Annotated in this window: 60 protein-coding genes and 1 pseudogene (1 of these 61 running past the window's edge); 47 read left to right on the top strand and 14 right to left on the bottom strand. The window is 39.4% G+C overall.

Features of this window, described 5'->3' with window-relative positions:
* The 6 genes from ABIE26_RS08075 to ABIE26_RS08050 form a co-directional block, all read left to right on the top strand.
* Nucleotides 1-440, top strand: the 3' portion of a protein-coding gene (locus ABIE26_RS08075; RefSeq protein ID WP_310138135.1) for a hypothetical protein. 211 nt of this gene lie to the left of the window's left edge; the window shows 440 of its 651 coding nt (coding positions 212-651); the start codon falls outside the window, past its left edge; the stop codon is at nt 438-440.
* A gap of 248 nt (nt 441-688) precedes the next feature.
* Nucleotides 689-2,056 (top strand): TlpA family protein disulfide reductase, encoded by a 1,368-nt coding sequence (locus ABIE26_RS08070; protein ID WP_310138136.1) that lies wholly within the window; start codon nt 689-691, stop codon nt 2,054-2,056.
* Between the two features lie 28 nt (nt 2,057-2,084).
* Complete coding sequence (locus ABIE26_RS08065; protein WP_310138137.1) at nt 2,085-2,408, top strand: hypothetical protein; 324 nt, start codon at nt 2,085-2,087, stop codon at nt 2,406-2,408.
* Nucleotides 2,390-3,046: an ATP-binding cassette domain-containing protein gene (locus tag ABIE26_RS08060; protein ID WP_310138138.1), complete on the top strand. Its 657-nt coding sequence runs from the start codon at nt 2,390-2,392 to the stop codon at nt 3,044-3,046. The genes ABIE26_RS08065 and ABIE26_RS08060 overlap by 19 nt, the downstream gene beginning before the upstream one ends.
* A gap of 553 nt (nt 3,047-3,599) precedes the next feature.
* Nucleotides 3,600-4,175, top strand: a complete 576-nt coding sequence (locus ABIE26_RS08055) for a Crp/Fnr family transcriptional regulator (protein WP_310138140.1) — start codon at nt 3,600-3,602, stop codon at nt 4,173-4,175.
* 64 nt (nt 4,176-4,239) lie between these two features.
* Nucleotides 4,240-5,271, top strand: coding sequence for an NAD-dependent epimerase/dehydratase family protein (locus tag ABIE26_RS08050; RefSeq protein ID WP_310138141.1), 1,032 nt, complete (start codon nt 4,240-4,242; stop codon nt 5,269-5,271).
* Here the strand turns inward: ABIE26_RS08050 and ABIE26_RS08045 are convergent.
* The gene (locus ABIE26_RS08045) at nt 5,225-5,905 is read right to left on the bottom strand and encodes a hypothetical protein (RefSeq protein ID WP_310138142.1); all 681 of its coding nucleotides are present in this window, start codon (nt 5,903-5,905) and stop codon (nt 5,225-5,227) included. The two genes, ABIE26_RS08050 and ABIE26_RS08045, sit on opposite strands and share 47 nt — an antisense overlap.
* Nucleotides 5,906-5,974: 69 nt before the next feature.
* Complete coding sequence (locus ABIE26_RS08040) at nt 5,975-6,334, bottom strand: winged helix-turn-helix transcriptional regulator (protein WP_310138143.1); 360 nt, start codon at nt 6,332-6,334, stop codon at nt 5,975-5,977.
* 213 nt (nt 6,335-6,547) lie between these two features.
* Between ABIE26_RS08040 and ABIE26_RS08035 the strand changes: the two genes are divergently transcribed.
* The 4 genes from ABIE26_RS08035 to ABIE26_RS08020 all read left to right on the top strand — a co-directional run bounded on the left by ABIE26_RS08035 (nt 6,548) and on the right by ABIE26_RS08020 (nt 10,001).
* The gene (locus ABIE26_RS08035; RefSeq protein WP_310138144.1) at nt 6,548-7,564 is read left to right on the top strand and encodes a ferritin-like domain-containing protein; all 1,017 of its coding nucleotides are present in this window, start codon (nt 6,548-6,550) and stop codon (nt 7,562-7,564) included.
* A 39-nt stretch (nt 7,565-7,603) separates the two neighbouring features.
* Entirely contained in the window at nt 7,604-8,593 is a 990-nt protein-coding gene (locus ABIE26_RS08030) for a hypothetical protein (protein WP_310138146.1), read from the top strand.
* 93 nt (nt 8,594-8,686) lie between these two features.
* Complete coding sequence (locus tag ABIE26_RS08025) at nt 8,687-9,040, top strand: hypothetical protein (protein WP_310138148.1); 354 nt, start codon at nt 8,687-8,689, stop codon at nt 9,038-9,040.
* Between the two features lie 4 nt (nt 9,041-9,044).
* Nucleotides 9,045-10,001 carry a hypothetical protein gene (locus tag ABIE26_RS08020; RefSeq protein WP_310138149.1) on the top strand — a complete coding sequence of 319 codons (957 nt, stop codon included), beginning with the start codon at nt 9,045-9,047 and terminating at the stop codon, nt 9,999-10,001.
* A 66-nt stretch (nt 10,002-10,067) separates the two neighbouring features.
* Here the strand turns inward: ABIE26_RS08020 and ABIE26_RS08015 are convergent.
* Nucleotides 10,068-10,145, bottom strand: a pseudogene (locus ABIE26_RS08015) (Fic family protein); the annotation flags it as partial.
* A 234-nt stretch (nt 10,146-10,379) separates the two neighbouring features.
* Here ABIE26_RS08015 and ABIE26_RS08010 point away from each other — a divergent pair.
* The 6 genes from ABIE26_RS08010 (at nt 10,380) to ABIE26_RS07985 (ending at nt 15,627) form a co-directional block, all read left to right on the top strand.
* Nucleotides 10,380-10,646, top strand: coding sequence for a DUF1905 domain-containing protein (locus tag ABIE26_RS08010; RefSeq protein WP_310138150.1), 267 nt, complete (start codon nt 10,380-10,382; stop codon nt 10,644-10,646).
* 81 nt (nt 10,647-10,727) lie between these two features.
* Nucleotides 10,728-11,351, top strand: coding sequence for a class I SAM-dependent methyltransferase (locus ABIE26_RS08005; RefSeq protein ID WP_310138152.1), 624 nt, complete (start codon nt 10,728-10,730; stop codon nt 11,349-11,351).
* Between the two features lie 147 nt (nt 11,352-11,498).
* Entirely contained in the window at nt 11,499-12,251 is a 753-nt protein-coding gene (locus ABIE26_RS08000) for a suppressor of fused domain protein (RefSeq protein ID WP_310138154.1), read from the top strand.
* A gap of 58 nt (nt 12,252-12,309) precedes the next feature.
* Nucleotides 12,310-12,732 (top strand): hypothetical protein, encoded by a 423-nt coding sequence (locus tag ABIE26_RS07995; RefSeq protein ID WP_310138156.1) that lies wholly within the window; start codon nt 12,310-12,312, stop codon nt 12,730-12,732.
* A 277-nt stretch (nt 12,733-13,009) separates the two neighbouring features.
* On the top strand, nt 13,010-15,049 hold the full coding sequence (locus tag ABIE26_RS07990) for an IPT/TIG domain-containing protein (protein WP_310138159.1): 2,040 nt from the start codon (nt 13,010-13,012) through the stop codon (nt 15,047-15,049).
* Nucleotides 15,050-15,447: 398 nt separating this feature from the next.
* Nucleotides 15,448-15,627 (top strand): PLDc N-terminal domain-containing protein, encoded by a 180-nt coding sequence (locus ABIE26_RS07985; protein ID WP_354375350.1) that lies wholly within the window; start codon nt 15,448-15,450, stop codon nt 15,625-15,627.
* A 402-nt stretch (nt 15,628-16,029) separates the two neighbouring features.
* On the opposite strand, the gene ABIE26_RS07980 is transcribed toward ABIE26_RS07985, so the two are convergent.
* A complete protein-coding gene (locus tag ABIE26_RS07980) occupies nt 16,030-16,776 on the bottom strand; it encodes a hypothetical protein (protein WP_310138160.1) in 747 nt (248 codons plus the stop codon).
* A gap of 354 nt (nt 16,777-17,130) precedes the next feature.
* Here ABIE26_RS07980 and ABIE26_RS07975 point away from each other — a divergent pair, with 354 nt between their 5' ends.
* From ABIE26_RS07975 to ABIE26_RS07905, 15 genes are all read left to right on the top strand, one after another.
* Complete coding sequence (locus ABIE26_RS07975; protein WP_310138162.1) at nt 17,131-17,283, top strand: hypothetical protein; 153 nt, start codon at nt 17,131-17,133, stop codon at nt 17,281-17,283.
* 68 nt (nt 17,284-17,351) lie between these two features.
* The gene (locus ABIE26_RS07970) at nt 17,352-19,037 is read left to right on the top strand and encodes a sensor histidine kinase (protein ID WP_310138164.1); all 1,686 of its coding nucleotides are present in this window, start codon (nt 17,352-17,354) and stop codon (nt 19,035-19,037) included.
* Nucleotides 19,038-19,042: 5 nt separating this feature from the next.
* Entirely contained in the window at nt 19,043-19,711 is a 669-nt protein-coding gene (locus ABIE26_RS07965; RefSeq protein ID WP_310138165.1) for a response regulator, read from the top strand.
* A gap of 227 nt (nt 19,712-19,938) precedes the next feature.
* Nucleotides 19,939-20,289, top strand: a complete 351-nt coding sequence (locus ABIE26_RS07960) for a hypothetical protein (protein ID WP_354375540.1) — start codon at nt 19,939-19,941, stop codon at nt 20,287-20,289.
* Nucleotides 20,261-20,542 carry a membrane protein insertion efficiency factor YidD gene (gene yidD, locus ABIE26_RS07955; protein WP_354375347.1) on the top strand — a complete coding sequence of 94 codons (282 nt, stop codon included), beginning with the start codon at nt 20,261-20,263 and terminating at the stop codon, nt 20,540-20,542. The genes ABIE26_RS07960 and yidD overlap by 29 nt, the downstream gene beginning before the upstream one ends.
* A 17-nt stretch (nt 20,543-20,559) precedes the next feature.
* The gene (locus tag ABIE26_RS07950) at nt 20,560-20,958 is read left to right on the top strand and encodes a hypothetical protein (protein WP_310138170.1); all 399 of its coding nucleotides are present in this window, start codon (nt 20,560-20,562) and stop codon (nt 20,956-20,958) included.
* 5 nt (nt 20,959-20,963) lie between these two features.
* Nucleotides 20,964-22,232: a hypothetical protein gene (locus tag ABIE26_RS07945; RefSeq protein WP_310138172.1), complete on the top strand. Its 1,269-nt coding sequence runs from the start codon at nt 20,964-20,966 to the stop codon at nt 22,230-22,232.
* Nucleotides 22,233-22,234: 2 nt separating this feature from the next.
* Nucleotides 22,235-23,155, top strand: a complete 921-nt coding sequence (locus ABIE26_RS07940; RefSeq protein ID WP_310138175.1) for a hypothetical protein — start codon at nt 22,235-22,237, stop codon at nt 23,153-23,155.
* A 95-nt stretch (nt 23,156-23,250) separates the two neighbouring features.
* On the top strand, nt 23,251-23,970 hold the full coding sequence (locus ABIE26_RS07935; RefSeq protein WP_310138177.1) for an endonuclease/exonuclease/phosphatase family protein: 720 nt from the start codon (nt 23,251-23,253) through the stop codon (nt 23,968-23,970).
* Between the two features lie 111 nt (nt 23,971-24,081).
* A complete protein-coding gene (locus tag ABIE26_RS07930) occupies nt 24,082-24,429 on the top strand; it encodes a DUF5763 domain-containing protein (RefSeq protein ID WP_354375344.1) in 348 nt (115 codons plus the stop codon).
* A 33-nt stretch (nt 24,430-24,462) separates the two neighbouring features.
* Nucleotides 24,463-25,530, top strand: a complete 1,068-nt coding sequence (locus ABIE26_RS07925; RefSeq protein WP_310138180.1) for a type I restriction endonuclease — start codon at nt 24,463-24,465, stop codon at nt 25,528-25,530.
* A gap of 183 nt (nt 25,531-25,713) precedes the next feature.
* Nucleotides 25,714-26,649: a hypothetical protein gene (locus tag ABIE26_RS07920; protein ID WP_310138181.1), complete on the top strand. Its 936-nt coding sequence runs from the start codon at nt 25,714-25,716 to the stop codon at nt 26,647-26,649.
* 4 nt (nt 26,650-26,653) lie between these two features.
* The gene (locus tag ABIE26_RS07915) at nt 26,654-27,217 is read left to right on the top strand and encodes a hypothetical protein (RefSeq protein ID WP_310138182.1); all 564 of its coding nucleotides are present in this window, start codon (nt 26,654-26,656) and stop codon (nt 27,215-27,217) included.
* A gap of 157 nt (nt 27,218-27,374) precedes the next feature.
* On the top strand, nt 27,375-27,704 hold the full coding sequence (locus ABIE26_RS07910; protein WP_310138183.1) for a nucleotide pyrophosphohydrolase: 330 nt from the start codon (nt 27,375-27,377) through the stop codon (nt 27,702-27,704).
* The gene (locus tag ABIE26_RS07905) at nt 27,701-29,602 is read left to right on the top strand and encodes a DUF2075 domain-containing protein (RefSeq protein ID WP_310138185.1); all 1,902 of its coding nucleotides are present in this window, start codon (nt 27,701-27,703) and stop codon (nt 29,600-29,602) included. Before ABIE26_RS07910 ends, ABIE26_RS07905 begins: the two co-directional genes overlap by 4 nt.
* A gap of 14 nt (nt 29,603-29,616) precedes the next feature.
* Here ABIE26_RS07905 and ABIE26_RS07900 read toward each other — a convergent pair whose 3' ends face one another.
* Nucleotides 29,617-30,678 carry an HNH endonuclease domain-containing protein gene (locus ABIE26_RS07900; RefSeq protein WP_310138187.1) on the bottom strand — a complete coding sequence of 354 codons (1,062 nt, stop codon included), beginning with the start codon at nt 30,676-30,678 and terminating at the stop codon, nt 29,617-29,619.
* A 99-nt stretch (nt 30,679-30,777) separates the two neighbouring features.
* Here ABIE26_RS07900 and ABIE26_RS07895 point away from each other — a divergent pair, with 99 nt between their 5' ends.
* Together ABIE26_RS07895 and ABIE26_RS07890 are read left to right on the top strand one after the other, a co-directional pair.
* Nucleotides 30,778-31,662, top strand: coding sequence for a YDG/SRA domain-containing protein (locus tag ABIE26_RS07895; RefSeq protein ID WP_310138189.1), 885 nt, complete (start codon nt 30,778-30,780; stop codon nt 31,660-31,662).
* A 106-nt stretch (nt 31,663-31,768) separates the two neighbouring features.
* Nucleotides 31,769-32,146 carry a hypothetical protein gene (locus ABIE26_RS07890; RefSeq protein WP_310138192.1) on the top strand — a complete coding sequence of 126 codons (378 nt, stop codon included), beginning with the start codon at nt 31,769-31,771 and terminating at the stop codon, nt 32,144-32,146.
* An 8-nt stretch (nt 32,147-32,154) separates the two neighbouring features.
* Here the strand turns inward: ABIE26_RS07890 and ABIE26_RS07885 are convergent, their stop codons facing one another.
* Complete coding sequence (locus ABIE26_RS07885) at nt 32,155-35,268, bottom strand: ATP-binding protein (protein ID WP_310138194.1); 3,114 nt, start codon at nt 35,266-35,268, stop codon at nt 32,155-32,157.
* Between the two features lie 410 nt (nt 35,269-35,678).
* Between ABIE26_RS07885 and ABIE26_RS07880 the strand changes: the two genes are divergently transcribed.
* A complete protein-coding gene (locus ABIE26_RS07880; RefSeq protein WP_310138195.1) occupies nt 35,679-35,939 on the top strand; it encodes a hypothetical protein in 261 nt (86 codons plus the stop codon).
* A 21-nt stretch (nt 35,940-35,960) separates the two neighbouring features.
* Here ABIE26_RS07880 and ABIE26_RS07875 read toward each other — a convergent pair whose 3' ends face one another.
* The 3 genes from ABIE26_RS07875 to ABIE26_RS07865 all read right to left on the bottom strand — a co-directional run bounded on the left by ABIE26_RS07875 (nt 35,961) and on the right by ABIE26_RS07865 (nt 38,669).
* Nucleotides 35,961-37,244 (bottom strand): alpha/beta fold hydrolase, encoded by a 1,284-nt coding sequence (locus tag ABIE26_RS07875; RefSeq protein WP_310138197.1) that lies wholly within the window; start codon nt 37,242-37,244, stop codon nt 35,961-35,963.
* Nucleotides 37,220-37,927 (bottom strand): DUF2071 domain-containing protein, encoded by a 708-nt coding sequence (locus ABIE26_RS07870; RefSeq protein WP_310138200.1) that lies wholly within the window; start codon nt 37,925-37,927, stop codon nt 37,220-37,222. Before ABIE26_RS07870 ends, ABIE26_RS07875 begins: the two co-directional genes overlap by 25 nt.
* A gap of 448 nt (nt 37,928-38,375) precedes the next feature.
* Complete coding sequence (locus ABIE26_RS07865; RefSeq protein ID WP_310138202.1) at nt 38,376-38,669, bottom strand: DUF7677 family protein; 294 nt, start codon at nt 38,667-38,669, stop codon at nt 38,376-38,378.
* A 104-nt stretch (nt 38,670-38,773) separates the two neighbouring features.
* Here ABIE26_RS07865 and ABIE26_RS07860 point away from each other — a divergent pair, with 104 nt between their 5' ends.
* The 5 genes from ABIE26_RS07860 to ABIE26_RS07840 all read left to right on the top strand — a co-directional run bounded on the left by ABIE26_RS07860 (nt 38,774) and on the right by ABIE26_RS07840 (nt 42,456).
* On the top strand, nt 38,774-39,088 hold the full coding sequence (locus ABIE26_RS07860; RefSeq protein WP_310138204.1) for a macro domain-containing protein: 315 nt from the start codon (nt 38,774-38,776) through the stop codon (nt 39,086-39,088).
* A gap of 340 nt (nt 39,089-39,428) precedes the next feature.
* Nucleotides 39,429-39,980 carry a DMP19 family protein gene (locus ABIE26_RS07855; protein ID WP_310138207.1) on the top strand — a complete coding sequence of 184 codons (552 nt, stop codon included), beginning with the start codon at nt 39,429-39,431 and terminating at the stop codon, nt 39,978-39,980.
* Nucleotides 39,981-40,134: 154 nt separating this feature from the next.
* The gene (locus ABIE26_RS07850; protein WP_310138208.1) at nt 40,135-40,758 is read left to right on the top strand and encodes a hypothetical protein; all 624 of its coding nucleotides are present in this window, start codon (nt 40,135-40,137) and stop codon (nt 40,756-40,758) included.
* A gap of 90 nt (nt 40,759-40,848) precedes the next feature.
* Nucleotides 40,849-42,030, top strand: coding sequence for an immunity 26/phosphotriesterase HocA family protein (locus ABIE26_RS07845; RefSeq protein ID WP_310138210.1), 1,182 nt, complete (start codon nt 40,849-40,851; stop codon nt 42,028-42,030).
* Nucleotides 42,031-42,036: 6 nt separating this feature from the next.
* Entirely contained in the window at nt 42,037-42,456 is a 420-nt protein-coding gene (locus ABIE26_RS07840; RefSeq protein ID WP_310141481.1) for a suppressor of fused domain protein, read from the top strand.
* Between the two features lie 212 nt (nt 42,457-42,668).
* Here ABIE26_RS07840 and ABIE26_RS07835 read toward each other — a convergent pair whose 3' ends face one another.
* Both ABIE26_RS07835 and ABIE26_RS07830 read right to left on the bottom strand, forming a co-directional pair.
* Nucleotides 42,669-43,376: a hypothetical protein gene (locus tag ABIE26_RS07835; protein ID WP_310138211.1), complete on the bottom strand. Its 708-nt coding sequence runs from the start codon at nt 43,374-43,376 to the stop codon at nt 42,669-42,671.
* 114 nt (nt 43,377-43,490) lie between these two features.
* Nucleotides 43,491-44,021 carry a dihydrofolate reductase family protein gene (locus ABIE26_RS07830; protein ID WP_310138214.1) on the bottom strand — a complete coding sequence of 177 codons (531 nt, stop codon included), beginning with the start codon at nt 44,019-44,021 and terminating at the stop codon, nt 43,491-43,493.
* Between the two features lie 85 nt (nt 44,022-44,106).
* Here ABIE26_RS07830 and ABIE26_RS07825 point away from each other — a divergent pair, with 85 nt between their 5' ends.
* Nucleotides 44,107-44,475, top strand: coding sequence for a winged helix-turn-helix transcriptional regulator (locus ABIE26_RS07825; protein ID WP_310138218.1), 369 nt, complete (start codon nt 44,107-44,109; stop codon nt 44,473-44,475).
* Nucleotides 44,476-44,516: 41 nt separating this feature from the next.
* Here ABIE26_RS07825 and ABIE26_RS07820 read toward each other — a convergent pair whose 3' ends face one another.
* From ABIE26_RS07820 to ABIE26_RS07810, 3 genes are read right to left on the bottom strand one after another with little or no spacing between them, the layout of a single operon-like run.
* On the bottom strand, nt 44,517-45,137 hold the full coding sequence (locus tag ABIE26_RS07820; protein WP_310138221.1) for a response regulator: 621 nt from the start codon (nt 45,135-45,137) through the stop codon (nt 44,517-44,519).
* A gap of 4 nt (nt 45,138-45,141) precedes the next feature.
* The gene (locus tag ABIE26_RS07815) at nt 45,142-45,564 is read right to left on the bottom strand and encodes a response regulator (protein WP_310138223.1); all 423 of its coding nucleotides are present in this window, start codon (nt 45,562-45,564) and stop codon (nt 45,142-45,144) included.
* A 6-nt stretch (nt 45,565-45,570) separates the two neighbouring features.
* Entirely contained in the window at nt 45,571-48,180 is a 2,610-nt protein-coding gene (locus ABIE26_RS07810) for a PAS domain-containing sensor histidine kinase (RefSeq protein WP_310138225.1), read from the bottom strand.
* A gap of 249 nt (nt 48,181-48,429) precedes the next feature.
* On the opposite strand from ABIE26_RS07810, the gene ABIE26_RS07805 reads away from it, so the two are divergent.
* From ABIE26_RS07805 to ABIE26_RS07775, 7 genes are all read left to right on the top strand, one after another.
* On the top strand, nt 48,430-49,029 hold the full coding sequence (locus ABIE26_RS07805) for a hypothetical protein (RefSeq protein WP_310138226.1): 600 nt from the start codon (nt 48,430-48,432) through the stop codon (nt 49,027-49,029).
* Nucleotides 49,030-49,184: 155 nt separating this feature from the next.
* Nucleotides 49,185-49,763, top strand: a complete 579-nt coding sequence (locus tag ABIE26_RS07800) for an RNA polymerase sigma factor (RefSeq protein WP_310138227.1) — start codon at nt 49,185-49,187, stop codon at nt 49,761-49,763.
* 68 nt (nt 49,764-49,831) lie between these two features.
* Complete coding sequence (locus ABIE26_RS07795; RefSeq protein ID WP_310138229.1) at nt 49,832-50,971, top strand: FecR family protein; 1,140 nt, start codon at nt 49,832-49,834, stop codon at nt 50,969-50,971.
* A 273-nt stretch (nt 50,972-51,244) separates the two neighbouring features.
* Complete coding sequence (locus ABIE26_RS07790) at nt 51,245-54,514, top strand: SusC/RagA family TonB-linked outer membrane protein (RefSeq protein WP_310138230.1); 3,270 nt, start codon at nt 51,245-51,247, stop codon at nt 54,512-54,514.
* Nucleotides 54,515-54,522: 8 nt separating this feature from the next.
* Nucleotides 54,523-55,866, top strand: coding sequence for a RagB/SusD family nutrient uptake outer membrane protein (locus ABIE26_RS07785; RefSeq protein ID WP_310138232.1), 1,344 nt, complete (start codon nt 54,523-54,525; stop codon nt 55,864-55,866).
* A 17-nt stretch (nt 55,867-55,883) separates the two neighbouring features.
* Nucleotides 55,884-56,420 carry a DUF4369 domain-containing protein gene (locus ABIE26_RS07780; protein ID WP_310138234.1) on the top strand — a complete coding sequence of 179 codons (537 nt, stop codon included), beginning with the start codon at nt 55,884-55,886 and terminating at the stop codon, nt 56,418-56,420.
* 16 nt (nt 56,421-56,436) lie between these two features.
* A complete protein-coding gene (locus ABIE26_RS07775; RefSeq protein ID WP_310138236.1) occupies nt 56,437-57,048 on the top strand; it encodes a TlpA family protein disulfide reductase in 612 nt (203 codons plus the stop codon).
* Nucleotides 57,049-57,117 lie beyond the last annotated feature (69 nt).

The raw sequence follows: 57,117 nt of genomic DNA, 5'->3' as shown, positions 1-57,117 counted from the left end.
CCCCTAAGAAGCCTTATTGGAAGAAATGGCTGGTAGCAGCGATGGTTTTTATAGGTTTTGGCGCTTTTGCGGAAAAACTAAAGGCACAGGAAAAAACAATTGGTGTAGTTGCAAAGGAACCAACGGCATCAGGTACTCATCCAGTGCTATTAGGCGAAGTTGTATGCACAACAAGCCCCGCCCAGTTAAAAACATTGCGCGCCTTTGTGGTAAAAAATTGTAAACTTCCCACTTCAGTTAACGGTAGGATAACCGCTTCATTTACTTTAGGGAGGAATGGAGTATTGGAACACTTGGGTGTAAGTAACCATTTAGGTGCAGAAGTTAGGGCTGAAGTACTCAGAGTATTAAAAGCAGCACCCAAGTGGAAAAACGCAGATGATTTTTATGGAAACCCTTATTCTTTAAACCTGGATTTTAAGAATGGAAAGATAAATTAACCAAACCGAATGAATTTTACTACTTTTGAAACGAACCAAATATTCCTATACACTCTTATCTCTTTGTTCAAAAAAGAAAATGCCTTACATCTATGACTAAAATAATCAGGGTTAATCTTTTTTGCATATTCAGCTTTTTGCTCTTGATGTCCTTCAATCAGTCTTTTGCTGTAGCAATAGATACACCTGGTATAAAAGCGGGTACAGCTACAATAACAGGAAAGATAATAAGCCCAAATCACACAAACATGAATAATATCATTGTAACTTTTGGCATTTCTCTTCCGATTTCAGGAGCCTATGTTAAATACAATATACCTGTTGATCAGTCAGGGAAATTCTCTATGGTTGTTGATATTGAAACATATATATCTCCAATTGGTTTAAACACAAGTATAAATCCGGAGAAGTCCCTTTTTCTTAAATTGACTAGTGGCGGTGTTACAGAGGTTGATATTGCTTACGATTCAGATGATAATATTCAAAATATTAAGGTTTGGCCAGCTTATCTGACTAAAAATGATATGACCAGAAGTATCGAGGCCGTAGGTGAGATGATTGAGTACAGATCGGGTAGGGCACCCGAACCTTTGTACAATAAGGGTACGGATTATTTTCTGAACTATGCCAGGAACATCTTATCGGAAAGATTAATGGTTGTAAAAAATGATACATTGATGTCAGAAGCTCAAAAAGGATTATTGTCTAAAGATTTTTATTTGTTCCTGTACAATTCATTTGTCTTTGATTATGAAGGGTATATGAAACACAATTATCGCAATACAAATAAGGATAAAAACAGTATGCCCGATATCCGGCAGATCGATAGGACGTACTACCGTTTTTTGAGAGACTTTAAACTCAATGATCCTCAATACTTAAATTGCTCGCAGTTCCCGGAACTCCAAAGTAAAATCCTTCAAAATGAAATATTGGCGCTGCCTGTAATCGGCGAAAGCGAAATCTCTACCTGGCTGGCAAAAGTGAAAGTTATTTTAGCGGACCTGATAGGCTTCAATAGTGGCCCTTACTATGATATTTTGGCGGCCAATGCCTATGGCCGGCAGCTCAATGAAGAACTAAGACCGCTAAGCGAAAAGCAAAAAGAAAATATCACAAAATATTGGAAAAACGGGGAGATCGCTAAAATACTATTCCGAAAAAACCAGCAGGTAACTGAATTGGATAAATTCAAATCACCTGTTGTTGTTAACGACGTCTCGTCGGTTGCTAAAGATAAAGTTATGGAAGCAATTCTGTCTAAATATAAAGGAAAGGTTGTTTTTATAGACCTTTGGGCAACATGGTGTGCGCCCTGCCTCGACGCAATGAAGGAGTTCAGAACTGCAAAAGGAGAGTTTCACAGTAAAGATGTCGTATTTGTGTACCTCACAAATGGATCCTCACCCCACAAGCTATGGGAAGAAAAGATTAAAGGAATAGGCAGTGAGCATTATTATCTGAAAGGGGATCAGTGGGAGTACGTTATGGATCATTTTGGGCTCGAATATATCCCTTCCTATTTGTTGTATAGCAAAGAAGGTAAGCTTATAAAGAAATACACGCCTTTTCCTGGAAATAAGGAGGTGAAAGAGGCGATTAACGGTTTGTTGTAAATTATTTCTCTGCTGAAAACCAACCGGGATGCTCAAAAAACTATTTTTTATATACACACAGCACTTTAAGTTCACTATTGCCCTTACGTTGTTTGTAAGTGTTTATTTTATTTTAATCTTTTGGTCTAAAGGTTACAACCACTATCCCTTATATATGGTGGCTTTGCTTTTTAAAGCCATAGCCTATGGCTTGTCCCTTTTGGTAGAGAAAACTTTTTTTGAAGCAAGGGCCTACCATTACCGCAATCTGGGTTTTGGCTACAGGCAACTGTTTGGAACACTGTTCTTGCTGGATTTGCTCTTATTCGTTTGTATGATATTACTGAGTTACCTATGCAAGAGCTTTACGTAGATAGTGTAGCGCATCGCTACGGTAACAACATGGTATTAAACAATGTGTACTTAAACTGCCTGGTAGGAGAGGTTGTGGGCTTGCTGGGCAGAAATGGTTCAGGGAAATCTACCTTGCTGAAAATTATATTTGGCGGCATATCCCCACGATATATGCACATGAAGCTAAATGGCAAACTGGTTAAAAAAGCTTATAGAACCGGGGTAGTGGCCTATTTACCGCAAGATAATTTTATTCCTGGGAATTTGAAAGTGCGGCAGCTTGTTGAGTTGTACACCCATAAATACAAAGCAGATCTGCTGCAGCAGCAAACCATAATTGATATCCTGGATAAACGCATGGAAGAACTCTCCGGCGGACAAAGGCGCTTGGTAGAATGCTTCCTGATTCTGTATAGCGACAGTGATTTTGTTTTGCTCGATGAACCCTTTTCTCAGCTTGCACCGGTAATTATTGAAGAAATGCAAAAACACATTGCCAGGTTTAAGTTGCTGAAGGGGATTATACTAACCGATCATTACTATCAGCATATCCTTGATGTTTCAGACCGTATTGTCCTTTTGCACAATGGCTGCAATTACAAAATAAACAGTATTGAAGATCTGCAGCTTCATGGGTACATCGCACACCTCTATTAATTTTTTTCAATCAAGGGGTAAATCTATAAAGCGACCTGTTATCACTATTTAGCATGCTAATCCCACCACCAGCAAATCCATTTGTACCATTAGATCCGGTAATTGACTTTGTTATTCCATTATCTTGATCTTCCAAAGCTTAAGTTTCTGGAGTTATCTTACAATAAAATAACAGGTGTTTCAAACGATTTTTCAAAGTTATCTGACACATTGCTGCAATTTTATTTCTATGGCAATAATTATATCCCTGCAGATGGGGTACGCTTGAAGCAGTTACTTCCTAAAACTGCAGTTTATTTATAAGGCTTGCTCCTGGCCCATCTCTACGAGTTAATTTACATGCTGATTAGCCGGTAAAAAGTAGTTTTTTACTAAGATCTCTAAAATATTGCGCCCTTTAAAGCCCATACGTGTGAAATTATAACACAATAACCGGAAAAAAACCGATTATAGGCAAAAATATTTACACTATTGCTATAAACGTTAGGTACTTCTTATAAGTTATCATTTTCTTATGCGGTAAAGAAACAGCCTCTTTTTCTATCTTTGCAAGATGCACAATCAACTTATCCATCTCATTACACAAAGTGTAGCGCTTTCTGAATCAGAAAGGAATTTGTGCATACAATATTTTGAGCCGGTGCGGTATCCTAAAAACCGGATAATTGAAGAAGAAGGGAAAATACCTGGCTACCTATATTTTGTGGTGTCAGGTTTTGTCCGTCTGTTCCATTATAATGATAAGGGCGATGAAATAACAACGCATATCAATTGCCCGCCGGGTTTCATTACTTCTTATGTTAATTTTGCTAATCAGCATAAATCTGATGAAAATCTGGAGTGTATTACCGAATGTGAGTTGCTGAGGATTACAAAATCTGATCTTGATACGCTTGTCGGACAAAGCCCCGCTTTTAAAGATTTCAGTATCCTGGTATTTCAGCAGTCGCTATCCTATAATGAAATCCGCGCAAAAGAACTGGCCACCCTTAATGCAGAACAACGGTATTTAAAACTGATGGAAGAACATCCAGAGATTCTCCGGAATGTTCCCATGCAATATATCTCTTCTTTTCTTGGCATGAACCCCAAAAGTTTAAGCCGCATCCGAAAACAGATCATTAGGTAACATTTGTGAAGTGGTTTTAAATGCGCAGGGCTGAACTTTGCCCTATCATTTAAAATCAAAGCATATGACACATAAAAATTTAGCACTGGTTTCCGGTGCCAACGGACATTTGGGCAACAACTTGGTTAGGTTACTGCTAAAAAAAGGAATTCCGGTACGGGCCTCCGTCCGCAACATCAAAAATGCAGCAGGTTTCAAAGATTTAGATTGCGAGGTAGTTCAGGCAGATATTACAGACAGGGCTTCTTTTAAAAGGGCCTTGCAGGGAGTGGATACCTTTTATGCCGTTGGCGCAGCCTTTAAATTGTGGGCTAAAGACCCCAAAAAGGAAATTTACGATGTGAATATGCAAGGAACACGCAACACCATAGAAGCGGCGGCCGAAGCAGGAGTAAAAAGAATTATCTACGTGAGTTCTATTGCTGCACTGGATTACACCCACTTGCCAACAAAAGAAAGCAATGGCTACAATCCCGATCGCAGGGATATGTATTACAATTCTAAAAATGATGGTGAAAGGCTGGCTTTTCAACTGGCTAAAGAATTAGGAATTGAATTGGTATCTGTTATGCCTGGAGCAATGATTGGAAGCGAAGCATTTTCCCCTTTAAGTGTTTCTTATGGTATACTAAAACTAATTTTGAACAACCAGATTCCAATAGATACCAAAATTACCCTGAACTGGATTGATGTGAAAGATGTTGCGGAAGGTTGCTTTTTGGCCGCACAAAAAGGTCGTAGCGGTGAGCGGTATATCCTCGCCAATGAAAAATGTATGACCATTACCGATACCACTAAATTAGCGCAAAAGCTTTATCCCGAACTGAAATTAAAAATCCCTGGATCTGTACCCAAATTCATGTTGTATGCTATTGCAGGTTTTATGGAGTTGATGGCTAAAATAAGCGGAAAGCCACCTTTACTCACCACTAAAGATATTGCTATGTTTTCAGGATTGCAACAGGATTTTGATATTTCCAAGTCCACAAATGAACTGGGATTTAATCCTAAAAACAATGAGCAGGCAGTAAAGGAAGCATTGGCCTATCTCATGGAACATAATATGCTTCTGGAAGCACCAGATCAAAATCTTTAGCCGATTTGATCAAAGCCGCTGCCCGGGGCAGGTCATTCATTGAAATAGCCAGGTCTATGCGTATGGTTAATGCTTCGGCAATGTCTGTTTGGCTTTCGTTTTCTGCTTTTCGCAAGGCGGCGTCAAGGGTAGCTGCTGCCGCTTTTTCATCGCGCTTATAATCCCGAAACCTGATGGCTACTGCAATGGCCCTTTGCAATGGGCTTTGATCTTTGTTTTCGGCTTTTTCCCAGGTTTCCTGGTCTTGCTTTCCATCGTTAATGAAAATTACAGCATTACCAGAAACATCTGTAAGGGTAAACCGTGTGGCTCCGGGCTTCATTTGTGAAATTCTTGGAACGCCTGAGCGCGGAACGCTGCCCAGCTTTTCCTTTAATTTTTGTGTAAATGTTTGGTATACCATATCTATGGCTGGTACTATAACCAGGCAAGTGCTTAAATTATTGGTTATGTCCATTCCCTTTCTTCCGGCGAAGTGCAGCGCATGCCCATTTCGTTCTACAACGCCATACTGGTAGGGGCGGGTTTGTGTGTAAGTAATATCAAAACCTAGTGTTTGCCAGAAAGACAAGGCGTCTGTTATGGATATACAAGGTAAAACTGAGATGGTTCTCCAATCTTTTTGCTGCTTCATACTTTTCATTTTTTCTGAAAATCTGGTGTGCTGCAAAACTAAATGATTGAAATTAAAGTGCCTTTTTACCTACTTTTTTGTAGGTAAAGGCGGCTGTGCTTCTTTCATCAAAAAAATGCCGTATGCTTCCAGCAGATCTATTACAGGAAAGGCATTTTGAGCTTTTTCTGTTAATTGATATTCCACTCGTGGAGGTTTCTCTGTAAATGTATGTTTGGTGAGCATATTTTTGCTTTCCAGTTCCCGCAATTGGGTAAACAACATTTTGTCTGAAATGTGGGGGATGGCTTTTTTCAAATCCCCATAGCGTACCGGGCCCTGCCTAAGCGATAGCAAAATTGGAATTTTCCAGGTGCCTCCAATATATGCCATTGCAAACTCTATCGGGTTGTAGTATACTCTGTTGTCGTATGTAAACTCATTCATCATCTGGACATATAATTAACGTAGCCAGCAACTCCATTCACGTAAGAAATCGTAGCGTTCGCGTAATAAAATGCTAAAATAGCATTTGCATAGTTATATTTAGTAAAGCATGAAGTAACCGATTGTGCTGCACTATCAAAGATGAATAAAATGAACTACTGTAAAGCTCAATTATTCTAAGCTGTGCGTTTATATTTGAATTAACCAAACTACAAAATGATCAAATTATACTCTCAGATTGCTGAGCCAATTGCTGAAGGAGTGGATGGATTAAAATCTGCATTGCAAACTGCAGTTGAACTGGAGCACGCCACACTGCCTCCATACCTATACGCGCTTTATTCTATCCGGCCAGGAACAAACCAGCGGCTTTCAAAAATCATTCTCTCTATTGTGCTGGAGGAAATGCTGCATTTGGCACTGGCTTGTAACCTGTTAAATGCAATAGGTGGCCAGCCATCTCTAAATCACCCTGAATTTATACCATCCTATCCCGGCCCGCTGCCTGGTGTAAGTGGGGCTATTGATGTTCCGCTGGCACCCGTATCTAAAAAACTTATTCATGACGTGTTTATGGAGATAGAAAAACCAGAAACACCACTTTCTTACCCGGTAAAAAAACTGTTCGAGCTTAAGCTTACCAAGCCAAGGACGATAGGCTTGTTCTATCAGGCTATAAAAGAACAGCTGGTGGCATCGTCTGCCCAGGAGAATATATTTGTTGGTAAACCATCGCGTCAGTTGGGTGTAGGGCTGCCTGGCCTTAAAAAGGTAACTGACTTGGCATCAGCAATTGCTGCCATAGAGCTGATTGTTGAACAGGGTGAAGGAACCAGCTCTACACCATTAAATGCGCTTGAAAAGCCAGCTCATTATTATATGTTTGCCGCTGCTTATTATGGCAGGGAGCTTGTGCCCCAACAAGGCGAACCACCATTTGCCTATGCTGGAGAGGAGATACCTTTTGATGAAGATAATATTAAACCCCTTATGGTAAACCCTAAGCCGGCTAGCTATCTGGGCACACCAGCAATGGACGCAAACCAGCAGTTTAACAGAACCTATACAAGTTTGCTGCAAACACTGCATAAAACTTTTAACGGAAGCCCAATGAGCATAATGGGCTCTGTTGGAATAATGCAGCAACTCAAAGCCGAAGCCATAGCTCTGGGCGAAATCCAAATCGGTCAAAACCTGTTTGCCGGTCCAACCTTTACCTATACACCAGCTTAACCTTTAAAAATCTAAATATAAAACGCTAAAAACTATGTTATGATTGGATTACAACAAGTACAAGATGTTCTGGAGCGCGTTCTTGGCGAACGCGCAATGCCATTTCACAATGCATTCTGGCGAGGAAAAAACCGCGAGGAGCTCGTAAACACCCGGGTACACAATTTACCGCTTTTTGTGCCCGGTAATCCCGGAGAATCGCATATTTTATCAGGGCTGCAAAAGGGAAAAGAAGGCAATAAAATGATCTCTGCTTATTTTAGCCTGGCAAGGGCAAAGGATGAAGATCTGGCTATTCTCCAACGGTGGATTGCCGATGGCTGTCCGGAACAGGGCAGCGCCCAGAACTACAAAGTTATGGAGTTCACCAAATCCAAGGCAACTACTGTTGGCGACGATAAACACGTTGAGTATTGGCGCGCAATAGATATCTTTTTTCTGCCGGGGCTTGCAAGTAGTGAAACCTTACCCCATGTTATTACCATGCACGGCAAAGCATTTGAGGAATGGATTGCTTCAGAAATTACCGGTGAAGATCCTTCCAGGTGGCCAACATTTCTGGCTAATAAAAAAGTGATTGAAAGCTATTCCTATATCCGCCATCACCAGCGTAGATTGATCCGGGAATATTATGGTGATCTTCAGGAGAATATTTTTGATTCTCTATGGAAGTTTGGAGGAAGCCTGCTGCCAGAAGATCCGCAGTCAATGGCATTACCAGAGCACAGAATGAATGGTATTTTGGATTGGTTTAATTGGGTTCCCTACCTGGTAGCTACCCTTAATGATCCAGGTGTAGAGGAAATAGACATTAACCTGGCCCGTGCCTGGCAGCTCGGTATAATTGCCGATGGTTTGTTGCGTACAGATGATGAACGGCCTGAAGGTGACAGAATGCCTATTTCGGACTTTAGTAACGATGACCCGGATCTGTTTTCAAGGGTTGCAGCAAAATATCAGCATGCAGATAAGGCCATGCTGGTTGCAGAAATGGTAAGAAGGGCTAAAGAGTGGGGGGCTCTGGGCTAACTGTTGAAATATATGGACTTTGTTACTGGTCCCCTGAAATAAAATATTAAAAAAATAGGTTAAACAAATTATAAATCATCTAAGCTCTTTATTATGGCAATTCTTAAATTGAAAGCTAAACTTGTTGGCGTCGGTGCGGTCAACAACACTTACATTTACCTGGAAAACGTTCCTGATCAGAACAATCCGTCTGCAACGCCAATTGGTCTTGCACCTAAAAATACTGCAAGAAAAGAATGGATCAACAACAAAATCGCCCTTAATGTAACAGGTTATCTGGATTATCAGCTTAATGTTCATGCGGTAATGGGAACCGATTGGGCATTTACACTGACCAATTCAGAAACCAATAAAGTTGTTCTTGAACTTAGCGGGGCAACAGGATCTGATCCTGCACTTGGAATGAATGTATCAATTGAAAAAGGGGCTGAACTAATTGACTTTTAATTTTATGAAAACAATTAAATGGATCATCGCGGTATCTGTCTTATTGATTAATGCAGATGCGTTTTCTCAAACTACGGTTGTTCAGGACACTAAGGGCGAGACCGCGCTCCCTGTTGGCGCAGGAGGAGTAGTAAGCATAAATGCTAAGGAAGAGAGTATCTCAGCCTCGTATGGTATTACCTTAAAAAACTTAAAAAAATTGAACGAAGGGAGTTTAAAAAATCCCAACTATATTGGTGTCAATTTTAAGGCAAAAGGGAAAAATGGGCTTGCATCTATTGCCAAAAATGGCGAATTCCAGTATGACGGAAGCGTAGGTGTATTTTATTTTCAGGATATTGACGATAAGACTGTCCCATACAACTCACTATTTCAATATTATGTTGGCATGGATATGATCTTTAGTCAGTTTAAGCTTTATAATCCTGATCTGGGCTTTGATAAACAGGTTTACGATAAAAACAGGATGGGCTACAAAGCAACTTTAGGTGGGAGTTTTAACGGTAAACTAACCGAAAAAATACCTTTGGTGATAGGTTTAGCAGTTAATGGTGGGCAAAAGAACAATACCGGCGATCTTAAAGCGGTAGATATTTCAAATAGCTCTACCGTTACCGATCCTGTTTCAGGAAACATCAGAACGGTACAAAAGGACAAGACCTCGGCTTATCAGCTTTCAGAATATCGCAATTCTGTGAGTTATATGAACATCAATGCTGACTTTGGGCCAAGATTGTTTACACAATACCAGGTACTACTTCATGCCAGATGGTCAATGCAGGAGGGTAGGAAGCCGCAATGGAATCCTGCTGCAGGCCTTTACTTCACCAAATCGGGTGCTCCATCAGAAATTGTTGCAGGCTTACAGGTGCAGGTTATAGATTGGTATAATACAGCTGCTTCCACAAAGAGCAGGGGAGAACGAACTACATTTAATGTGGTTGCTGGTTTTTCTTTTTAGCAGCGCGGCCTTTAGCATATTTTTTCAAAGAAAAAACATTATGTAGAAAAAGGGACATAGCTAAGTTTAACCCGCCCGTATTACACGGCCATTGCCGTCGTCAAATGGGTGTATTGTGACAAACCATAGATGTGCTATTGCAGCCTTTAATACCGGGCCTTACTTCAGCTAAACGGGCGAGTATTCTTTCGGTATCCCAGGTTAAGGAAGGCCAATCTTTTTAATATCCGCAATTTTGCGGATATTATTGTACTTATTCTCCGCATTAAAGTTTGTCTTTTTCTTATTGTCGTAAAACACCCTTTAATTGACGCATTCATCCATCCCGGTTGCAGCAAAATGAAATAACTTCGTAACCATGATACTGATACTAAGAGCATGTTAAATAAACAATTCACTGCAACACTAGTAAAAAGTCCTAACAAAGGGGGCTGGACTTACCTGATATGGCCTGATTCTGTCGCATTTTTTGGCACCAGGGGGCTGGTGAAGGTGCGGGCCACTGTTGATGGGCACCCGTTCCAAAGTTCGTTCATGGCACTTGGCGATGGTACGCACAAGCTCCCCATAAAAGCCGAACTGCGCAAAATAATTGGCAAAGATGTGGGCGATACGGTTACCATTATCCTGAAAGAACGGATATGATCCAGGGAGTCTTCTCTTTATTTTCATGTCTGTTATTCAACTTATCATTAATAGGCTGCCTTGTACTATCTTTGCCCGGAGATGAAAAAGCAACACCTTCAGGATAGTTTCGGAAATATTGACATTTACTTATTTGACCAGATACTTAAAGGCACTTATAACGATTGTAACATGATATTAGATGCTGGTTGCGGAACAGGCAGAAATTTACTTTACCTGTTAAAAAGCGGGGCAAATGTTTTTGGCGTAGATCAAAACCCGGAAGCCATCGCTAAGCTAAGAGCCCTTGCAGGTTCATTTTCCCAGGTTGATCCGCAAGAGAACTTTAAAGTAGCGTCAGTTGAGCAACTACCGTTTGAAAATGAGCATTTCGATCTTGTCATCAGCAGTGCGGTTTTACATTTTGCAGAAAACCTTAGTCATTTTGAAGCCATGCTAAATTCTATGTGGAGGGTGCTCAAGCCCGGGGGATATTTTTTCTGCAGGCTTGCTTCTGAAATAGGGATCGAATCATTGGTCAGTTTTATCGGAAACGGCAGGTATATCCTTCCCGATGGATCGGAACGCTTCCTTGTAAACCAGGAGATGCTGCTCAGACTTACCAAAAAAATTGGCGGAGCGCTTCACGAACCCATCAAAACCACTAATGTTCAAAACATGAGAAGTATGACTACCTGGTGTGTGCGTAAAACGATATCATCCTGAAGAATGTATTTCTTTCTCCTGAAACATTGTTTTATCGGAATAAATTCCTAAAATTTGAGTTAACCAAACAACCAACTCAATTAACGCATGTTCAAAAATCCTTTTTCTTTTAACGGTAGAATACGCAGGCGATTTTAAAATTATTTTATGAGTGATGAAATAACTTCAGGCGGCAGCCAAATTCACAGATATGAAGATCATATCCCCAAAGGCTTTGAACCGGCAATAGGAGATGGTGATAATATAGAAGCCATTTCGAACCATATCGAGAAATACATAGGCCCTATTGAATCTGTTTTTCATGAGGTGGTGTCTGATAAGGTACATATTGATGTACATTGGGTAAAGCCAAGTGCAGAGCGTCCTTATCATGTGCTGGTAACCAGCGGAATGAGCGACAAGCCCATGAATGTTCCTGAAGGGGCAGAGGACTTGGCTTTTGCTGAATTGTTTGTGTTGTTGCCTGCCAGCTGGAATATTAATGGCGAATCTTACGAACTTATGGAAAAGGTATTTAGTGACCAGAATACCTACTGGCCGGTAAGGTGGTTAAAACATATTGCCAGATTTCCACATGAATACGATAGCTGGATTGGACCCCGTCATACCTTTCCAAATGGGGAAGGGGCAGAACCCTTTGCAGAAAATACAAAGCTCGGGTGTATGTTCATATTTCCTTCAATTTGTCTGCCATCAGAATTCGCACAGTTAAAAATTGACGACAGCAAAGTCATTAACTTTTATTCCTTGTATCCTATTTACAAAGAGGAAATGGATTATAAGCTTAGGAAGGGATCAGATGCATTATTAGATAAGTTTGAGCAATTCAGGGTTAGCAACATTATCGATGTCAATAGGGCGAATACTTGTGTAAGGAAGAAATTTCTGGGACTTTTTTAGTCAGCTACGGGCACAAGATGTCAAAACCGTTATCAATAACATTTTATATCTTCATGGCATGAAATACCTGATCACCTTTGCCTTCCTGGTGTTATGCCTAAGTGCTAAAACACAACAAAATGCTTCTTTTTTAATTGGCCGTTGGAAAGTGGTAGAGGCCACATTGCCAAAAAATGCCAGTGCCCAGGAAAAGAAGGCATTTAATTTTTTAAAACCAAACTTGCTCAAATCATTGTTTAGGTTTGATACTGGTGGTAAGGGAAAGTTCAAAATTCCAATGGACAACGTTCCTATAGAAAAGAACAGTATGCCCCTCGAAGATATTTCGTGGAATTATTCTGCAACTAAAAAGTATGTAACAATCACAGAACAATCAAACTTTAAAAGTAGTCTTGTGCAGTTTTATGTAAAAATACAAGATGGAAGCACCTATTTTATTCTGGATGAATCCCCGGTGATATTGAAGGTGGTAAAATATTAAGATTATTTCTTAATTTATCAAAGCAGCTTGTTTGATGTGGGAGAATTGGAAGCGGAGAATGTATTGGTTTGTGAGGCAGAGGTAGCAAAATAGACTTTAACTAAAATATCTGGGCGAAGACAGGAATCATTGGGTAGACGAAACACTTACTGGTGAAAATATATCAGTTTCTCATGATACTAGATTAATTATATCTTTGGGCACGCAATTCAATCTCATCTAAATGAAACTCCACCGATCTCCGTTAATATTGATCAGCTGTATACTGTTGTCCAGCATGCTTTTGATAACCTGTAAGAAAGATAGTGAACCTGTTCCTGTGGATCCGGCAGCTACCGTTCCTGATTTAAGATTGGAGCAGGCCTTAACCTCGAAAGATAATGGCCTGACCCTGAATTTAAAAGTTAACAGAGTACCTGATTCATTGATAGAATATGGTTTCCTTATTGGTAAGGACAGTACTTTCAGAACAAAGGTGGTTTTGGCCAAATCGTTTAGACAGGGCCCTGCATTGACGGTGGGAGAGCTGACTGTGACGGTAGGATATGGACTGGCGAACGATTCATTATATTATGTTACACCCTATTCGGTTAAGAGCAACTTTAGCCGCAGGTACTATAATGTAAAATCTTTTGTATGGAAAGGTGATCGGCCTATACGGATCGATTCCCTTTATCCGCTAAAGGGAATCCTGGGCGATACCCTGACCTTGAGGGGAAGACAGTTTGCCGAAAGTTTTGTAAGTGTGAAGTTCGGAGAACGTACAGCAGCGGTGGTTACCAGGACCGATTCATTGATGACGGTCATTGTACCGGCTGATCTGAAGGAAATGAATCCTGTGGTGACTTTGCATAACAATGGTAGGATAGACACTATCAGCCAGGATTTTGTACTTAATGCACCAAAGATTTCCCATTTTACGGCTGTAGGTACCTTCAGGGATACAGTTACGATCAATGGTGAGAATTTCAGCAGATTTTCGGAAGGCAATGTGGTCAGGTTCGGCAATGCCTTAGCTAAGGTGGCCAGTTTCAGCAAGACGAAGCTAAGGGTAGTTGTTCCCGACGATATTGAGCTCAGCAGAACCACACTTACAGTAGCTGCGCAGCTACAGGTAGCTTCGGGAGAAGAGCCGTTCGTGATTCGTAAGCCAGAGCTGACGGTGGTTCCGGGCACTGGCATGTCCTATCAGGAGATTATTCTGAAAGGAAAGTACTTTCATCCTCAGGTGTCCAGGAACGGTGTTACGTTTGAAAATAATGCTGCTACTATACTTGGTGGAAACAGTTCAGAATTGAGGATGAGAATTCCCTTTGCTCCTTATCCAAAAAGAACTGCACGTGTTGTGTTAAAGCTGTTAGACTACGAGGTAAGTTATCCGCAAGATCTGGCCTTGTCAGAAAAATGGATACTTGTTGGATATGGCAAACCTTTTCGCGGTTATACTAATTCCAGTGTCTTTATGCTTAATAATGTACCCTATGTGATGGCTCATTCATTAGATTTTTTAGATAACAAGCTGTATTTATGGAAGTTTGATGCTAACGCACTGTCATGGCAGCGATTTGATATTCCCTTCAACAATGAAGTCTCTGCACCCTGTGTTGCGACGGCGGGAGGTAGGGCCTATGTATATACCGGCGGTGTGGTTAACAGCTTATGGCAATATGAACCTTCAGAAAATCGGTGGACGAAAAAGGCAGATTATCCGGCTACTGTAAGGTTGCGTGGTACAATGTTCGCTATTGGCGATAATGTGTATTTGGGAATGGGATTTAATAATGGTTTGGGCTCATTTATTATACCAGACAATAGTTTCTATAAGTATAACACCATTAACAATACCTGGACAAAGGAGACGGATTATCCAACTGAATTCGGAAATGGAGAAAGAAAAGGGCCTTCCTCGTTTGTGATCGGCGACAAGGCTTACATCGCTTGTGGGGCAACCAATACAGGAATGAAGCAGTTTTATAGTTATCATCCAGCTACCCGGAGTTGGACTAAGCTGGCAGATTTTCCACATCCAAGGCTTGAAACTACAGCTTTTACCTATGGCGGTTATGGCTTTGTAGCTACGGGGCTTTCTATGATTGGTGGGGAGCAAGACTGTTTCAGATATGATGTAGCGGCTGATCGCTGGGAAAGTTTGCCAGATAGAATTGGCCCGCAGCCAGTTGGAGCGCCTACGCAAATTGAAAGAGGCTATTCGTTTGTTGTTGGTGGCAGAGCGTTTGTAGGAGGTGGTAACAGTTCCACGGGAATCAACACCCTATTTATGATTGACCTGCCTGTATTGTTGGGGCAGGGGAATTAGAGTTTTTGAGAAACACAATAATGCTAAAAATGATATGTTAACTCCATACCACAGGAATATCTGATCATCAGAAAACTGATCCATAATGGAGAAAGGCTGTGCAGGTTACAGGACAATCCCTGAAAACCATCAATAAATTAAGTTATGACGTTTTAAAATGTATAACCGCAACAGACAAAACAGAAAGGGAACTGAAATTTAAATTAAGCTGGGATATGAATACTGAGTTTGGCGGTAAGTATTTCCCACCGAAATTGTGATCAACAACAACAGAAATGCCATATATGAAAGAATTGGTGCATTACTGGTTAAGGATCCTAGGATTGACCTGAAAACCGAGATCGAAAAATTAAAATGATTGTTGATTATGCTATTAAATATTATTGACTTAGATTTATATGTGGTATATTATTCTTAGCATATTACTACTTGCTTACATGATTTACGGCATAACCCATGCCGTTAAGAACAGATTATTAACTCGTTTCGAGAAAACCGTTTGGATAATTATCATAGCCTGTATGCCGGTACTTGGCACTTCCCTTTACTTAAGGTCTACTTTTAGGGTGAGAGATTGACATTACTTATAACGGCCTTCTATGATACAACGATCGGGCTGGGATACTATTTGAATAACTTCAGAATCGTAACTATAATAATCAAAATTAAAATTGCAGTAAAACCGGTAATTATATTTTGATAGTCGTCGAAAATTATTGCTTTTGATTTTTTACGTCCCTTGCGCAAGCTATTCTTTATCCCAAATATATTTAGGGTAAAATAAGAGAGTTTTCTTAAGCAGTAACCAATGGCTCCAAGCAACCACCGGCCAAATATAATTGAGAGAATATCAGTCATAGTTACATCTAGGCGTTGTAAAGATTTAACTATAAAATGAAAAATCAAAATTTGGATAATTTATACCATGCAGCGCATCAGATAGCAGTGTTGCCGAAAGGAATTCCCATACTGCAATGATTTTACTTTTCCCAATCGCAAAGTGTTTTGCCATTTTTTTCTGCTTCGGCTATGGTTGTCGAGACAAAGCTATTGTTGCATTTTTTTAATGAAGGGCATTTATTACTAAGGTGATATTTTTTTCCAGTACCACGATCACATATGTAGGCTCTGTTCTGACCTTGATAAAAATAGGTTCCTCCGATTACTAAGACAAGAGTAAGTGTTGTAATTGATGTAGCGAGCTTTCGTGGTATTAAATTTCTTTTTGCCTTCTTATGATCACCTATTTGAGGAGCATCTTGCTGGTCTACTGGCCGAATGCCAATTTTCGGCTCGGACTCATCATGCTCATTTCCAAGCTTAATGTTTCCCGCGTGTGAGGTATCGTCGTCTATAGCCGTTACTCCATAAATGAACGGACGTGGTTTAAAATTTATTATTAAGGCAAGAAGTTCTATATTCTTGTCATCTGTGTTACCCTCCAGTTTTTTTAAAAAATTACTTAATGGTTTGCATTTATCAGCACCAAATTTTTTAATTGCTAGACTATATTCATTTAAGTCATTCTTAGGTCCGAAAAAAGATCTCAGTATATCAATATCTTTTTCTGAATATCTATTCTTATCAGCCAAAACAAAAAGACACTCTTTTTTCAGTCCTGCTGGTGTCGGCCGTTTCAAATGGGCGGGCAAATCGCCGTTATCCCGTAATCGTCGATAGGCAAGGATTACGTGTTTTTTGTACTCGCTAAATTGAATTACCCTCATAATATATAATAAAAGTAAAAGGAATTTCCGGAATCTGGTTACGGTTTTCCGGAATTCTGTAGGATTTTTCGGAATCTTCGGAACCATATGCAAATCAGGGCTTTTGGTCGCTATACATTTGCTTTCGAAATCAGTCGGAACCTTGGCTAGCTACTGAGGCCCATGTACAAACAGATTTCAAAAAAGAGAGAAAGTTGCGGTAGGTATTAGCCGGTTTGGGAAGCAGTTACTGCCTCCCGCAATGGAACCTCACACTTCCCAAAAATTTCAGAAGCGCTTCTGGAATGCAACGTAGTAACCCCGCGATATGGTTCGCGGGGACTACAAAGTATTTCATTCTAAAATTTTTGAGTTATGTTCAGTTTAATATTCTGGATTCTAATAGGACTGGTATGTCCATCACAATCAGGTACAAATGCAGATAAAAAATGCAAAGGAGACACCACTTATACAACCTATGATGATGGCCCAGGAGGGGAAGCAGGTGATAATCCGCCTAAACCCTAATAATTTAAAATTAAAATACGGGCAGTTTTTGCCCGTATTTTTTTATTTTAGAGAAACCTTAAAAGACATTGAAAGCATACATAACGACTCTTCTCTCATTGCTGATCCTTTCTTGCCATCAGGACAAGACTGAAAAGAAGATTTCTTCTGAAAATCCATATTACCTGCGGGCTTATGATTTTTTAGCAAAGAACAGCTCAGATAGTAGTTTCATTTACTTTAATAAAGCCAAGGAAAGATGTTTAAAAGATGGCGACAGTGTTAAGGTTGCCAAATGTCTCATAAACATGGCTATCATAAGTGGTGGTAAGGGCGATTTTTTCGGAAGCCAGGAACTATCTCTTTCTGCCATCAAATATCTGAACCCTGATATACAAGATCAAAGGGAAGTACTCTCTTCCAATTATAATAATTTGGGTAAAACGGCCAATCGCTTAAAGAACTATGAGCAGTCTACCCAATTTTACCTCAAGTCAATAGAATTTACCCAGGAAGAAGCCTCGAAAAACATTTACTTTAACAACCTGGCCATCAATTTAACTGATCAGCAAGCGTATACCAAGTCGCTTAAATATTTTAAGCAGCTGCTTGCTTCAAAAAGTATAAAAGAGAACCCGATAACTTTCTCCAGGATACTGTCCAACCATGCCAAGACCAAATGGCTCGAAGATTCTTCTTATAATCCTGTGCCGGATTTTATAAAAGCATTACATATCAGAGAGCAAGAAAATGACCTATGGGGACAAAATGCAAGCTTTGCGCATCTTACAGATTTTTACCTGAACAGCAAGCCAGACTCTGCTTTATATTATGCCCATAAGATGCTCATTGTAGCAAAGAACTTAAAAAGCGCCGACGACGAGGTATATGCACTTGAACGGCTGATTAAATTAAGCGGGCCCAGACAATTAAGGCAATATTTTGAAACCTACAGAAAACTGCAAGATAGCCTTGAAACTGACCGGAACGCTTCTAAAAACCAGTTTGCAATAATCAGATATGAAACCGAGAAAAATAAAACGGACAATTTGCGGCTGCAAAAAGACAATGCTGAAAAGAAATATGAGATCATCAAGCACAAAACGCGCTTAATAGGGGCGTTTTTACTGTTTATTGCTATAGGTGTTATTGCATGGCTTTGGTATAAGAAAAGAAAACAAAAATTAGCTTTGGAAGCGGAGGCCGCTATTCGGGAGAATGAATTGAAGATCCACAAAAAGGTACATGATGTAGTTGCAAATGGGTTGTATACAGTGATGTCTGAAATTGAGAATAAAAAGGAGTTGGATAAAGACCATATTCTCGATAAAATAGAAATTTTGTATGAGCAGTCGCGCGACATTACATATGACCGAAGTCCTGTTGTTCAAACTAATTTTGCAGAAAAAATTAATGATTTAATGGTATCGTTTAGTGCAGATAGCAGAAGGGTTTTACTGGTTGGGAATGAAGAGGAACTGTGGGGCCAGGTGAGTGTACAGGCGAAACATGAAATTGAACATGTTCTTCAGGAACTGATGGTTAATATGGATAAACATAGTACCGCAAGCACGGTAGTACTGAAGTTTGAACAGAAAGGGAATCAAGTAAACATTCATTATACAGACGATGGAATTGGCATTAAGGGGGCACCAAATTTCAAAAATGGGTTGACCAATACGGGAAACCGTATTCAGGGTATTGGTGGGGACATTATTTTTGAGGCTAATAAAGAAAGGGGCTTGAAAATTCAGATTTCATTCCCTGTAACCTGAAAAATATGATGTTTAAACGCGTACTAATTGCAGAGGATCATGAGAACTCTAGTAGTTCTCTAAAAAACACCCTGGAAGAACTTGGGGTTAAGGAAGTGGACTATGTAGCTTATTGTGATCATGCACTTTCAAGGATTAAAAAAGGATTAAGTGTTGACAAGCCTTATGATTTGATGATTACCGATCTTTCTTTTGAAGAGGATGGCAGTCCGCAAGATATTTCTGATGGTGCAACACTTATTAAAGCTGTCAAAGACATCCAGCCGGATATAAAAATTCTAGTATTTACTGTCGAAAGTAAATCTGAAATCATCACTCCTTTAATTAAAGACTTGGGAGTCCATGCTTACGTGCGTAAGGCAAGGAGGGATATCAAGGATCTAAAATTGGCAATCGAAGCAATTTTTAACGGAAAAATCTTTTTATCAGGGCAGATTAAGCAGAATCGAACTGAGACCAACTCCTTTAGCTTTACAAGCCTTGATGTAACAATTATTAGTTTAATAGTTGAAGGGAAAACCCAGATGGAAATTTCATTATATCTTCAAGCCAGCAATGTTAAATCGGCAAGCTTAAGTAGCATTGAAAAGAGGCTAAGTCTCATAAAAAACGCTCTTGGGGTGTCGAATACTGGGCAGTTGATTGCTTACTGCAAAGACAATAATATTATTTGATATAAATAATATTCGTATTACGGTTTCCCGTAATAAAACCATCATCCATCTGCCTACTTTCGAATCATAGTTAAAACTAAAATTTTATATTATGCGAAAGTATTACGTAAACAAACAAACACAAAGCAATGGCGATCATGAGGTTCATGATGAGGATTGCTACCGTCTTCCAACAGCAGAAAATAGGCTCTACTTAGGAGAATTCTATACCTGTCATAGTGCCGTTGTTGAAGCTAAAAAACATTATTTCAAATCTAACGGCTGCTACTACTGTTCAAAAAGTTGTCACACCAGCTAATTATTGTAAAATCATGGAATATAAAGTAGTACCATTCACTGCAACGCTGGATCAGAGAAAACAATCCACAGCAGTTGTTGCTGAACAATTAGGTAGGTTAATAATGCATTATAGTAATGAAGGTTGGAAATATATAAGACTGGAAAGTGTTTCCACTTATGTACAACCCGATCCAGGGTGTTTTGGAGTAGGGGGAAAACCAGGGTATATGGCATCGTATCAAATGGTTGTTTTTAGTAAAGAGTCTGATAATGAGAGTGTTGTTTCTACTCACGATTAAGATCTATTGGAAGCTTATACCAAAAGCGAAAAGAAGACCTTGTATTTTCAGAACCAGTTGTTCTCATTATGTATATCGCAAGACAACAAAGGAGGGTTTTTTTGAGGGCCTTCGGGCCCTCAGATTCAGATTTATGAACTGTCGTTCTGGTTTTCAAGTGTTCGAGGATCCTATAGAATCTACGGTTTCAATGATCTTGCCTAACGGCCAGGTGATCCCGGAAGGGGAAATTTCAGAACGATTTATTAAGTAATAAAAGCTAAAAAAAACATGGAGACCACAATAAGCACTGAGCTGCAGAGTCATTTTTTAAGATTATACCAAATGGCCTGTTCGAACGAAGATTTTGATGTACTTGAAATGAAGCAACTCTACAAGTTTGCCGAACAAAGGGGTGTAAATACAGAGCATCTAAACAGTATTCTGACCAATCCGATCAAAAAAATGGAAGTCCCTGGCTCTGTTGAGAAGAGGATAGAGTATTTATATGACCTTGCTATTATGATTTGGGTAGATCAGGAGGTAACAGAAGATGAATATAATTTGCTAAAGAAGTACTGCAAAACCTTTGAGTTTTTAGATGAAAATATTGCCGGCATATGTGATTATCTCATAGACTGTGCAAAAAAGGAAAAAGAATTACAAGAAGTACTTCAATCTATAAATTAAACGCTATGGAAATTAAGAGATTATTTATCACTAAAAAGAGTGAAGAACCTGAGCTCAGTGTTTCGGTAACTGAAGAAGCTGAAGATCAGAGAATACGGATAACTTACTATCAGAGTGGCTATGGTGCAGCGATAAAGGCGATGGGAGCACCAATAAACTTTAGGGCTTGTCTGCAGAACGTATATGAGAGCTTTGAGCAACAGTGCAGGGATCAGGAAGTTCAGCAGGCAAAATTGAAACAGCCTTACATTGACGAAAAAGCAAGAAAAAACAGTGAACTTAAAAATACTGAAGCTGCTATTTCAATTTTCGAAGAAAAGAAACAACAGCTTGTCGAGAAAATTAACGCTGCCACAAATGAAATTGAGGATGTAAAGCATCATCCCGAGAAATATGGCGTAGAAACTTCAAAACGCCCGAAAGCACAGTTTTATATTGGCCTGCTTTTGCTTATTCCCATTACCCTCTATTTATTTGTTTTTTATATTTCTGCTACTTATTCTGCGTTCTTCAAAGATTTTTCGAACGACAGTCTTACGGCGGCTATATTTGATGCACAAGCCTTTAGTAATGCCATGAAAGCGGGGTGGCTTGAGGGAGTTTTGATTTTTACTATTCCGACAGTCTTTTTGGGGCTGGGGTACGTAATCCACATGATCCAAAAAGGAAAGGGGATTAAAAATATCTTCCGGATGATTGCTTTGTTTATTACTACTTTTTTATTTGATGGGCTGCTGGCCTATCAGATTGAAAAAAAGATATATGAATTCAATAAAACTCCGGATTCGGCCCCATATAACTTAAACATAGCATTAGGGGAAGCTGAATTTTGGATGATCATCTTTGCCGGGTTTGTAGTGTATATTATTTGGGGATTAGTTTTTGATATCACTATGAAAGAGCATGAAAACCTTGACAAGATAAGGGGCCATATTAAAACAAAGCTTGAAGAGATAAAAGCTTTAGAGGTGACTAAAAACGAAGTGACCGGAGAGATAGACAATCTGAAAAAAAAGAATGTGGAAATTACTGGTAAGATTTCTGAGTTACAGGCCACCATTGATGGATTTGTATTTAACATAAGGCAATATCTTTTGTACCATGCGCAGTATAAAGAAGGATGGTTTCAGGCTGTTGCTTCTGAAATTGCCTTGCCGCAACACAGGCAAAATGAAATACTGGAACAGTGTGAATCCATTGCCACAGAACACCTCCGGAACCTCAATCTGATTAATCCAAATTTTCAAAACGTTGTTTACTCAAAAATATCTTAACCATGAAATATAATGCCATTTGGTTGCTTGTAGTTATATCAGCAACGTTTTTTTTCGCTGGCTGCATGAGTGAAAATGAGAAAAAAAACAGTTTCGAAAGTAATGCGGTGAAATCACAGGCCAAGAGGAAGGACAATTTAAACATCAGCATTCTTTTGGACCTTTCTGACCGTATAGACCCGGTAAAAAATACCAATCCGGGAATGGAATTTTTCAAAAGAGACTTAGGTTATATTGAAGCTATCAGCAGGGGATTTGAAAACCACCTGAGATCTAAACCTATCAGGCAGGATAATGATCACATCCAGATTTATTTTGAACCAGAGCCATTAAACCCAGAGATTAATAATTTAGCCCAAAAGCTAAAACTTTCATTTACTAAAGACAACACCACCAAGGAAGGCATTTTAAAGATATCTAAGCAATACGGTTCAGCTTCAAATGAAATTTATAAACTTGCTATCAAAGACAACAAATACATCGGATCGGATATATGGGGCTTTTTCAAGAATAAAGTTAACGATTATTGTATTAAACCGGATCACAGAAACATATTGTTCATTTTGACAGACGGTTATGTTTTTCATCGCGACTCTAAATTTATTGAGGGCCCTAGAAGTTCTTATCTCACTCCCGAGTATATCAAATCGTTAAAGCTGAATACTTCAAATTATAAAGAGGTGATGAAAGAGAATGACTACGGATTTGTAAAAGCAAATGATAATCTTACAGCCCTGGAGGTAGTTGTGTTAGGCATAAATCCAGCTAAGGGAAATCCCTTTGAGGGAGATGTAATTGGTGAATATTGGGTTAAATGGCTTCAGGAAATGAAAGTTAAGAGTCCAGTGATGAAACCAATTCCGGCCGATCTACCGTCTAATTTGGAAGCGGTTATTCAAAAGTATATTAGTGGGATTAAATAATGGTTTTGTCTTTACTGAAGAGATACGCATCTCTAATAACCTGCCTTGTATCAATCAACTGTTACTGCCAAAGCATTTCTATTTGCTCATGGAACTTGAAAGACTTTGGAAAATCAAAGAGCGATAGTGAGGTTTATTTTATCGCTAACATCGTAAAGAAATTCGATGTTGTTGCTGTTCAGGAGGTTGTGTCTGGTTCTGCCGGTTCCAAAGCTGTTGCACGGCTTGCAGATCAATTGAACCGGATGGGGAGCAAGTGGGACTACGTGATTAGCCAACCTACATCAAGTTCTTCAATGAGTACTGAACGATATGCATTTTTATGGCAGACCAGTAAAGTAAAGAAGAGGGGTGATCCCTGGTTGTCATCAGACTACGCGTTAGAAATAGATAGAGAACCATTCTTTTGCAGATTTAGTGCTAAAGACAAGCTATTTACTATAGTAAATTATCATTCTATTTCTAAATCAAAACATCCCGAAACGGAAGTGAAGTATTTTAAATTCTTTCCGGGGCTATATCCAAAGGATAACCTGGTATTTTGTGGAGACTTCAATCTTCCTCAATCTCACAGTGTTTTTAATCCTTTAAAAAAATTAGGTTATAGACCAATTTTAGTGGGTCGAAAGACTACCCTACGACAAAAATGTATTCAACGAGATTGTCTCGCGTCCGAATTTGATAACATTTTTTGCCATACAGGCCAGATTAAAATTTTGAAGAAGGGCTTTATTGAATTTTTTCATGCGTTTGATAACATTAAATCAGCACGACTGATTTCTGACCATATTCCAATATTCGCCGAAATTGAATGAGTGTTGCATTAATTTATTGAATTATTAAATAAAATATTTTCAAACATTTTGGTATATCGGAATAAAATAATAAACTTTGAATTAACCAAACTAACGAAAACGCTTTCAGTCATGAAAAATCTTACTTCACTAGTAGTACTCTGTAGCATACTCTCTTTTACCAATGTTTCTGCATTTAAAGAAACTGAGGTGTCTGACTCACATGTAGCAACGTGTACTGGAAGTAAAAGTTGCTATGCCTGTAGTAGCTGCAGGTATTGTAAGTATTGTAACGCCGGGGGCGGTAATTGCAGTGTTTGTGCCCCAAACCCAGCGGGTGGTTCTAAAAATTCTCTCTTCTCCGGTCCAGCTATAAAAAGGGGTGTTTCGAGCAGCTCGCAATGTAAGGGAGTAACTAAAAAAGGGGCCAGGTGCAAACGAATGGTTACAGGGGGTGGATACTGCTGGCAGCATAAATAGATTCTAAATTTTAATCACAAACCAAATAAACGTATGGACTTTAAAGATCAGATTTCACAACTGGCATCGAGGGTTGAAAAAATGAAGGGCCAAATTCAAACAGAAGAAGCCACAAAGAATGCACTTGTGATGCCGTTTATCCAATTGCTTGGCTACGATGTTTTCGACCCGTTTGAAGTAAACCCTGAATTTGTTGCCGATCTGGGCATCAAAAAAGGGGAGAAGGTAGATTATGCAATCATGAAAGATGGCGAGCCTATCATTATAATCGAGTGTAAGCATCATCTTGAAAAGTTAGACCCTCATAATTCACAATTGTTCAGGTATTTTCATGTTTGTAAAGCGAAATTCAGCTTGCTTACCAATGGCCTTATTTACCGTTTTTATACAGATCTGAACGATACAAACAAAATGGATGAGAAGCCTTTCTTTGAATTTAACATCACAGAGATCAAAGAGGCCCAGATTGAAGAACTTAAGAAATTCCACAAGTCTTATTTTGACGTAGAAAATATCTCCAACACAGCTTCAGATCTGAAATATACCAATGAGCTTAAAAGCCTGATTACTTCAGAGCTAAGAAACCCGTCTGCAGTATTTGTAAAGCATTTCGCCAGTCAGGTTTATCAGGGCAAGCTTACAGAAAAAATACTATCACAGTTTACCGAACTGGTGAAAAGATCTTCAAACCAGGTATTAAATGATGCTATAACCGACCGACTAAAAACGGCTTTAGGTAAAGAAGAAGCGAACAGTACTGAAAGCGAAGTTAAAGTGACCAGTGAGCCTGTTATGGCCAATGAAAACGGCGTTGTGACAACGGAGGAGGAGATCGAGGGATTCTTTATTGTAAAGTCCATTTTACGTGAGCAGGTTGACCCAAAACGGATAGTACATAGGGATGCTCAAACCTACTTTGCCATATTACTGGATGATAATAACCGTAAAACCATATGCCGGTTATATCTCGGAAATAAGAAGTATTTGGTGGTGCTAGATGACAATAAGAAAGAAGTAAGGCAGGAAATAAATAGTGTCGATGATATTTATAATCATGCAGATATGTTAAAGAATACAATAGATAAATTGGAGAAGAAATAATATAATTTTAGAGTGAAAGAAGCTCTAATGTTCACAATTGGAGTGTTTTTTATAAAACATAATTTTGTTTCTAGTCAATTATATGCTTCTGCGGTATAATAGAAACTACAATTATGTCAAAGGTTAAGATAAAAATATTTATAAATAGAGTTTAAAGCTGAAATAAAACAAAACATTAAGAATATGATTTTTGAACAATTAATTAATAGTATAGAGGAAGTAGAAGAAGAGAAGGGATATTGGTTTGTACGTACCGACTCTGGGGAGAATTTTAACACATTTGTTGAAAATGACTTTATTGGAATTGGGTGGAATGAAATAACGTTAAATGACTTAAATAAGTCTGATGTTGGTTCTTTAAAAAATAAAATTGCAAAAGTTGAAAAATTAGACCCTTTTGCTACGAGAGATAAGTCTAGAATTACATCCACCTTAAACAAATTATTTATTTTTAAGAATTTTAAAAAAGGCGATTTCATTATTATTCCAAGTGAAAATTCTACTCAATATGCGTTTGGAACAATTGTAGATGATGAAATTTTTACTGATAGCAATCTTTCTTTTAAATGTAATTATTATAAGAGGAGAAAAGTCAAATGGATGGAAGTTAAAAACGTAGACAGCTTAGATCCCATATTTTACAAAATTAAAAATACAAGACATGCCATAAGTGATATTAAACCTTATCAAAATTATATTGATAACGTTACAAATAACTTATATCTTAAGCAGGGGTATGCACATTACGTTCTTGAAATTCTAACTACAGATGATATAAACGTAGATTCACTTTTGACTTTAATTCAGTCCCTGAAAAAATTGGCAAATGAAATTAATAAACATTTCGATCTAAATGAGGATGTTGCTGGTACATCAATTAGACTAAATTTACAGTCACCAGGAAAGATTGAATTAAAACTCCCTTCAGGGAAGACATTGATTATCTTAGCAACTATTGTTGGGGTTTTGTCTGGTTGTGCTCCTGATAACACTTTGCTATCTCAGAATAATCCGAAGCTTAAGGAGTTTCTGGAGGTTCAAACTCCAACAATCAAGAAGATAGAGAAGAGTATGGAAGATTTGCATGTTAAAAAAGAAGAAATTAAAAATTTAAAGTAAGATTATGTTTGATTTGAATAGTTTATTTGCTGGAAATGATAATTTATTCAAATTTCTTTTTGTAGGTGGAGTTATGATGGTTTTATTTGCGTTTGTTTATCCACTTCAAAAGAAACAAAGCCTTGAATTAGAAATAAATGCTTTTAACAAAGAGGTTTCGCTTCTTAACAAAGAAATAAATGATGTCGAAAAACAATGCCACGACGCTAATAAATCTGATTCATTAACAATTTTGGGAATTAAGCGTTTACAACGACAAAGGGAAATTAGCAAAACCCCAGCAGTAAAAGAACAATTAACTAAACAAATAAACAAATTAAAAGACGAAGCCAGTTCTATTCCGAATGGGCTAGAGGCAAAAGTTCAAAATATTCAAATTAAAAAAATAATTTTGGATTTCAATAAAGGAAGAATTAAAATACTTCAAGGGCATGCTAGTCAGTTCAGATGGTACGAAATTGTTTTAATCGTTGTCGGTAGTACCTTTGCGGCTGTTGGACTCTTTTTCTGGGCACTGTCTTGTCGAAATACCGAACGATTAAAAATAAAGGAAATCAACAAACCTTAATATGTAAAAATCGACGGCGTAATTAAGTTATACTATATTTCTATAATAGTTTCCTTAGCTGTTTGTTTAGTTAGAACTTCAATTTTCTGGATATTATTCCATATTTTCAGCATATTTACCGATAATTAAGTCTTAGCTCTAAATTACTGGTTGCCTTATGAAAGATATTGAAGAAATCACTGCAAAACTGATTGAATTCCGGAATGAAAGAGACTGGGAACAATTTCATAATCCTAAAGATCTAGCTTTGGCTTTAAATATCGAAGCGGGGGAGCTATTGGAAGCATTTCTATGGAAAAGCCATGAGCAGGCAAAGCCTGAAAAAGTTAAAGAAGAATTGGCCGACGTACTGGCATACGCCTTTTTATTGGCCGAAAAGTACGGTTTTGATGTGAAAGAAATCCTTTTGGAGAAAATTGCCAGGAACGGTGAAAAATATCCCGTAGACAAAGCCAAGGGCACGGCGACTAAATATAACGAGCTATGAGGTTATATGCAGGATCATCGGCAAATTTCATAGCCCTTAATGTGAACAATCAGATTGCCGATCTATTAAAACAAGAATTTTTTAAGCAATTTGGCTTTTATCCTTCCCAGAATGAAATTATGTCTTGGCGTAATTCTTTATTTCGTCTGTCAGATATTATGGAGCGTGCAGATCTCAAAGATCAAGGGGTAATGATTGAGTATAAATTGCCACTAAGTGGCAAAAGAATAGATGTAGTTATTTGTGGACTAGATGAAGCACAGAAAAAGAATGCTGTTATAATCGAGTTAAAACAATGGGATAAGTGCGGTTTTACCGACTACGACAGTGATTACGTTGTAACCTGGGTAGGCGGTGGGAATCGCCCGGTATTACATCCGAGTGTTCAGGTCGGGAATTATATGTACTATCTTCAAGATAATAGCACCGTGTTTTATGAAGGTAAAGACCCCATCACATTATCAGCCTGCAGTTATCTGCACAACTATACTTATGCAAAAAACGATGTGCTCATAGATGCCCGGTTCGAGAAGGCCTTAGCAAAGTTTCCCGTTTATACTTCAGAAGATAGAACGGAGCTTTCAGCATTTATTACTGGCAGAGTAAAGCATGGGGATGGTATGCAGGTACTAGCCGAGATTGAAGAAAGCCGGTTAAGGCCCTCGAAAAAACTCTTAAACCAGGTTTCTACTGTAATTAAAAAGAAACTTAAAGGGGAGCTAAAGCTATTTGGTAAGGTAAAAGCCCAGGGTGACTATATTTTACTGGACGAACAGCTGATCGTATATGATGCCGTAATGAGCGTGGTTCAGAAGGGACTTGAACACCAGCAAAAACATGCTATTATTGTTAAAGGAGGGGCTGGAACAGGAAAATCAGTAATAGGATTGCAACTCCTGGCCGATCTTACTGCCTTAGGATTGAATGCGCATTATGCTACAGGATCCAAGGCATTTACCGAGACCCTCCGTAAAATACTTGGAGCAAATTCCAGTAGTCTGTTAAAATATTTTATGTCGTATGGCGAAGCCCAGTCTAATGAAATTGATGTTTTGTTGATGGACGAAGCACATCGGATCCGGGAAAAAACGGGTTATCCCTTTAAATCAACAGGAAAGCTTCAGGTTCAGGACCTACTTAATGCAGCAAAAGTATCCGTTTTTTTTATAGATGATGATCAGGTAGTTCGTAAAGGTGAAATTGGTTCAGCAGCATTCATTAAAGAACAAGCAGAAGTTGCTGGGTGTAAAGTTTATGAGCATGACTTGCAAGCCCAGTTTCGTAACGGTGGTTCAGAAAGATATAGCGACTGGATAGACCATATGTTAAAGATTCGAAATACAGCGCATACCGAGTGGATAGATGAGCCCAACTTCAAATTTGTTATTATGGATTCTGCAGAAACTCTGGAAGCAACAATCCGTGCTAAAGTAGCCCAGGGATATACTGGTAGGGTAAGTGCCGGATTCTGTTGGCAATGGTCTAAACAGCTGGATGAGAATAAAGAGTTAGTGAATGATGTAGTTATAGGTGATTATATCAGGCCCTGGAATGCACCTGACGGCCTTACCGGTATGCGTAAAGGCATTCCAAAGTCGCAGTATTGGGCCTATGACGATGGTGGAATAGATCAGGTTGGATGTGTTTATACTGCCCAGGGATTTGAATTTGATTATTCGGGGGTGATATTTGGCAAAGACCTTCGCTATAACCCTGATACTGCAGAGTGGGAGGGCTTTCCTGAACATAGTTACGATAGCCAGGTTAAAGGGGCCGATTTTCTTCGACTTGTAAAAAATACATATAGGGTACTTTTGGGAAGAGCCTCGAGTGCATGTTATGTTTATTTTATGGACAAAGAGACAGAACGATATTTTAGGAGTAGGATCAGGAAATAAAATATATATTATATTTATTTCATAAACTCAAACCCATTGTTAGCCGCAATGGTAATCAACGGCTGGATATTATTTTTAAATAGCTCTTTTAGTGCATTTGTGTTTGAGGTATACGCTAAGTCTAGAGTTGGAATAAAAGTTAAATAATCCTCCAAAAACTTGTTTTTTCGATCAAGCTGAATAATAGTCTGAATTGCCTTTTGTTGTAAACTGAAATAGCCTTCAAAATATCTGTCCAAATGGGGCAATTTATCGCATTTGGTACTATTAAAGCTTTTATCAGCAGGAATTAGGTTCCATATCAGATCATGAGAAACGAATGCATGAGGCACAAAGTGTTCAACTGCATAATCACCAATATTAAGTGGTTTCTTGCTATAGATGCAGTTTACCGCTCCGTTATGATGAATTACAATATCCCAGAAATCTTTACGCTGCTTTGTTAAGCTGTTTCTTAACGGTGGCTTAATCAATTTATTGGGGATGTCAGGAACGTTTGGATTGTGCTTTTGCAGATATAAGCTTAAATGCCAGTAACAAAAAGATTTTAAGATACCACTGTTTTCGGAAAGATAATTAATCCATTTTGGGTTGATAATAACATTTTGTTCATTAACTGCATAAAGCGTATTATTCGAAAAAGATTGAGATAAACTATATATATCCCGTTTTTGACCTTTAGAATTAGGAAACCAGGGACTCAGAAAACGATATGGAACTTCGCTGTCAAAATACCTGAGCAACCGATATGTGGTGGAATTATTACTTGTTATAAGCCTGTCAACAATTGGTTGCTTTTTTGTGTCAATGCTTAAGTTTTCTATTAAGATTAATTGTTCAACAGCCCGTTGAAGTTGATCCTGCTTACCAAAGCTTACATTAAAGTAGTTTATCGTATACCAGGCATTTGCTATCATTCTCGCAAATAAGACCTGTTTATTTACCTGGTATTGCCCATTTTCAACTGCTTCAATTAAAGATATAAACCAATAGAATTTATAGGTGGCAGAGGTGTTGTTAAAGCAAGACCCAAGTAGGTTAATTGGTAATGAAGGATTAGATGGGAGCGAATTCATGTACTACAAATTTTGTTTAAGTTATACAAAGATTTGATTTTCATTTCAAAATATTGGTTAATTTAGAAATTTATTAACCTACTCAAATCTTAACGGCATATGGCTGAAATACAATTTGGACAAATCATTGGAATAGGAGAAGGACAGATATTTAAAGATCGCAAAGCACTAGCAGCCGCTGGAATTCATAGGCCACTGCAGGCTGGAATAGATGGAAATAAGAAAGATGGGAGTTCTTCAATTGTATTAAACGGTGGGTATGTGGACGATGAGGATTTGGGAAATGTAATAATTTATACTGGCCATGGAGGAAATGATCCAAATACCAAACGGCAAGTAGCGGATCAATCCTGGGATTCTTCTGGCAATCGGGGATTGTTAATTAGCGAGATGCATGGACTTCCGGTGAGAATTACTAGAGGTGCCGGGCACAAATCAAAGTATAGTCCTTCAAATGGATATAAATATGACGGCTTATACCTTGTTACTCAACATTTTTATGAGATCGGAAAAGATGGTTTTCGTATTTGTAGATTTCGCCTTGAAAAGCTATCGTCTATTTCACCCTTACCCTTGGATATTAATGAATCGTTGGAAAGTTACGGGGCTTCAGAAACTTCGCGAATACCTACTACTATATTGAGAATTGCGAGGGATACTAAATTGTCCAGAAAAATAAAAGAAGTGTATGATTATACTTGTCAAGTCTGTGGTATCAGAATTTCTTTTAACGGTATCGGTTATGCCGAAGCTGCACATATCAGACCATTAGGCAATCCGCACAATGGAAAAGATTTGTCAAATAATTTATTGTGTCTCTGTCCAAATCATCATGTAATGTTTGATAAAGGAGCTTTTACTATTAATGAAGATCATTCTTTATCTGGAGTAGAGGGGAGGCTGTTTATAAAGCCTGGACGACACGCTATTGATACTGAGAATTTAGTGTACCATAATAAACACATTTTTAATATCAACGGGTAGCTAAAATGCCGTGCTTCCTATTGTTTGTTAATCAGTTCTTTAGCTGGGTTATTTTTGCCCTTTAAATCTATAATTGTTAACTTTAATTACACCTATTGAAATCACTATGGCTGAAGCAATTGTTATCAGGCGGAGAAGGAGTGGATCCTTATTAGTCGCAATTGAAATGCTCTTGATTAGTGCATATTCTACTTATTGGCTATGTAAAAAGTTTGACCTGGATTGGATACTTGGGACGCTGATTTTTATAGGCAGTATGTTTGTCATCGCGTTTTTATTTTTCAGGATCCGCGTGTTCCGCTATATATTTTCCATTATTTTTTCTTTGGCCTGGGGATTTGTTGCACTTGCTATTGCCTTTATGCTTACAAAATCGAATGTAAGTCCCTGGATATTATCTGTAGTGGTATTTGGTATAGGTCTCTTGGTTCATAAAGGGCATTTTACTGCTGAGGATAGCACAGAAGTTATCCATTATAAATAACAATAGCATTAACCAAGCATCGCAGCCATATGATCAAAAAACTGACAGCTGCCCCACAACTTTTTATTTCCAATCACATAAAATCTCTTCTTAGCCCTTGTCAATGCTACATTAAGCATGTTAGGCTTTTGAGATGCCCATAATCTTGCACCAGGAGATTTGGGATTACCACCAAGTATTAAAAAAACAACTTCTGCTTCTTTGCCCTGGAATTTATGGATGGTTCCACAGGCGATGTTTTTTCGTGACCTAAATTCACTGATACAGGCATTTGCAACAGAGCTAAAAGGCGATATTACAAAGATTTCCCCTTCATAGCCGTTGCGAATTAATTCATCAATTTTTTGATGTAGCAGGTCTATTTCTGCCTTTAAAACATGCTTGTTTGTTGGTGGGTTAACGTCTGCAACGTGAAACCATTTAGATTTTCCTATATAAATATGGTTATCCTTGTCTGGAGTAGCTTTAACCATTTGGTCGGAATAGGCAATCTTATTAGCGATATCGAACATCGGATTATCGCACCTTCTATGGGTCCTCAATGGAAATCCTGTCCAGATCTTGTCTTCAGAAGCGCCATTGTTCATATAGGTTCCATATTTGGAAACGCGGTCAGCAAGTACCTGGACGGATGTGCTGTGGGGCGACCAGATTTTATCAACTTTTTCCTGTTCCCTCAATTTATAAACCAGCTGCTGAGGAATTGTAACTACTGGTTCTACCTGTAAAGGATCACCTACTATTATGCATCTTTTAGAACGCCAAATAATACCAGCCGCAGATTGAGGGGTGGCTTGGCCAGCCTCATCAATTAATAGCCACCCAATATCACCCTTGCCGTGTGAAGTAAATAAGCGACTTACCGAAGCAAGCGTTGTTGACACAGCCGGAACGCAAAAGAAGAATGTATCCCATAGCAGTTCAGCAATTTCATGTTTAACCGTTGCTCTGCCAGAGAGCATCTCAAAAAACAGATCTAAATTGTTCTTAAATTTCTTGGCATTACACAGTATGGCGTATTTGTGTAGGTCAAGGCTTTTTAAAAAGATATTACTTCTTAGTTTATTGACTGTGTGAGAGGAGTAGGGGGTTCGAAGATGAATTTCGTGATTAGTAAGATTATAAAATTTGTCATCAACTAAGTCTTTGAACTCGATACCGTAAGTAGTTTGTAAATCAGTTTTAAGTTTATGGTAGGCCTTAATCTTAGTTAAAACAGCATCAAGTTGTTCTTTTTTCTCAGATTGCTCTGTTTCATTTATTTTAATGAGTTTTTTAAGGCTATTGAGTTCTTTGACTAGTTTTGTTTTTTCCGTTTGGTACTGCTTTAAAGTTGCAAAATAAAAATCAGCATCTTTTTTCCAGTCTTTATAGGAAGGTGTACCGAACAGCTTTTTAAAAAAGAAGAACGCCGGTTTGTTGTTGTTATGCAGCGCAAGCGTGGTTTGATTCTGTGTTATTAGTTCGTCTAGTCCTTGTATTTCTTTCAGAAAGCCATTTTCTTCCAATTTAAGCCGCTTTAATTCTGCAGCATAGTTAGACAAGATGGTTTCCAAGTCAATTTGCTTTTCACAATTCTTTCTGAAACTGGATAATTGATTGTGAAATTTGCTGGCCCTCTCTTTAAAAGTCTGGAAATCTTTTAACAACTGCTTTAATTCGGATTTTGTCTCCTCAAAGCTTAACTTGTAAGAGGCCTGAACTTCTGTGTTTTCATCTCTATAGACATTATAAAGCAGATCCTTGAACCCAATGTGTTTCGTTTTAGCATCCGACTCCCAAAAATTTCTTCTAAAATCGGATCTATTCTGGCCCTTACCTAGGGCAGCACTCAATATCCCCCAGCTCTCGTTAACGATCAATCTACTGGCCGATTCAGCAAAATAATCGGCTTCTGTAAATGTTAATCCATCTATTTTTTCCTTGGCAGGAAGCTCTTTGGTAATATTTTCTACAGCATTATTGTTGTTGCTTGCGATGACAATGCCGGAATCAGAAAAGATCCCTTTATTTACCTTATAGCAATAATGGGTAAAAGTGCTGTTCTCTTTCTCTATTTTATGATGCTGATTTGTAAACAACTTCCCAGAGTCTACATCAATAATTTTAGTTGATCTTGTTACGATGATATCTGCAATTACATCAAGTAGCAGGGTGGTTTTTCCTGTTCCCGGAGGGCCATTTATGCCACGCAACCCTGCATCATTTTTTAACTCATTTAATGTGGTGTTCACTGCACCTAACTGGGCGGTATATAATCCATATGACGGGTTAGAAGGCCATCTCCCTGCAGGAATTAATATCGGGTCAATGGTTTGAAACAAAAGATCTTTATCGGCAATCAGGTCTTTTCTGTCCTTGGTATTTACTTCAGTTTTTAAGTAGTCGTCTAACGATTTTCCGTAGTTACTGTGCGCGCTATCAGCTAGAAAATTTAGATCATCCAGAAAAAAGCTATTCAAAAAACTGGTGTCTGGTTCACTATCTTTAGGTACTTCCTTTGCTAAAATGTATACTTCGATTGGCGTACTATTCCAATTGTCGGTTAATCCGTTAAGGTATTTAATTTCTTTTTCTAAATGCTGTAACGTAATTGTTTCACCTTTTCTAATAGGTTCTTTTGTTACAACCTCTTCATTAGGTTCAGCATTATCTACTTTTACTTCTAGTTCAGGTTCTGGAATAGGGGCTATATTAAACCGGGGCTCAAACTCTTCCTGCGCCTCTATTAGTTTTTCCGCAACTTTTGAAATGGGGTCCCCTTTTTTTACAGCGTCTATTCCAAATACATACCCTGCTGGTACATAACTTTTATGATCGGGAGTGCCATTATCATCAAGTAATAAAGCTGAGAAGCAGGTACTTCCTTGAATAGGTTCTTCCCAATCCTGTTTTGGAACGTCTATAGCTAATGCTTGCTCAATAGCTTGAATAACCGCTTTTTTCGGGATTTTGCCAAAATATAGCGTGTACCGCCATACATTATTCGGTTTGGTAACAGGTCTTTTCGTAACCCAGGGAAAGGGGGTACTTATATCCAAAAGTGTACAATCTTTATCTAAATCTGGTAAATTGAATATTTCGACATTACGCCAAAAACTAAGGATATTGTTTTGAGTCATAAATGCAGAGGCGTTGGTTCATAACGTAAATATAAAACATTTTAAACAACTGTGCTGTTAATGAAGCTGGTGATGTACGTACGGTTAAGATTGTCAATTCAGGGAATCCAATGTCGTGAAGCCTATTTGTATGAAGCATTTTGAAATCAATGTAACAGTTAAAGACATTCAGGTCTTAGGAGGCTTAAGCTATACCTCATCAAAAATTCTTTCTCAAAAAGTTAAAAAATCACACAAGTTAAAGTATCATCAATGGCTTTCCTTAGAAAGCTTCTGTAGTTACCTGAAAGTAAACTATAGAGACGCTTTAGCGATATTGGAGGATTATTACGATATTTAAAAAATCAATAAACCCAAAAGCTCAAACTATCAAAGCTCACATTACAAAATACCGTGCTATTCTAAAAAAGATGTTTGGAAAACCCGAGTCTGCCGATAGGATTAAGATAACTCCTGCTAACATAAGTTCATGGCCAAAACTTGAAAAGTTATTCAATAATGGTCAGATAAAATCAGATAGCCACGGACAACTGAGATACCTGCACGGTGCACCAGTAGGAGATATGATATTAGTTAGAATTGACAAAGATGGAACGCCCATCTACAAAGAATCCGCTGAAAAGTGGTTTGACCCGGGAAGCCAGTCTGCTAAAGACTTCGTTTGGCGGTAAATAGATATCGAAGAAGCTTCATCAACCCAACCCGTATCTCGCCATCAGCTCTTTTGCATCGTTCAGTATCCTGATATTTTGATTGTTTTGTATTAAAACTTCATATTCTTTTCTTGCTTTCTCAAATTCTTTTAATTGAGCATAGAGCATCAGTTTCCCAAGAGGAGGCAGGGGGAGTGAAGAGGCGTCTAAGGCATCGATAAAAAGCCCTTTAGTAGAAGTTTTTGCAAAAAAAGGTAAAATGAAATGTTCTATATTTTCTCGCATTTCTGTAAATAAATCCTGCTCGTTTGTGTTGGTGTTTATGCTATACCATTTGTCACTTTCGCCCCTTAATTCGCCAATCCGCTGGCGAACAGCGCAGTCGGGCTCGGTAGGGTAAACAGGGATTTCGGTAGCGTAGCTGTAATAACCTAAATAATATTCAGGTATAAATATGCCTAAATTTATAGTGAAGGAGATATCTGTTTTAGTGCTGGACATACTTTTTTGAATATTTATGATTTGCCCAAGGTCCTTAAGCTTCAAATAGAAATTGTTTCCCTTTTTCTTAAACCCAAGAGGTTTAAGTGTTTGCTGAAAACACTCCTTCACCATTTTATCGAATATTAATTCTGCTTTTGTTTTATCACCGCTCAACATAATTACCTTAATCGCCTCGCTAATCTCTTCAGCATTGGCATAAACTATAAAATGCCCGCCATTTTTAACAACAATATCAGGCTTATAATACCTCATTGGCAAAATCCGATCGGCAGTGCCATGAATGTGTGTAAGCTTAGCAGGCCGTTCCGTATTTCTCCATTTTAATATACAGGTTAATGCCCATTTTATAAATGCCGGATCGCTATCAGTAACAAGTTGCTTAAGTAACAAACGTTCATCTTGTGTTTGCGCACCAAGGAATTTCAAACCAATGCCATTACCTTTCTTTATTAAAGAAACGGGGACAAGTTTTTGCAATCCAAAGCTGCCGGCCATACGGTAATACCAGGGCAGCTGTTTGTAAACCGGAGCGCTGGAGATCAAAAAGGTATGAACAGGATTTAGCTTCTTGGCAATCTCGGTAGCAATCATGCCGCCAAAGGACAATCCAACCAGGTAAAATGGGGCAGAGGTATCAATGCCTGAGGCCAGCCTTAAAGCATATTCTTCTAATGTTTCATTAGCTATAGGAGCAATCCAATCCAGATATACCAATTCAAAATCTGGTGGAAAAACCAGCTTTTTAAAGGCACGCCTGTCGGCACCAAGGCCGCTGATCAGATAGATCCTGTTACTCATAACTCCTGTGTAGCTTGCCATTCATGCTCAATGTTAGTCATTAATAGCGCATTATCAAAAGCTACTGATCCTTTAGGAAAGATAGCTTCATTTTCAAAAAAGCTTGATTTTACTTTTAGTACCTCCAGAGGCCGAACTTCCCATTTAAAGGTATTTAGCTTAAGGCCTTCAAATCTGGTCTTGTTAGGCGAATATCCAAGGTCGCCATTTTGGAAAAAAGCAGAGGCATTGTTTAAGGTCTCAAAAACAGATCTGTTGCTAAAGGTAATGGTCTCCATAGCTTCAATTAATGTTTCCGTGCCATCTGAGCTAATAAAGTTTACATGATAATTTCCGTTGCCCTCCTTTACATTAAACTTTGCCTTATAGTGTTTGCCGGGAAATAACCTGCCACCTACAAGCGCATTAAATTTCAGGGACGTGTCCCGGCGTGGGATATAAACCCCTGACTTTGTCTCGCCATTTTCATCCCATTCAACAGCAATTCTATGTGCCCCATTTTCTGAACTTATTCCCATAAATGAGGGTAATCCTTTAGGTTTTATATTTTTAAGTCTGATGAGACAAATCCCAACAATAGCCTTTCCCTTATAAATTTTAGGCCTAAAAGGAAGAGGGATAATTTTCTCTACGGTTTTCGGATCAGCAGTAAAGTTTATTAAAATTCGACGGTCAATATAACCGTGTATAGTTGGAATCTTCATCGGGGCTTAATCTTTTTACTAATATACTCACTAATCTTCTCCGTAATGGCATACACCTTAATTGGAACTCAGAAAGCGATGTACCGGGTTCAACTTCCTGGTAATTTCGTTGGCAAACGTGCGGCCGACAAGTGAATTTAGTTTAATATAATTTCCGGCATGGCATGCCTTTCACCCATTTCATCAATGTAAAGCCCATCCACCTGTTCCAGTAATCTTTTAAAATCAGCATCTGTAATGTATTGATGATCAGTCGTTCTTCACCCAAAATGTTCCATAAAGTATATTTAATGGTAAAAAATTCCAGTACAGAAAAAGCAAGTGCGGCAACAATTTCACCTCTAATGATGAAAACAGTGATTGCTTCATATAAAGCGCTAAAATTTATTACACGAATATAAAAATAAGTAATGGTTTCCGTTTAATGGCCGTTTAACCTAGCCTGGTATTAGTACAAAGCAAGTTCCCAATCCTCATAAGGTGGTTGTACTGTAAATCCCTTATCACAGTAATTCCGCAGAAAATCGGTTGCTCTTTTTTCGGCATAATTTGCATTTAAGACGGTACCTGCATCATCCATTTCCAGTACATTAATGAATATAACATAGGTTTGCTCTATAGCACTTGGTTCTTCGCCGTATAGTGAAAGGTAATCTATTCCGTTTAGATTGGAATGAGTTCCGCTAGAGAGGAAGTAAGCAAACTTCCTGAATGCGGAATTAAATGATTGACTGAGCTTCATTTATCTGGGGTGTTTGTATTTTCTTTTTCTATGCAATTAATTTGGCTTAATTTCGATTTCAGGCATAAACTGTATAAAAATAGAAATTTAACCCCATAGTTGATATGAATTCCAGAATTCAGGTTGTCAAAGCTGACATCACAAAATATAAGGCCGATGCTATTGTTAATGCCGCCAACAGCTCATTGATGGGAGGTGGGGGAGTTGACGGTGCTATACACCGTGCCGGAGGGCCGGCTATTCTTGAAGATTGTCGCAAGATCGTAGCCCGGCAGGGCGGGTGTAAAACTGGTGAGGCAGTGATTACAACGGGAGGGAACCTTATATTATATCGCTTTTGCCATTTGCTTACTTCAATTCCTGATGTTCGTACTAATGCTTTTTGGTGGCATAAGAGTTTAAATATAAATTGGGGGTGATATTTAAAAGTATTACTTTGATTATTCTATTCCTTGGTGGGAGAACTTTAATGCTAATCTTTGGATGATTTCAAAATATTTAAATATTGTAGGCGTCGTATTTGCAGTTTGGTTTGCACTTAGTTCCTGGCTGTGGACCTACAATTCTGCTTTAGTTATTTCCTATCCTTTTGGGTTAATTAGCTTGCTGGTGTTATTATCAATAGCGCGGTATTTATTTGATCATCAAATCTACGCAACTGCATAATAACACTCAATTGTTCATAGTATTTATTATTTGTTAAGCCCTCATGGCTATTTTTTGCAAGTTTTTCTAAAACAGTTTTTGTTATCTTTAGAGATGAGACATTTAATTTCACTTCTTTTTGCGGTCATGTTACAGCCACTCTATGCCCAGAAAAATGATAAGCCGGCGGCAAAACAGTTACATAGAATTCCTGGACTGGCGCAACTGTTAAAAGCGGATACCCTTGTTAACAGCATTATCGTGATCGACAATTTTATTGGAAAAATTTCCAACTATGGTGATCATATGGAGGGATTGTCTGAGCCTCAGAAGCTGTTTTACTTAAACCAAGAATTGGAAAGGGAGGTAAACAATGGGGGGTTCAATCAATATTTTCTAAACTCCAGTGGCGATTATGCTCATGAAACGATCTTAGCTTTAAAGGCCATTAACGCGCAGAAAACAGCAGCGATTTTACAGGCTGCAATTGATAAGTTCCCTGGCTCAAAAGTGCCTAAGGATAGAAAACGAAGAATTGCATTGGTGGAAAAGCTGAATCCTAAATATACTTTATGGGAAGAACTGGATCAGAAGTTTTTCTCTTACCAGGAAGACCTCAATGTGTTGAATATAAAATTCATTGAAAAGAATATGAAGGAGTTTTAGCAGGATATTTTTATTCTTACGAAAGCTTCTGATTAGTCAGAAGATATTGATCCAGTCAGCAAAATATCAGGATTCCATAAAATTATTTAACATGTGAATGCAAATATTATGGAATTACTATAAGAAATCCATCTTATATGAGAACTTTATAAATATGAAAATTCTCAGGTATTACATTTTGGCTCTCGCATTGGCCTTCTTCTCATTCCAAAGTGCTCGTGCACAATCATATGGCATAACCGACCTGCATAAATTTATGCAGCTCCATGCCGATACCACGTTCCTGTTAACGCATGAAAGTGGCTGGCTGTTACCTCCAAAATATTGGTTAATTAGTAAAAAGGGCGACACAACGACTGCCTATATCTATGAGGTTCCCTATAAAACCAATATCCTTATGCCCAATTCCATCAGGCGTACATTGAATAAAATAAATGGCTTCAATCCGATGGATAAGGTAGAGGTAAATAAGTTTTTCAGGGCCTTTAGAATGCCTGCTAAATACAAAGGTAAAATCTGGAAAATGTTAATGAACGAGAAACCATGGCAAATTGCAGACGACAAAGTGGATGGCTACGGTTGTCCTCCAAGAAAAAACAGATCTGAAATTTCAGATGGAGGGACTGCAAAACTCGATTTAATCACCTCCAAAGAAATTAAAACACTATCCTTTTACGCCCCCGGTTTTTATGAAAAGGAGTGCCCCGGCAGAAAGGGGAGGCAGAGTATTTTAAGAATTGAAAGACTTTTTGAGGATCTGTTTAGCGTGAACAACTAATATGTATCATAAAGGATGGAATTTTTTTAGCAGGAAGAGTATATTCGCTACCTTGGAAATAAGTAAAATTTAAAGATATACCCCATAACAATGTTTGAATTATCAAATGATCAACGAAAATCCTTTGGGCTTAACCCCATTGAAAGCCATTGGGATAGCGTAACACTGTACACTAGCTCTGATGGTGAGCATGTTATACTATATTTTGAAGGAGACACTATAAAAAGGAAAATTCAATCGGGTTCCAGTTCCTATACAGAAAGTCATTATGATGAATTAACCAGGGATAGGGCTATTCTTTTACCAAAGACTGGCAAAGGGAAGGAGAAGAAATTATCTGTTTCGGTTTTAGAGCAACGGCAACCAACAGGAGTTTATCTTGATATTTCTGACGGACATCTTCTAATAGGCAATTACTCCACTCAAACAACCTTTTACTCCAGCAGGTGGGATAACGAAACCTCGTCTAAAAAGCCGATTCCAGAAATTGTTCAGGATTTTATTAATCAATCCCCTGACTGTCATTTTGAAGAACTCGATAGGTTCAAGAACTCAAAAAGGCAAAACATCAAATTCAGGTCTGGCGACTATTTTTGCTTCAAACTAGACCGCACCAATTATGGCTTTGGAAGAGTTCTGCTGGACGTTCATAAAATAAGGAAGAAGGGGTTAATTCCGGAACATCACGGATTGGGAATGCTGATGGGACCCCCGGTCATTGTTGAATTGTTTGTCTATAAATCAGCATCAAAATATGTGGATATAAACATTCTCGCTCAGCAACCAACACTACCTTCGGATGTAATGATGGACAATCTGCTTTTGTATGGTGAGTTTGAAATTATCGGCCATCGCAACATGGAGGATCAGGAGTTTTCTTTTCCAATATCATATGGCAGGAGTATAGACCAGCGGAGGGTAGTGTTCCTTCAATGGGGTTTGATTCATTTAGAGCTTCCGCGGGAGAAATTTGATAAATACACATCCACAGACGAGATCCAGATAGAACATAATCCTTACGGATATTACTCCATAGGCTTCAGGCCATGTTATTATTCTATAGATATTTTAAAGGCACTAGCTAATGGTGGTAGTTTTAGTTTTGATGATGCAGGTCATTATAAAGCAAAATGGGATTTAAGAAATCCAAAAAATAAGCAAGTTAAAAATGAGATTTTTAAGTTTTTTGGACTTCAACCAGATCGAAGCTATGTTGAAAATTCAAAGCTGGTAAAGGCAGTCTTGCCAAGTGAAATGAGTAAGCAATTATAAAACACAATTTGTTATTGCACTGTTGGCATGTCTGCAGACCGTTTGGATGAAAATTTAATAGAGTTGTTTATTTATTCTCCCAAATCAGATGATTCATTGATTGAACTTTTAACGGTTTGTGCATCTTATCACCGGAATGGCTTGCCACTAAACCTCCATCACACGGTAAATATTAGCAGGCCCTGGCTGGGTAAATCGAAATGCGACCATTGCTTTATCTCTAACGCATATCTTGATGGCCAGGAATTGGAGTTATTCCAATATGATGGAAAGGAGATACATTGTTATTGGCTTATCCCTATCACAGAAAAAGAAAGAGATTTTAAAATTGAATATGGTTGCGAGGAATTGGAGCAGCTCTTTGAGGATAGGCAACTCAATTACCTGGATCCAGACCGTGATTGTTTGGTTGGAGATAGAAATTAACATTTCTCCTAAGAGAAGCCCTGGAAACTTCGAAGAGAATCCCTGTAGGCTAAAGTATAGCTTATGAGCCACAAAGAAGGAGCAAGATTACATGGCATATTTATCATAAAATATATGAACCAGAATGTTCCGGTGGTAGTTGTCACAAACGACAGGCGAAGGCGGATTTCAAGTGAATTGGCAATTAACACCATTCCAAAAATAACCGTATGCTATTCCGCCAAAACAGTGGTTATTGTTTTTTTAAGCGCTTCTACCATCGTATCAGTAAAGCCACTAACTGCATGCCGGATAACCATATTTTTGTCTGCCACTACCCATGCCGGCGTTCTTACACCATAGCTTGTTATAATTGGCTGCGCATCACTAATGATTTTTGCATTTAATAACGGCGTGTCTTTTAGCCTGCTCTTGGCTAAAGACCAACTATCCCGTGTTATCAAAAGGATCGAGACGTCATCCGGATTTTTAAGATTTTTAAAAAAATCATTCATTCCAGCAAAAATTTCTGGAGACCGTTGAAAATGCGGGACCCAAAAAACAAGGACTATTACTTTATTTTTAGTAAGTTCTGCAGAAACCTCATCAGCTAATGGCTCCAGGTCTAACTGCATATTCTCTTTTAAAATCGGGCTGTTAAGTGTTTGCACTTTTTTTGCCGACTCAACACGTTTATCATGTTCTTCCTGGCTTAATTTCCTTAAGTATCGCTTTGTAGCGGGGTTATCAGCCGGACCATCTCTTCTTATTCCGTACCAACCACTGTTAAAAAATTTTTTATATTGATAATAACGAAGGGCATTTCCCTGTTCGTCATATACTATCATATTGGTATCTATGACATTGGTCTTTTTTGCATTTTGAGTATAGCCTAAAATTGAGGTGAAAAACGACAAACAGAAAAAAAAGAAGCGTTTCATAATTAAATATTTGGTACAGCAATTAAACGATAATCTGCAACAAAAAAGGTTATTTAATTGGCCTAATTATAAACTATCTTGACTAGAGATTTGAAAACCAGGCTAGAAACGGAGCTAAGGGACGAAAGGGGAGTCGATGAACTTGTAGTGCAACTGGACGGTATCCTCATTCAGTTTATTCACCGAGATCAATTTCAGCTTCAAATCCATTTTCATTTCCTGTACCAATGGCAAACCTGCAGCAAAAAGTGTAGGTTCAACCACAAAATAAATATCACTTACCAGTCCGGCATTTAAAAAGCTGCTCATCGTCATTGCCCCACCAATAATAACGGCTTCGTCGTGGCCGGCACTTTCAAGTCGCTTTACGATTTCAGTTGGGCGCTCTTGGGTAAATACCACGGTTTGGTTGGGAGGTACTAAGTCCTGGTTTGAGGTCAATACCACGGTTGTACCTTCAGTTTTTAACGGAAGGTAGTCTGGTGCCAGGATGTCGTAAGTGGTTTTGCCCATCACAACTGCCTTTGTTTTTTGGCAAATGGCATAAAATCCTTCACCATAGGCGGGAGATAGCCAATCTGGATTGTTTCGTGAATTGGAAATAAAACCATTTGCAGAAGTGGCGATGTAGATGCTGATTTTCATTTTTTTTGTATTTTTAACAAATATGCTCATTGCGCTATTTGCGTTCAATAACTAACAAAATTGTTAGTCTTACAGGTAACTGAACATGAGAAAAAAACAATCATCCAATTACGAAAATGAAATGCGTTTAGCAAAACTCTGCGAACGTAACTCTGCAATCAGTATCGTGAGCGGACGCTGGAAATCACAAATTGTCTTTAATATTTTTTTAGGTAATGATAGGTTTCACCTATTGCAGCAACAATTGCCGGGCATTTCCGAAACAGTGCTGGCAAGGCAATTAAAAGAATTGGAGCTTCATGCCATTTTGGTTAAAAAGGAAATGCCTGAAACAGTGCCTATTGGCAAAAGATATATTTTAACCAATAAAGGGCTGGATCTTGTACCTATATTAGATAGTCTGTGCAATTGGGGTAAATTATATGCGAATGGAAAAGAGATTGAAGTTAAGTAAATCACAGACGTTTAAGCAAAAGATATCATCGTCTAACAGAATCAGCTGGTGCTTTTGTTGGAGATATTCTGGATAGCCTCATCCAGTTCGTTGGCAGAAGAAAGGAGGTGTTCGATGAGCATTGCAATTTCTTTGTCTTTTATATCGGAGAGTTTCAAGAGTTCGGCCAAACCCATAACCTTTGAAAGCGGGCTTCTTATACTATGCGAATGCATCCAGGCAATATCCTGCAGTTTTTTATTTTGTGCCTCGAGTGCATTGTTTATTTTTTTACGTTCTGAATTATAGATAATGCTTTTGTAAAGGGACAATGCGGTGAGCTCGTCTTTTAAGATGTAATCTGAAACACCGAGCGAGAGTGATTTAACGCCAAAAGCAAAATCTTCATAGCCCGTTAATACAATAACTGGTGTGTTTTGGCTTAGGGCAACTACGCCCTGGATTAATTTTTCTCCTTTATTGTCTGGCAGTGAAAGGTCGAGCAGAATGATATCAAACCTGGTTTGCTGGTTGCTTAAGATGTTTACGGCATCTTTATAATTTAAGGCCTGAACTATTTTAGGGGCTTCGATCTGTTCAAACAGAAAATCCTCTACCAACACAAAATCGCCGGTATTGTCTTCAATCACCAAAATCTGATAAGCATTTTTGTCGAGCGCCATAGCTTTAGTTTTTAGGGATGGTTACAATATTGATCCAGAAGTCTTCGATTTTGGTTACTGCTGTCATGAAATCGCTCACTTCGATGGGCTTGGTAATGTAGCAGTTTGCATGGTTTTTATAGGATTGCATAATGTCCATCTCGGAAGAGGATGTTGTGAGCATTATAATGGGGATATGTTTATACTTATTGCTGTTTTTTAAGTATTGCAGTACCTCATGACCACTTTTTTTCGGCAGGTTTACGTCTAAAAGCACCAGGTCTGGCAAGAGGTCTTTATCGGGAGACTTTTCAAAAAAATCAATGGCCTGATCTCCATCCTGGATTACGGTAACCCTGTTCATTATCCTGCATTCTTCCAGGGCTTCTGTAGTGAGCAAAATATCGCCCTCATTGTCTTCTATCAATAAAATATGAATTGATTTCATGAACTATTATTTTAAAATTGAAAAATGAAAAGTACTGCCGCCACCTTCGGTTGAATTGACCCAGATTTTGCCACCAAGGTTTTCAACTATCTTTTTGGTAAGGGCCAGGCCCATACCTGTACCGGAATATTCGTTTTTGTTGTGCAGGCGCTGGAAAATGATAAAGATCTTGTCGAAATACTGTGGATCGATGCCGATGCCATTGTCTTTGACCGAAAAATGCCAATACTCTTTTGTTTCATCTGCCTGAATATGGACAATGGGCGGTTGGCCGGGATGATGGTATTTGAGGCTGTTGCCAATCAGGTTCTGGAATACCTGCCGTAAAGGCGCTTTGTAAGTAAATATCTCTGGCAGATGGCCAACTATTATTTTTGCCTGCTTGTCTTCTATTTTTTTACGATAAAGACTGGTGACATCAGCAATCAGCGCATTCAGGTTTACATTTTCGAGGTTGTCTTCTGTTTTGCCAATCCTGGAGAATTCAAGCAGATCCAGAATGATCTGCCTCATCCTTTTAGCCCCATCTACAGCGAAATGGATGTATTGTTTTCCTTTACTGTCGATGATATGGGTATATTTCTTTTCGAGCTGGCTTAGAAAGCTCGTCACCATTCTTAAAGGTTCCTGTAAATCGTGTGAGGCAACATAGGCAAATTGTTCGAGCTCTGCATTGGAAATGGCCAGTTCTTTGGCATGATTTTGCAAATTTTGGTTCAGTTCTTTTAGTTTGAGTTCAGAAGTTTTTCTTGCGGTAACATCCTGAAAACTGCCACGGAGCTTTATACATTTTCCGTTAACAAATTCGGGCTCACCGATTACCCTTACCCATTTTTGATGTTGTTGTGCAGTTACTATACGGGCCTCGAGGTCAAAAGACATGTTGCTTTTAACGGCCAGATCAACGTGGCGCATGAGGATGTCCCGCTGCTCGGCACCATCGTAAAAATTGATGCCGGAATGCATATCAGGAATATAGCCAGGGCCTACTTCATGTATTTCCCGGGTAATTGCCGACCAGTAGACACTGTCGTTTTCGTAATCTACTTCCCATCCGCCAATTCCAGCCAGTTTTGTGGCTTTATTGAGCAGGGTTTCCAGTTCTTTTCTTTCGGTAATGTCTTTACCAACAGTAAATATTAGCCCATCTTCAAAAGCTGGTGTAGAAGTCCATCCGATCCATCTTATTTTACCGGACCTGGTCACACACCTGCACTCGAAATAAAAAGCAACATCCCCTTTATTGTGAGCTTCCATCTCTTTTAGTGTTTGTTTTTGATCATCAGGATGGATAAACCTGGTAATGTGCTTGTTTAGCAGTTCCTGTTCTTGATATTCCAGGATGCTGGATAGGGCAGGGTTGATGTTTTTAAAGTATCCATCTATGCCTACGGTGCAGATGATATCGGGCGCATTGTGAAATATCTGGTTGTATTCTTCTTCCAGCTTTCTTTTTTCTGTTACATCCCTTTCTATCGAAATCCAATGTGTATACCAACCTTTTTCATCGGCTACCGGGCTTACGGAAAAATTGACCCAGAACTCTTCGCCATTTTTTTTGTAATTGATGAGTGTTACTTCGCAGGACTCCCAATTATGGAGCGCTTTGCTTAACCTTTTGAGTTCCTTCTGGTCAGTTTTAGGCCCTTGCAAAATACGTGGTGATTTACCGATCACTTCTTCTGGTAAATAGCCGGTCATTTTGCTGAAAGCTTCATTTACGTAAATTATTTTTGGGCCAGGGGTATCCAGGGGCTCTGCCTCGGTAATCAATATGGCATCATTGGTATTGGTGGTTACTGATTCGAGCAGTTTTAAATGTTGTTCTTCGCGTTTTTGCTTACTGATATCCCTAATGAATATGGACAGTCCTTCGCCAGTTGGATATATGCGGTTTTCCTGCCATAAATTTAGAGGAGGGTAGTAATCTTCATGGCAAATGTAGATACGTTCTGTTAAGGCCTTTTGAATGGCGTTATAAGTAGGAGAACCTACTGCATCGGGAAATACTTCCCATACATTTCTGCCAATCAAGGTTTCGACCGGCATGTTCAGCAGTTCCCCGATTTGTTTATTGGCATAGGTATAGCAGAGGTTTTTATCAAGACCAATAAACCCATCGGTAATGCATTCCAGCAGGTTTTCGATTTGTTCGGTTTGCCGTTTAATTTCGAGTTCGGCAAGCTTCCGGTCGGTGATGTCGGATCGGATGGCAATATACTGGTAGGGTTTTTCTTTTTGATCAAGAAAAGGAACAATGGTAGTATCTACCCAGTAATAGCTGCCGTCTTTAGCTTTATTCTTTAGCTCGCCCTTCCATATTTTTCCTTTTGCGATGGTTTTCCAAAGGTTCTGGATAAGTGCTTTAGGGTGATGACCGGAGTTGATGATCCGATGGTCCTGACCGATTAACTCCTGACGGGTGTATTTAGAGATTTTGCAGAAATTTTCGTTGACGTGTTGTATGATGCCTTTTTGATCGGTGATGGCTATAATAGCCGATTCATCTAAGGCGTATTTATAGGCATAAAGTTCCTGATTGGTTTTTTCAAGCAATTGTGAAACAGCTTTTAAACTGTGGCCATCAATTGCAGATGGATGTTTTGGAGACGTCATTTACTATCAATTATATTAACCGTTTGCGCAATCTATACCGCTATTTAAGTTTTAATATTATCTCCCGGTTAAGACTGCAGCTTTAGCTGATAATTAAAATTAGGGTTTTTATTGATAAAAACAATTACTTAATGTTTAATTATAAAAGTTGCAGGTCAATGACGAAGGTCATCTTTCATACTGATATCCATCATGCTTGTAGTCATTTGATAACCTGATATTTAGGTTAAATTATTAATCCCTAAAGTTATGAAAATCTTTAAAAAATTATTTCTTGCAGCTTTGGTTGTATTTGCTGCAGAAAATGGCAAAGCTCAATCTGTAGGCCTGATGGATCCGGTAAGCTTTAAGCTAAAAAACGGCATGAGCATTATCATTGCTGAAAGTAAAACAAGTGAAAAAGTATATGCCGGTGTTACTATGGGCGAGGGGCTGGAAACCGCTGGTTTCTGTGAGCTATTGAATGGTATATTAAAAGAAACGCCAGGGTTGCTTGAAGCCGGAATAAGTTTTACGGACAAGGGTGGGAACGTATCTTCAACACCAGAAAAATTTGATAATGCTTTAGCGGTATTGTCATTTGCCCTGCAACATCCTTTAATGACCCCTGAAGTTTTTAATAAAGTAAAGCTGGAGCTAATGGGACAGGCCAATGAAGAAGGGAAAAAGAACCTTACAGAAATCAGTTTTGAGGAAGTTAAAGCTGAGTATGGCAGACAGGTTGTACCTGCTAAGACCTGCCTGGTTATTGCTGGTAACATTAGCCTGGCCACTGCCCGGTTATTGGTAAAGAAAGAATTTGCCAATTGGGGAACAGTTTATCTGGCCGCTAACCTTAGAAAAAACTAATTCTCCATGCATCAATTCCAGGAACTACCTAAATGGCAGCTCCTGGAATTTTGAAGGCAGATTTAGCTGACATTGTCATAATTTGAGAATATCGAAAATTATCTACAGCTTTACAGCCAAAGCTTTCGTATTTTTAATAGGGAGCAAAATTCATAATGACGGATTACGGTACACATGCTGATTACGAACTTGCCGGCCTGCTCAAAGCAGGTGATGAAAAGGCCTTTCGCGAAATTTTTGAACGTTACAGCCGTGTGATGTATACCTATGCGAAAAATCTGGTGCGGGATGCAGATGAAGCCGAAGACCTGGTACAGGATGTTTTTACTTCCCTATGGGACAAAGCAGCGGATCTGGATCTGAAAGGCACACTTGCTGCTTATTTATACAGTGCTGTACGCTACAAGTTCATTAATCTGGTTGCCAAAAAGAAAGTACGTACCGATTATGCCCAGGCCTTTCAAACACTCATTGACGAAGGGAACTATACAACCGATCATTACATCAACGAAAAGGAACTGCTGGCCCTGATTGAAAAAGAGGTGGCCAAGCTGCCGGAAAAAATGAAGGAAGTATTTGAACTGAGCAGAAATGCCGGGCTATCGCACCGCGAAATTGCTGAACAGCTAAACCTTGCCGAAAAGACGGTTAAAAACCACATTAACCATGCCCTCAAAATACTTAGAGGTAAGTTTGAGGTGGCCTCTATTATGCTTTATCTGCTGAGCAAATAATTTTTTTCAAATTTCTTTGGGCCCTAAGCCTTTTATAACTGACATACTTACAAAAGGGGATAATAAGTATGAAGAAGAATGCAGAGGATTTGCTGAACAGATACGCTTCCGGGCAGTGCAGCGCTGAAGAACAGTTGCTTGTAGAAGCATTTTTTGTTGCCGATCTTAAAAAGAATTATGGTGATGTACCCGCTCCTGAAGTTGAGGCAGCATACGCGCATATATCTGCTGGGCTTAATGATTATGTATTTGCCAATCCAAAAAGGCGTACTGCAAGGTTATGGCCTCGCATTGCCGTTGCCGCCGCTGCGTTTGCAGCGATTGTTTTCGGCATCTGGTTTTATAGCGCCCATAATTTCTACACCTCGTCATCTCCAACCGAAGGGAGAGACCTGTACGCCCATGACGTCGCACCCGGAAAAAACACCGCAACATTAACCCTCTCTAATGGCAAAACCATTACCCTTAGCGATGCAAAAACTGGGGTTGTTATTGGGAATTCTAAACTAACTTATAATGACGGTACTGCCATAGGTGCGTCCAATAATGACGAATTGGATGCAGCACGGGGCCAGGTCCAAACCATTACAACCCCTCGTGGAGGTACTTATAAGATTACTCTCTCAGATGGGACAAAGGTATGGCTTAATGCTGCTTCCAGTTTAACTTATGCTTTGGCTTTGAGTGAGAAAGGCGAACGCAGGGTAAAGTTGGAGGGTGAGGGGTATTTTGAAGTGGCAAAAGATAAAAAACGGCCATTTATTGTCGAAAGTGCCGGGCAAAAGGTAGAGGTATTGGGCACACATTTTAACGTTAACGCATATATGGACGAGGGCGGTGTAAAAACCACGCTTTTGGAGGGAAGTGTAAAGGTAACGGACGGTATACACAACAAGATCATCAGACCCGGGGAGCAGGCGCTGAACAATGGGAAATCTATCCAGGTACGTGAGGCCGATGTGGAGGGGGTTACCGATTGGAAAAACGGCGATTTTTATCTTGACCGGGTAGATTTCAAAGTAGCCGTACGGAAAATCGCCAGATGGTATGATGTTGAAATTGTTTATGATGCATCTGTTCCTGACAACATTGAATCCAGTGGTTATATTTCACGGTCAAAGAAACTTTCATCGGTACTCAGGTTAATCGAAAAATCAGGACAGGTACATTTCAGGGTAGAGGGAAAGAAGGTTTATGTATACCATTAACAAGCTAACAATAAATTATTAACCATTTAAAATCAGGAAGATGAGAAAACATTTACGACAGAAAAGCTGAAGCTATAAAAAAACAAACCAGAAATGCGACTAACACTTCTGGTTGTTCGGAACAATCAAAATAAATCAACTGTTAAACCGCAGTAAGCCATAGTTTTTCGAGGACAATGGGCCCACTGCTTAACCGAAACTAAACAAATGTATAAAATTTATTCCGGGAAACGGGTTATACCTAAAGCCCTGTACCATAAAATATTGCTAATTATGCGATTAACCACCGTGATATTGATAGCATCCCTTATGCAGGTCAGTGCCGCTACATTTGGCCAGCGCATTACCATAAACCAACGCAATACCAATCTTGAAGCGGTGCTGATGGAGATCAGGAAGCAAAGCGGCTATGACTATTATTATGACAGTAAAGCCATAGCTAAAAATCAAAAGGTAAATGTTGCCCTGAATAATGCAACCGTAAAGGAGGCCTTGGAAAACATTTTTAAGGGACTGGCCTTAACTTATGAGATTGATGAAAAAACAATCGTCATTAGGAAGAAAGAGCGGACTTTTCTGGAGCGGGTTGGTGAAATGGTTAATACTGTTGCTCAATTCGATGAAAAAGTGAGCGGAAATGTAACAGACAGTGCAGGCCGGCGTATAGCAGGGGCAACAGTAACCTTAAAAGGAGAAAAATCCTATCATACACAAACAGATAATAACGGAAAATTCTCTTTCGCTACAGTGGCGGCAGGGGTTTACGAACTCAGCATCAGTTATCTGGGATACCAAAAACTGGAAAGGCGGCTAGAAGTTAGGCCGGGAGGCCCAGATCAGTTCAACTACATCTTAAAACAAGCTACATCTGAGCTGGATCAGGTGCAGGTCATTGCATACGGAACAACTACCAGACGTTTGGCTACAGGATCTATAAGTTCTGTAAAAAAGGAGCAGATAGAAAATCAGGCTGTTTCAAATCCTCTCCAGGCTATGGAGGCCCGGCTTCCGGGCGTATACATTAGTGAAAATTCTGGTTTGGCAGGGGGAGGCATTTCCCTGCAAATCAGGGGGACCAATACGATCGGGCAAGGCAGGGACCCACTTTATATTGTAGATGGCGTACCTTTTAATGCCGCATCTACTGAATTGACGGCAGGCGGTTTCTTTTCTCCCAATACCGCGCTGGGCGGACGTGGCACCTTAAGTCCCTTTGATAATATTCCAACAAGCGATATTGAGAGCATTGATGTATTGAAAGATGCGGATGCAACAGCCATTTATGGTTCCAGGGCAGCAAATGGCGTAGTTGTGATTACCACCAGGAAAGGAAAAGCCGGAAAGATGACAGTGGGGGCCAATGTATACACGGGGGTGAGCAAGGTTACCCGGGATATCAAAATGCTGAATACCGAGCAATACCTCAGCATGCGTAAAGAAGCTTTTACGAACGACAATATTACACCCACCAATGCCAATGCGATGGATGTGTTGACTTTTGGAAATGGGTATACAGATTTTTATGATCGTATAATGGGCAATACCGGGAATTTTACGGATGCTACCTTGAGTATTTCAGGAGGGAACAAGCTTACCCAGTACCTGGTTAGTGGTAACTATAGGCACCAGTCGACCGTGCTTCCCGGGGATTTTGCAGATAATAAGGCTACAGTCCGTTTTAACATCCAGGGCCAGTCAGAGAACAATAAGTTCAGTTTTAATTTTTCGGGTGCCTATACCAAAAATAACAACAACCTTACTACGGCAGGAGTAAATTCTTTTTATGCGCTTCCACCAAATTTCCCGATCTATAATGCCGACGGTACGTTCTACTGGCCGCCTACCAGCGCCTATACCAATCCAATAGCTGCCCTGGCGGGGGCAAGAAATGCAACTACAGAAAATGTTATAGGTAATGCAACCCTGAAATACAACATTCTGCCAGGATTGAGTTTCAAGACCGATATGGGCTATAACAGGATTAACCTGAGCAATGTGATTGCCACAACCCGTGATGCGCGGAACCCAAATACTACGGTGAACGGAAACATCATCTTACAGCAAAACTTTACCGAGGTGTACACTGTTGAGCCACAATTTAATTTTTCAAGGCAATTGGGACCGGGTAAACTGGATGCGCTGCTGGGCGGAACTTATCAATACAGCAAATATATACAGCCTTATTTTATATCCGGAACTTTTCTTATTGACGACTTATATACAGATCTGGGTTCAACCACTATTTCTATAGCCAGCAGTGGTTTCAACGAAAGCAAATTTGCTTCTGTTTTTGGTCGTTTGAATTATAGCCTCTTTAACAAATATATCCTGAGCTTTAATGGCCGGAGGGATGGGTCGTCCCGTTTCGGTGATGGTAAAAAGTTTGGTAATTTTGGCAGTGTTGGCGCATCATGGCTGTTTACTGAGGAAGGGCTTTTTAAGGATAAGCTGAACTGGTTGTCTTTTGGTAAGCTTCGCGGAAGCTACGGCACACTGGGCAATGACCAGATCGCCGATTATCTATACTTGTCGCTCTATGCAAATAGTCTGTTTGCGACCAGTTACAATGGGGTAAGTACACTTGCTCCCAATAACCTGGAGAACAGAGAACTGGGTTGGGAGGTTACAAAAAAACTTGAATTTGCAGTTGATCTGAATTTCATTAACAACAGGATCATGTTCAGCAGTGCCTGGTACAGGAACCGCTCGAACAACCTGATTGTTACTGCGCCATTGGCGTCGCAGACTGGTTTTACGGCCTATACAGCCAACATGCCGGCATTGGTTCAGAATCAAGGCTGGGAGTTTACATTGGATACCAAAAACATTCAACAGAATGATTTCAGCTGGAGCAGTTCGGTTAACCTTACCCTTCCTGAAAATAAGCTGCTTGAATTTCCTGGCTTAGGCAGTTCATCCTATACCACCAGGGCTGTTGTGGGCAAGTCGATAAACCTGGTGCAAGGCTATCATTTTACAGGTTTTATAGACGGGGTTGCACAATTCCAGGATCTTGATGGCAGCGGCGGGATAAATACCGGATCTTATGTCAATACCGGTAAAGGTGATTACATCGTGCTGGGGGATACTGACCCTAAATTTTTCGGAGGATTGAACAACAGCTTTAAATACAAAGGCTTTCAGCTGGATGTACTTTTTCAGTTTGTGAAGAAGAATGGGTACAATATTTACAATGCCTCGGCAATTCCAGGCAATTCGAGCAATGTGATTGCGGATGTACTGAACCAGCCTTTTAAATATACGACAACAACCGGCACACCGGCCGGAGTAGCGTTCAACCTGTACAAGACATCCGATGCTGTATTTGGTGACGCTTCATTTGTACGCCTGAAAACATTAAACCTAAGCTATAGTTTCAGTAAAGGCCTGGCCCAAAGCCTTAGGTTACAAAACTTAAATGTGTATGTAAGGGGGCAGAACCTGCTTACTTTTAGCAAATACCTGGGTGCAGATCCTGAAACTATGGGGACAGCTATACCACCAATGAAATTAATCAGTTTTGGTTTACAAACTTCTTTTTAATAACTGAGATGAAAAATAAAATACTTCTTGCGATCCTGCTGCCGCTATGCGGCTGTCAGAAACTGGTAGATCTGGATGTTCCAAAGACTTCTCTTGTGGCTTCAACGGCTTTTTCAGACCAGACTACAACAACATCTGCTATATCGGGTATGTACGCTACGTTATATAAAGTATCTTCTTCCTATGCCTGGGGCATGAGCCTGCTAACCGGCTTATTGGCCGACGAACTTTCGTTTAACGGAACAACCTGGGAGCAGTATCAGAACAATAGCCTGATTGCCAATGAAAGTCTCGTAGGCAGGACCTGGTATACTTCTTATTATGGTATATATCAGGCTAACGCAATTGTTGAGGGCGTATCAAAATCTAATTTTCCCGAGGCATTTAAAAACCAGGCTATAGGGGAAGCTCTTTTTATCCGGGCATTCTGTCATTTTTATATGGTAAATTTGTTTGGTGATGTGCCACTGATTACCACTACCAACACAGAAACCAACAGGTTGTCGCCACGTGTTGCTGCAGCCGATGTTTATGCCCAGATTATTGCCGATCTGGAACGGGCCCAATCCATTCTGCCGGTTACCTATGCATCAGGAACTAATCGTACCCGTGTAAATAAATATGCTGCTGCAGCCCTGCTTGCAAGGGTATATCTTTATCAGAAGAATTATGTGGCCGCCGAAGCAAAAGCTACTGAAGTGATTACGGCAATGAATGGCAATGTACCGCTTTATACCATGGTAGATCCCTCGGTTGCTTTCCTGATTGCGAGCAATGAAGCCATCTGGAGTTTCGACAGCTCTGACAATGGTTTCCCTCCTATAGGTACCCAAACTGTTCCAAATGCGAATGCAGTACCAAATTTTACCATTCTGCCAGGCTTGTTTAGTGCTTTTGAGCTTACGGACAAGCGTAAGACTACCTGGATTGGTGTATCTGCAGGGCAGAATTATCCAAATAAATACCGTACCAAGACCAAGCTAAACCTGGAATTTGATGTGGTGTTGCGTTTGGCAGAGCAATACCTGATCAGGGCCGAAGCCCGGGCCTATCAAAATAAACCAGGATTTGGAGAAGCCGATGTGAATGTGGTAAGAGGTCGTGCTGGTTTGGGTGGACTAATATTCGGTTCCCAGGCACAATCGCTTACAGCCATTGCGAAAGAAAGAAGGGTAGAGCTTTTTGCCGAATGGGGCCACCGCTGGATGGACCTGAAACGTACGGGGCAGGTTGATGCTGTAAATGGTGCCTTAAAGCCGGCTTTTTGGCAAAGTACTGACGCTTTGCTCCCTATTCCTACGGTAGAAATAGCCAATAACCCTAACCTGGTTCCAAATCCGGGATATTTTTAATCTTAATATTTTTTGACATGAAAAGATACTTCATATTGTTATTGCTGGCATTCAGCTTACTGAATTGTTATGCACAGGAAGGGTTTACACTGAAGGTGAAACTGGACAATTTTAAGGATTACAAGCCTTATTTAAGCTACGGTGTTGATGGAAAACGTTTTATGGATACCGTTTATGCCACAGAAAATGGCTGGATGGTATTTAAAGGTAAAGTAAAAGAGCCAACCTATGCCCGTTTAAGTTTAAGCGGAAACCCCGAGTTATTTATACGGATGGCAAAACATGACTACCCCGGGCCCGCTTTAAATTTTTTCCTCAGCAATGAAGAAATAAAGGTTACAGGGAACGCCGACAAGATTTACATGGCCAGCGTTGAGGGGGGAGCTGTAAACAAAGACTGGCCGGAAACGCTAAGGGCCAGGCAAAATGAACTGAATGGCCAAAGCTGGGAGGCACTTAAAAAAGCTTATCATGATTTTAAACCGGGGGGCGATTCCACTGCATTGAAGAAAGCCAAAAAATTGGAGAACGATAACAGGGGGGGGGCTCAATAAACTGCATATGGAATTTATGGAGAAAAATCCGGGTGCATTGCTAAGCGTGTACTATTTGTATACTGTACAAGCCCTTATGAAAACCGAGGAATTAAAGGCTCGTTTTGAGAAGCTTGATAACACACATAAGAAAAGTTTTTACGGACAGGTAATCGCAAACCGGCTGGCCGGCTTGGAGGCCACTGCCATTGGAAAATCTGCCGTGGCCCTTCGTAAAAAAGACATGAACGGCAATGATGTTAGCCTGGAAACGCTAAAGGGCAAATATGTCATCCTTGATTTTTGGGGCAGTTGGTGCCACCCCTGTCGTCTTTCGCATCCCCACTTGAAGGAGTTATATGCCAAGTATAAAGCCGATGGTTTTGAAATCGTTGGCATTGCAGAGGAACCGGGCCAGTCACTTGAAAAGGGGCGGAAAGCCTGGCTGAATGCGGTTAAGGAAGACGGAATAGATTGGATTCAGGTATTGAACAACGAAGGGATTGAGCATTTTGACGCCGTTAAGGCCTATGGCATCTCTGCTTTCCCGACAAAGATCTTGCTGGACAGGGAAGGAAAAATCATCGGACGTTACATTGGCAATAACAAAGATATTGATGCAAAGCTGACCGAGGTTTTTGGAAAGTAGTAGGTTGACTTATTATCGATCTTTAATATAGCTTATAAAACCGGAGGCTGGTAACAGAAACTCCGGTTT

The organism is Pedobacter africanus, assembly GCF_040548825.1.
GTDB lineage: Bacteria > Bacteroidota > Bacteroidia > Sphingobacteriales > Sphingobacteriaceae > Pedobacter > Pedobacter africanus_A.
The sequence above is the reverse complement of the archived record's forward strand: the minus strand, read 5'-3'. Positions and strand labels throughout refer to the sequence as shown.

Excerpts from the sequence above, each read along its gene's own strand:
- ABIE26_RS08070 (WP_310138136.1), top strand. The coding sequence starts at position 689 with ATGAATAATATCATTGTAACTTTTGGCATTTCTCTTCCGATTTCAGGA.
- ABIE26_RS08065 (WP_310138137.1), top strand. The coding sequence starts at position 2,085 with ATGCTCAAAAAACTATTTTTTATATACACACAGCACTTTAAGTTCACT.
- ABIE26_RS08060 (WP_310138138.1), top strand. The coding sequence starts at position 2,390 with ATGCAAGAGCTTTACGTAGATAGTGTAGCGCATCGCTACGGTAACAAC.
- ABIE26_RS08055 (WP_310138140.1), top strand. The coding sequence starts at position 3,600 with ATGCACAATCAACTTATCCATCTCATTACACAAAGTGTAGCGCTTTCT.
- ABIE26_RS08050 (WP_310138141.1), top strand. The coding sequence starts at position 4,240 with ATGACACATAAAAATTTAGCACTGGTTTCCGGTGCCAACGGACATTTG.
- ABIE26_RS08045 (WP_310138142.1), bottom strand. The coding sequence starts at position 5,905 with ATGAAGCAGCAAAAAGATTGGAGAACCATCTCAGTTTTACCTTGTATA.
- ABIE26_RS08040 (WP_310138143.1), bottom strand. The coding sequence starts at position 6,334 with ATGATGAATGAGTTTACATACGACAACAGAGTATACTACAACCCGATA.
- ABIE26_RS08035 (WP_310138144.1), top strand. The coding sequence starts at position 6,548 with ATGATCAAATTATACTCTCAGATTGCTGAGCCAATTGCTGAAGGAGTG.
- ABIE26_RS08030 (WP_310138146.1), top strand. The coding sequence starts at position 7,604 with ATGATTGGATTACAACAAGTACAAGATGTTCTGGAGCGCGTTCTTGGC.
- ABIE26_RS08025 (WP_310138148.1), top strand. The coding sequence starts at position 8,687 with ATGGCAATTCTTAAATTGAAAGCTAAACTTGTTGGCGTCGGTGCGGTC.
- ABIE26_RS08020 (WP_310138149.1), top strand. The coding sequence starts at position 9,045 with ATGAAAACAATTAAATGGATCATCGCGGTATCTGTCTTATTGATTAAT.
- ABIE26_RS08010 (WP_310138150.1), top strand. The coding sequence starts at position 10,380 with ATGTTAAATAAACAATTCACTGCAACACTAGTAAAAAGTCCTAACAAA.
- ABIE26_RS08005 (WP_310138152.1), top strand. The coding sequence starts at position 10,728 with ATGAAAAAGCAACACCTTCAGGATAGTTTCGGAAATATTGACATTTAC.
- ABIE26_RS08000 (WP_310138154.1), top strand. The coding sequence starts at position 11,499 with ATGAGTGATGAAATAACTTCAGGCGGCAGCCAAATTCACAGATATGAA.
- ABIE26_RS07995 (WP_310138156.1), top strand. The coding sequence starts at position 12,310 with ATGAAATACCTGATCACCTTTGCCTTCCTGGTGTTATGCCTAAGTGCT.
- ABIE26_RS07990 (WP_310138159.1), top strand. The coding sequence starts at position 13,010 with ATGCTTTTGATAACCTGTAAGAAAGATAGTGAACCTGTTCCTGTGGAT.
- ABIE26_RS07985 (WP_354375350.1), top strand. The coding sequence starts at position 15,448 with ATGTGGTATATTATTCTTAGCATATTACTACTTGCTTACATGATTTAC.
- ABIE26_RS07980 (WP_310138160.1), bottom strand. The coding sequence starts at position 16,776 with ATGAGGGTAATTCAATTTAGCGAGTACAAAAAACACGTAATCCTTGCC.
- ABIE26_RS07975 (WP_310138162.1), top strand. The coding sequence starts at position 17,131 with ATGTTCAGTTTAATATTCTGGATTCTAATAGGACTGGTATGTCCATCA.
- ABIE26_RS07965 (WP_310138165.1), top strand. The coding sequence starts at position 19,043 with ATGATGTTTAAACGCGTACTAATTGCAGAGGATCATGAGAACTCTAGT.
- yidD (WP_354375347.1), top strand. The coding sequence starts at position 20,261 with ATGAGAGTGTTGTTTCTACTCACGATTAAGATCTATTGGAAGCTTATA.
- ABIE26_RS07950 (WP_310138170.1), top strand. The coding sequence starts at position 20,560 with ATGGAGACCACAATAAGCACTGAGCTGCAGAGTCATTTTTTAAGATTA.
- ABIE26_RS07945 (WP_310138172.1), top strand. The coding sequence starts at position 20,964 with ATGGAAATTAAGAGATTATTTATCACTAAAAAGAGTGAAGAACCTGAG.
- ABIE26_RS07940 (WP_310138175.1), top strand. The coding sequence starts at position 22,235 with ATGAAATATAATGCCATTTGGTTGCTTGTAGTTATATCAGCAACGTTT.
- ABIE26_RS07930 (WP_354375344.1), top strand. The coding sequence starts at position 24,082 with ATGAAAAATCTTACTTCACTAGTAGTACTCTGTAGCATACTCTCTTTT.
- ABIE26_RS07925 (WP_310138180.1), top strand. The coding sequence starts at position 24,463 with ATGGACTTTAAAGATCAGATTTCACAACTGGCATCGAGGGTTGAAAAA.
- ABIE26_RS07920 (WP_310138181.1), top strand. The coding sequence starts at position 25,714 with ATGATTTTTGAACAATTAATTAATAGTATAGAGGAAGTAGAAGAAGAG.
- ABIE26_RS07915 (WP_310138182.1), top strand. The coding sequence starts at position 26,654 with ATGTTTGATTTGAATAGTTTATTTGCTGGAAATGATAATTTATTCAAA.
- ABIE26_RS07910 (WP_310138183.1), top strand. The coding sequence starts at position 27,375 with ATGAAAGATATTGAAGAAATCACTGCAAAACTGATTGAATTCCGGAAT.
- ABIE26_RS07905 (WP_310138185.1), top strand. The coding sequence starts at position 27,701 with ATGAGGTTATATGCAGGATCATCGGCAAATTTCATAGCCCTTAATGTG.
- ABIE26_RS07900 (WP_310138187.1), bottom strand. The coding sequence starts at position 30,678 with ATGAATTCGCTCCCATCTAATCCTTCATTACCAATTAACCTACTTGGG.
- ABIE26_RS07895 (WP_310138189.1), top strand. The coding sequence starts at position 30,778 with ATGGCTGAAATACAATTTGGACAAATCATTGGAATAGGAGAAGGACAG.
- ABIE26_RS07890 (WP_310138192.1), top strand. The coding sequence starts at position 31,769 with ATGGCTGAAGCAATTGTTATCAGGCGGAGAAGGAGTGGATCCTTATTA.
- ABIE26_RS07885 (WP_310138194.1), bottom strand. The coding sequence starts at position 35,268 with ATGACTCAAAACAATATCCTTAGTTTTTGGCGTAATGTCGAAATATTC.
- ABIE26_RS07880 (WP_310138195.1), top strand. The coding sequence starts at position 35,679 with ATGTTTGGAAAACCCGAGTCTGCCGATAGGATTAAGATAACTCCTGCT.
- ABIE26_RS07875 (WP_310138197.1), bottom strand. The coding sequence starts at position 37,244 with ATGGCAAGCTACACAGGAGTTATGAGTAACAGGATCTATCTGATCAGC.
- ABIE26_RS07870 (WP_310138200.1), bottom strand. The coding sequence starts at position 37,927 with ATGAAGATTCCAACTATACACGGTTATATTGACCGTCGAATTTTAATA.
- ABIE26_RS07865 (WP_310138202.1), bottom strand. The coding sequence starts at position 38,669 with ATGAAGCTCAGTCAATCATTTAATTCCGCATTCAGGAAGTTTGCTTAC.
- ABIE26_RS07860 (WP_310138204.1), top strand. The coding sequence starts at position 38,774 with ATGAATTCCAGAATTCAGGTTGTCAAAGCTGACATCACAAAATATAAG.
- ABIE26_RS07855 (WP_310138207.1), top strand. The coding sequence starts at position 39,429 with ATGAGACATTTAATTTCACTTCTTTTTGCGGTCATGTTACAGCCACTC.
- ABIE26_RS07850 (WP_310138208.1), top strand. The coding sequence starts at position 40,135 with ATGAAAATTCTCAGGTATTACATTTTGGCTCTCGCATTGGCCTTCTTC.
- ABIE26_RS07845 (WP_310138210.1), top strand. The coding sequence starts at position 40,849 with ATGTTTGAATTATCAAATGATCAACGAAAATCCTTTGGGCTTAACCCC.
- ABIE26_RS07835 (WP_310138211.1), bottom strand. The coding sequence starts at position 43,376 with ATGAAACGCTTCTTTTTTTTCTGTTTGTCGTTTTTCACCTCAATTTTA.
- ABIE26_RS07830 (WP_310138214.1), bottom strand. The coding sequence starts at position 44,021 with ATGAAAATCAGCATCTACATCGCCACTTCTGCAAATGGTTTTATTTCC.
- ABIE26_RS07825 (WP_310138218.1), top strand. The coding sequence starts at position 44,107 with ATGAGAAAAAAACAATCATCCAATTACGAAAATGAAATGCGTTTAGCA.
- ABIE26_RS07820 (WP_310138221.1), bottom strand. The coding sequence starts at position 45,137 with ATGGCGCTCGACAAAAATGCTTATCAGATTTTGGTGATTGAAGACAAT.
- ABIE26_RS07815 (WP_310138223.1), bottom strand. The coding sequence starts at position 45,564 with ATGAAATCAATTCATATTTTATTGATAGAAGACAATGAGGGCGATATT.
- ABIE26_RS07810 (WP_310138225.1), bottom strand. The coding sequence starts at position 48,180 with ATGACGTCTCCAAAACATCCATCTGCAATTGATGGCCACAGTTTAAAA.
- ABIE26_RS07805 (WP_310138226.1), top strand. The coding sequence starts at position 48,430 with ATGAAAATCTTTAAAAAATTATTTCTTGCAGCTTTGGTTGTATTTGCT.
- ABIE26_RS07800 (WP_310138227.1), top strand. The coding sequence starts at position 49,185 with ATGACGGATTACGGTACACATGCTGATTACGAACTTGCCGGCCTGCTC.
- ABIE26_RS07795 (WP_310138229.1), top strand. The coding sequence starts at position 49,832 with ATGAAGAAGAATGCAGAGGATTTGCTGAACAGATACGCTTCCGGGCAG.
- ABIE26_RS07790 (WP_310138230.1), top strand. The coding sequence starts at position 51,245 with ATGCGATTAACCACCGTGATATTGATAGCATCCCTTATGCAGGTCAGT.
- ABIE26_RS07785 (WP_310138232.1), top strand. The coding sequence starts at position 54,523 with ATGAAAAATAAAATACTTCTTGCGATCCTGCTGCCGCTATGCGGCTGT.
- ABIE26_RS07780 (WP_310138234.1), top strand. The coding sequence starts at position 55,884 with ATGAAAAGATACTTCATATTGTTATTGCTGGCATTCAGCTTACTGAAT.
- ABIE26_RS07775 (WP_310138236.1), top strand. The coding sequence starts at position 56,437 with ATGGAGAAAAATCCGGGTGCATTGCTAAGCGTGTACTATTTGTATACT.